This window comes from uncultured Nostoc sp., assembly GCF_937863485.1.
Classification (GTDB): domain Bacteria; phylum Cyanobacteriota; class Cyanobacteriia; order Cyanobacteriales; family Nostocaceae; genus Nostoc.
Window position 1 is genome coordinate 41,506 of sequence record NZ_CALMFY010000043.1, and the last position, 57,671, is coordinate 99,176.

A 57,671-nucleotide genomic window follows, 5' to 3' on the forward strand; every position below is an offset into this window, starting at 1 on the left:
TAATCTCATCATTCGATCAATAAGTTCCCAGTTCCAAGTTCATAAGCTCAACTTTTGAGTAAAAAGGTTGAAGTTTCTAGTTCAGACGCTCAACGTTCGAGCAAAAAGGTCCCAGTTCCGAGTTCAGAGGCTCAACGTTCGAGTAAAAAGGTTCCAGTTCCGAGTTCAGAGGCTCAACGTTAGAGTAAAAAGGTCCCAGTTCCGAGTTCCGAGGCTCAACGTTCGAGTAAAAAGGTCCCAGTTCCGAGTTCAGAGGTTAAAAATGGGAATTTTGAGAGCGATGTCTACGACAGGCTACGCCTACGCAAAAGCATTTATCCCGAAAACTCGTCTCTGAAGTGGCATTATTAAGGGTTAGTGAGGTTAACATAGTAAAAATGTTTTCAGCCTGTTGTCGGTGAAAATGCCAAGTCAAGATTACAAATGGAAGCGGTTCTGGTGTCCTCGGTCAGGTCGCCTTAATCTAGCTGATGGCGGTTATCTATGCGACCCAGAAGAGAAGTGGGGCAAAATATACAATCCAGATTTAGTAACCTTCGAGGCTATATCCGACTTACCATGTTTAGCACTCCTGGGTGAGCCAGGAATTGGTAAAAGCCATGCTATAGAGGCAGAGAAAAATGAAATTATTAGCGAAATTCAAAAACAAGGTGGTCAGGTACTTTCGTTAGATATCCGTTCCTATGGAAGTGAAGACAGACTGGTTTGGAGATTATTTGACAGCCCAGAATTTACTCAATGGACAGAAGGCACTCATCAGTTACATATTTTTTTAGATAGTATTGATGAATGCTTGCTACGAATAGATACATTAGCAACGCTCCTAGTTGACGAGTTCAAACGTTATCAGAATCATATCCAGCGTTTACATCTTCGTATTGCCTGCCGAACGGCTGTTTGGCAACCAGTCCTAGAGGAAGGACTGAAGCAAATTTGGGGTAAAGATAGTGTAGGAATTTATGAACTAGCCCCACTTCGGCGTGTAGATGTGAGTAAAGCCGCAAAGATTGAAGGCATCGATAATCCTGAAGCATTTATAGAAGAAATTAACAGGAAAGTGGAGAGAAGACCAGAAAATCATAACTTTCGACAATGAGATTCAAGCACAATTTAAATTATCACTTGTTAATAATCTTGAAAAACGGCGCAAGCTTGTTGATCAGGCAGTTATAACAGTTTCCCAATCAGGAGAAAATATATATTTTTTATTGGATTCATTAACAGAAAATATCCTTTCAACAGAAGATGTTTTTTGGATGCTCGAAAAACTTCAAAATATTGATTCTCAGCAAGAGCGAATTTGGGCAGCGCTAATTCAGTGGAAATTTAACCGTAATGATTTAAAACAGATAGATGCTATCCTTGAAGCTACTCAGACTAATAATATCTTACGTGAAGAATTTGCATTCTATTTTTCAACAATTGATTTGGAGTCAGCACAGGCTAAGGAGTTGAGGGCTAACTATCAAAGGATGCAAGAACAGCAGAATCGTAGACAAAAACCTATTTTAGATCCACCACCTAAAGAACGAGTTATTCTATGTATAGAGCAACTAGAGTCAGGAAATCTATTAGCTTGGTGGCAAATAAATATGGAGATGCTGCTTAAGCCAGATAGTCAACATTATGAACAAGAGCTTGAATCAGATTTAACAAAACTTCCTGGATGGCAAGAAGCTGATATAAAAACTCGTAAAAGAATTATCAACGGCGCTAAAAAGTATATTCAAGAATATAATCAAGTAGTTTATGACTGGATAGGGACAAATACGTATGATCGTCCAGCATTAGCTGGCTGTAAAGCTTTACTATTGCTTTTACAAGAAACTCCAGAATTTTTAGACACTATATCATCTGAAATATGGCAACGGTGGGCATCTGTTATTGTTGCCTTTCCTCATAGCAACACCACCCAACGAGAAGATTACTACACCGAATTAGTTAAGCGGGCATACATAAATGCCCCCTCTGAAACCCTGAATACACTGCTGTCCATTATTAATAAGGAGAATGAGGAACATAGCTTTATCTTCATTCTTAATAAATTTAAGAAATGCTGGAATGAGCCTTTCAAAGCTGTTCTTTTAGAAAAGGCTAGGGATACAGCAATTAAACCTCAGTGTATGGGGCAGTTACTTGAAGAACTTTTAAAGCGTGAATCGATTGGAGCTAGAGAGTTTGCTAAATCCCTTGTTTCTATTCCTCTACCTTTAGAAGAAGAAGCACACCAGAAAGCTGTAGTTGCAGGTAAGGTATTAGTCGAATGTGCAGAGCCTATTAGCTGGGCGGTTATTTGGTCGGCTATCCACCAAAATACAGATTTTGGGCGAGAAGTATTTGAAGCAGTCACTTACCGCTACTCGCATGGTTTGCATTTGAAGCTGACTGAAAAACAGCTAGCGGATTTATACATCTGGCTAGTTTGTCAGTATCCTCATGCTGAAGATCCTGATTACAGTAATGATGTTCTTGCTCACAATATGGGCGCTAGAGAGAGCGTTGCTAACTTAAGAGACAGTGTTTTAACACAACTTAGGGAAACTGGGACATCTCAGGCGTGTATTGAGATTGAGCGCATTTCCGAACAATTTCCTAAACTGACCTGGCTTAAAAGAACTTTGCTAAACGCCCAGAACGTTACGCGGCGCAAAACTAGGCAACCACCTCAACCAGAGCAGATTCTTCAGATTGTGAGCAAAAAAGAGTCATACTCCATGAAAACAATACTAATTCTGGCAGCAAATCCTAAAAATTCAAGCCCGTTGCGCCTGGATGAGGAAATGCGAGAAATTAGTGAGGGTTTACGTCGATCTCAGAAGCGTGACCAATTTAAGCTAGAGCAGAGATGGGCTGTTCGGACTAGTGATTTACGTCGAGCCTTATTAGATACTGAACCACAAATTGTCCACTTCTGCGGACACGGCTCTGGGGATGAAGGGCTAGTGATAGAAGACGAAGCTGGAAAATCAAAGCTAGTGAGTACAACTGCTCTAGCAAATTTATTTGAACTGTGTACTGAACACGTCGAATGCGTTCTCCTCAATGCTTGCTATTCAGAAGTGCAAGCAGAGGCAATTGTTCAACATATTGACTATGTAATTGGGATGGGTGACGCAGTTGGAGATACAGCCGCAATCAAGTTTGCTACGGGATTTTATGATGCTCTTGGGGCAGGAAGGTCTATTGAAACCGCTTATAAGTTTGGTTGTAATGCAATTCAGTTAGAGAACATTCCAGAGCATCTGACTCCAAAATTTAAGAAGAAACAATAGCTTGATATCTTTTCTGCTAAGAGGCGATCGCCTTCCAATCTCCATCATCCAACCTCAAACCCTCAAGTTTCAAGCTCAGAACTCGAAAGTTGCACCTCAGAACCCGAAGTTTCGACCTCAGAACTTCAACATTCGAGCAAAAAGCCTGAAACTTCCCCTTCTGAACTCGAAGTTTCAACCTTAGAACTCGAACATCCGAGCAAAAAGCCTGAAACTTCCCCTTCTGAACTCCAAGCTTCACCCTCATTACAGCAAGTTTGACCCTCTGAACACGAAACTTGGACTTCAGAAGCTCAAACATCCCCTTCAGAACTTGAACATTTGGCTTCAGAGGTTAAAGAGTTGAGCTAGAAGTTTAGAATTTAAGTTACAAGAGATATAGATTACTGGCACAAGGGTTAGACAATGAGTGAAACTCAGACCCAGTTACCGACAGATACATGGATTTGTGCTTCTTGGCAAGAGTATGAGCAAGCGATCGCTAACTTGCTCAACGAGAAGGCAAAGAGTTACTACTATAAGGGGCACATGAGGCTGGAGATGGCGCCAGTTAGTTTTGATCATGGTAAAGACCATGTTTAATTATTTTTGCAGTGACTCTATTTACAGCACTTAAAGGGATTCCAGCCAGAGGTTTAGACACAACCACCTTTCGTAAAACTGGTGTTCAGGACTGTCAGCCCGATGTAGCATATTACATCAGAGAACACGCCCAAACTATCCCAGCAGGTACAGGAATTGTCAACCTTGATCGCTATCCTGCACCGGATTTGGTGATTGAGATTGCGAAAACATCTCTGCTGGATGACTTGGGTACAAAGCGATGTCTGACGACAAGCCGCTTCTCTACGAGAGGCTTCGCCAACGCGTCTACGCTCTATGAAGAGTTGGGTGTTACTGAATACTGGGTAGTGGATGTGCAAAATGCCCAAATCATTGCCTATGCTATGGCAGAGCAGGGTAGTAAACGTATTCAGGAATCACAGGTATTTCCTGGGATCGCTATTTTAGAGGAGGCTTTACGCCGTAGCCGTGAAATCAATCAATCTCAAGTTGGAGCTTGGTTCTTGAGCCAGTTTCAACAAAAGGAGGCTTGAGCTACATTTTTTCTTCTATAGACTTCCTGGCTTCTTCTATCTGTGCAGCCAGCTTTTCTTCATCAGGTAATTTTAGTTGATATTCTCTGGCTAAAATATTGGGTAAGTTGTCTAATGCATAGTGTGCAACAGCTTCATCTTTTTCACTGCACAATATCAAACCAACAGGAGGATTTTCTCCAGGGTATGTCCAATGTTCTCTAGCATAGTTCACATAAAAATTCATTTGTCCAGTATCAGCAGGTGTAAGTTTACCCAGCTTCAAATCAATTACTATCAGACATTTCAACACCCGATGAAAAAATAATAAATCAATCCTGTAGCATTCATCGCCAACGCGCAAACGTTTCTGACGACCTACAAAAGCAAATTCACTGCCCAATTCTAATAGAAAGTATTCTAGCTTATTGATTAATGCTTGTTCTAAATCACTTTCTGAATATTCATCCTTCAATCCTAAAAATTCTAATACGAATGAATCTTTAAGTTCTTGTTCCGGGGTTAGGATATCTTCTGCCTGCTTTTTTTCACCTTTTTTCAGCAACGCAGTTTTATTTTGTGACAAAGCTACTCGTTCATAAAATTTACTTTCTATCTGTCTTTTTAGTTGTCTTTCGCTCCAACCACCCCGTAGTGCTTCCGTTTCATAAAATTCTCTAGATTTTAAGTCGTGAACTGAAAGAAGACGAACATAATGCGACCAAGGCAAAGGAAATTCTTGAGCTAAAGTAGATAAATTAGATTCCGCAGACAGTGTTTGCGAAATTTGCCATTTGAGATAAAAACGACGCATTAACTCTAAATTCCGCTCAGAAAAACCTTTGCTATATCTGGCTGTTAAATCTTCTGAAAGCCTTGTTATGACTGCTGCTCCATATTCGGCTCGCTTCTCTCCACCCTGCTCAAGTTCTACAATCCGTCGTCCAATTTCCCAGTAAGTAGCTGTCATGATTGCATTGACTGAACGAGCCGCTGCACGACGAGATGATTCGAGAAGTTTGATTAAATCAGTTAAAGTATTTTCGTAGCCGTTAATCACGATGTTTTTCTCAGTTGCAGTTTTCAGTCTTAAAAAATAATCTATTGTCTCATTTTATGACTTCTCAAATAACTATTTTCAAGATATTTAGCAATCTTATTTCAATTTTTCATCATTCCAAATTGCTGATCCCCGACTTTTTTAAAAAAGTCGGGGATCATGTTTCTGCACATTTGATTCAGGATTGCTCTTTTATGCAGAGACGCAATTTGACTCGCATCTCTACAATGTCTTTGCATGACTTTTATTCTGCGTTCACAAATTCCAAATACCCATTGCTAAGTTCTTTCACCGCCAAGTCATAAAGTTGTTTACCGTGTTCAGGCGTTGCTAAAGCCGGATTTGATCCCATGCGTCCATCTGGGTAACGCACTCGAAAGTCAGCTGCGCTATAAATCCTGTATCCGCTTGCAACTTCGGGTGAAAGGGGCGCTTGCTTAATCGCCTCTGGATAAACGTATTGGGTAAGGGCTACTTCACTTGGCGTTGCATGAGAACCTTCTTGATCCCCATATAATTCTTTAGCTAGCTTATATACAGAACCGCACATAAACCAGTTTGCCACTTGACATTGCACCTGTTGAGCATTGTTAATCTGTAAATCTTCTAAATGGGCGTAAGTTTCGGAGAAAGCCGCTTTCAGGGTGGCGATGTTACCACCATGTCCGTTGATAAAGTAGAACTTGGTAAAACCAGCTTTGGCTAAACAAGTTACATAATCTCGCACTACTTGAATTAAAGTGCTGGGGCGCAGGCTGATTGTGCCAGGAAAGGAAGTATGGTGCAGTGCCATCCCCACATTGATTGTCGGGCCAACGATCGCGCTAGTTGCATCACCTACACCAGCTGCGATCGCTTCTGCACAAATAGCATCAGTCCCAATTAACCCGGTTGGCCCATGTTGTTCTGTGGAACCAATAGGGAAAATTATCCCCTTTGACTGCTGTAAATAAGCTTCGATTTCTTGCCAAGTACTTAAATGCAGTAACATTTTTAATGATTTTCCTCAATAAAATTGCGGTGGAGCGAAACCTTTTTTTGCTACACAGCATTTTCTGTAATTAAACTCCTACTAATACGATTATGAACTGCCAAGATTAAGAGTGGTGGCGATCGCTATCACCAGATCCCCGACTTCGTAAAAGTTGTCGGGGATCAATGGTTTTCACATTTTTAGTTATCAACCACTAACCTGGCAATAACTTTCTGCCAAATTTGCAGGAAATGAGACTATTTATTTCTAGGAATATTGTTTAGGGGATGGAGTCGCAACGAGTTTCAAGCGATATGGATATAAGCAATTTACGGATTCTACCACTTTATCCTACGACACTCGCTGCGAACCTCCATATAGTAAAAATCTAAATTGAGTTATGAGATGTTATGAAGCGTTGCTCTTTGGGATCATCAAGTAGATAAAGGGGATCACTCTTGTCTATTGACTAATCAAAGTAATAATGTTTTTTCACGTTGCTTGTAATTTACCATATGCAGGACATGCCAAGAGGAAAAATCACCAAATCGCCTTTCCCCATTTCCACTGGTTGTCCACCATTAGGAGTAACAACTACATCACCTTCCAAAAAGTAGCAAGTTTCTTGAGAATCATAAGTCCAAGGGAATTTGGAAACTTCCTTTTTCCAAATTTCCCATTTAGAAACACCCAATTCATTGAGGCGTTCTTATGTAAATTGATGCTCAATTTTAATTCCATATTGTATTTTCTCTAGTTATCAACAGTAGGATTGAATATCTTCTCCACACTGATCTACTAGATAACACAAAGCCCGAAAACGCAAGTAGACAAGTTCGTTATAAAGCGGATTGAGTTTGCACATTGGCGGAATGTGGCCTATTGTGCGACCAAAAAGCATGATATCACGCTCAAATGGACACTGGGCGGGAATCAGTTTAGCAATAAATCTGGCTAATTTCCGATTATGAATCTCAAATTTGTCCAGCGATTGACGTAATGGTTGCAGTAAATCTAATTTAGGTAGAGCAAATTGCTTTTTACGGACTGTTCGATCCTTTTCTTCTAAAGGGTTAATAAAAGCAGGCAGAAAAATACGTCGATTTTTTGTTTTAAGCATAGTCGTAGACAAGGTTTTCCTAGTATAGATGAGCTATTTGTCGATTGGGAATATTACCATGTAATCTGTCTGGTCAATTTGCATTCTGCTTGTAAATTGGAAAGTAAAGTAAGCACAATGCAAAGAATTTACATGCATCTTTGGGGGGAAATCGTTTAACTAATTGTTATTTAAACCCACCAAATCAGGAAGAACTGTCCCGTTAAATACAAAATAACAAAGAAAATATAAACATGGCATTTTTTTAACTTATGGATTGCTTATCTTGGATATAGCAATTTTATATCTTAAAGAGAAATGCCTGGTTCTGAAACTGCCTAGTATCTAAAGATGGACTTTGGGGGAGAAGAACAGAGTTTATCTCTGACTCCATATAGACTTTACTAGGATTAGCCTCTAAGATTTAGCGATTCTAGGCTATTAAATATTTAATAATCTGTCCAATATGTTACACTAGCTAACCTATATATTATCTAATAAGTAGCAAAGAAATTCTTTGATAAGTCCAAGCAAATATACTTAGAGAATATAGCATTTATCAAAAATATTTGCAAAAAATGCATCGGTTCTCAGGGCGTACAGCAGTATGCCGCTACTGATATATATCAGGTATTTCCTGAAATGGTATAATTATGAAAATCTTATTTCTTAAAATATCTCAAGCCGTAACGAACTTGATATTTGCTGATATACTCTACATTCTGTTGCTCTAATTTTGACAGCAATTTAAGTGGAAATGCTTTTGGTAAATATATAGGACGATACCAAGGTTGGTTATTAAAGTAATCTTGTAATTCAAGAGTATCAAAACGGCGACCGTGACTGGCAAAAATCGAATTTCGCATAATATCTAGTTCAAAACCGTTTTTACCATCCAAATCTGCATCAGTTACAAGTCTTTGGGAAAGCCACAAATAAGTGTTGACAGCCCTGGTATCAACTGGCGGTATTGATGTAGTTGGGGTAGGTGTAGATTGAGTAGGAAATGGGGTCGTTGGGATCAATTTGGGAGTTTCTATGACGGGGCTTGTGACAGTTGACGGTGTTTGTGAAGGTAACACCGTTTTGTCTGCTGTAGATTGAGAAGATTTTGTTAATACCTGGCTAATAATCACAGATGCACCAATTAACCCACCTGCGATTAAACTGCCGATAAGGATATTATTCTGACTATTACCTTGAAGGTTAGGCTGTGGTTTGACAGGCACTGTCTGAGGTGGCGGTGCAGAGACTACAGTCGGTTGAGTCAAGAGGGGTTGCGTCGGTGGAATAGGATTTGCTATGCTCTGCAAAGTATCCAGCATAGCTCTGGCTGTGGGGTAGCGATCGCGCGGATGATAAGCGATCGCTTTATCGATCACTCCTGCAATGATTGGGCTAAGATGACTGGCATACTGTCGCCAGACAATTTCACCTGTCTGGGAATCCGTTTCTAGTTGTTGGGCTTGTCTACCAGTCAACAAATAAATTACCGTCATTCCTAAACTGTATAAATCACTAGAAAAAACTGGTCTACCTGCGGCTTGTTCACTCGGCATATAGCCTGGTGTACCAATCACAATCGAACTGGTAGGATTACCTTGAGAATTCACCACTGTTCCCATTGATTCCCGTACAGCACCAAAATCAATCAGCACCGGTTTACCATCCCGATGACGCACAATGATGTTATCCGGTTTAATATCGCGGTGAACGATATGCTTAGAGTGAACGTAATCCAGGACGGGTAATAAATTCATAAACAATTCCTGGACAGCGCCTTCACTAAATAGCCCCTGCTTCTGGACTTTTCCAGTTAGGGTATCGCCTTCAATCCACTCTTGAACTAAGTAAAATTGTCCGCTTGAGAAGAAGTAAGCATACAATGCCGGAATTTGGTCATTTGCGCCACCAAGTTCTTCTAAAATAGCTGCTTCCCGTTGAAACCTCTCTTGCACTATCTGGTAAATTTGGGGATTGCTGTGAATCGGTCTTAGCTGTTTAACCACACAACGGCGCTTTGAAGGCATATAGGTATCTTCTGCTAAATAGGTTTCACCAAACCCACCAGCGCCCAGTGTACGGATAACTTGATAGCGATCGTTCAGCAGCTGTATTGTCATGAAAGATTACAAGCGAGATTTCTAAGATAGTTTTCCCCAAAACTACATCATTTCAAATCTAGTAAACCTTCTTCTTTCAATTTAGGATTGAAGCGAATTTGCATTTGCAAACCACGCCCTTCTAGCAATTGCGTTGAAATTTCTGCTTCTACTCTCCGCGCCACATTTTTAATAATTTTTATTTGTGCTAATTCATCATTAGCTGGATTTTGATATTTTGCCTGTTCTTCAGGTGTCATTATCACTTTCACATCAATAGGATGAGTCCATTTTTCCTTGTGATCCCCATTTCCCCAAGGCACACTACCATTTTCAGCAATCCAAGCATTTTCAGTATTTTCTAAAATTGTGCGACTAGGGCGTTCAATAGTTTGAATTTTTACCCAATAGCATTGCTGTGGCTGACGGACTAAATGCTGCTTGAGGCTGAGATAAACATCACGGGAGTATCCTACAAATTGGAGTACTTTTTCTTTGTCAAAAATAGCATATACCCCAATTTTACTCTGAAACTGTTCGGGTAATTGACCGCGATCGTCAATGTAAGGAATGTATTCCAGGGTTGCCAAAGAAGAAAGATTCGTTTCAAGAGCCATACATCAAATATCAAACTTACTATTTGCCTTCAGAATTCAGAGTTGCTAATTAGGGAAAAATTATCTTGAAAATTACCCATTACCCAATTTTTGGTAAATTGCACAAAGGCGACTTGGTTTAAAAATCTTAGCACTAAACATGAAATTTGGTGGTACATTGATGATGGCATACTCATCAGATTCATGATACTTTTCAAATTCTGCTGGCATTCCTTTAGTGGTAGTTAAGCTGTAAGGAACTGGTTGGAAAAGTAATTCTGTAAATTTAACTTGTTCACACTGCAACTGTTGACGAATTTGGTTTAAGAAAGCAACGCTTGTCAATAAATTGAATAGAGTTTCTTGAGCTTGTGCTTCAAGAGTGAAACTGCCATCAAAGTTTTGGACGATTTTAAGGGGCATTTTCTGTATAGGTAGTTATTAACGACTAAGCGATGATAGAGGATAGGCAACATGTTACACATGGTTATCCAAAAGTGCTAGACAATGAAGCCTACCTTTTTATGCAGATGAGCTTTCTGAAAAATCACCGCTTTAAGATCAGCCTATTGGATTGTGGAACTTCTGTCAGCCACAGAAGGAAGCTGGCATGATTAAGAATCGTGAAGTTTAGCAGATTTTCAGGGATAGGTGATTTCTCCTTAACGCTGTGCTGACAAACTTCAGAGCTTGTACTTATAAATTTTAATGTTGACTTTATAACTAAAAATAGAATATTTTTTCAGTATAGAGTAAAATAAAAGAAACGATAGTATAATCTAGCACTATTAAAACGGCATAAGACAAAAGCGATGCCTACAGCGGGCTGCGCCTACGCACTCACTACACTAGTACAACACGGCGTAAATAGAGCAACCATTTAAAAACCTTAAAAAGCCCATTCCGTAATACTTTTGACTTTTGATTTTTGACTTTTGACTTCCGCCTTGCGGTACTAGCCCCCACCCTCCCTAAAAACAATTCTTACACAACAAAATAAGTGGATAATCGTGATGTAAATCACAACTATCCACTCAAAGTTTACTAAATCCGGATTACTAGAAAAAACTCAATTAGATTATTGAAACTAGGCAAAGTTCAAACCAATTAACGTGACTCAGTTCCTTGATTAGGGCTACCTGCTACAGAATCGTTTTCTGGTGCTTCTGGTGTAGCAGAGGGTTTAGCATCACTCTTTTCAGCATCGCCAGTTTTGCGAGTACTTTCGTCAGCGGTGGTTTGGTAACCACCAGAAGCAGTAGGCGTAGTTTCTGGATTATTAGATTTTTGTTCTTCAGCCATGATTACATTCCTAATCATTTATTCTTGGGATTATCTTAAGAAAATTCGGGGTTTGAGTGCATCTATCTAGAATCTAGTTATGGCTGATTTCACCTCTATCGGAAGTATTGTTTAGTACTACTTATGTCTGCTGACAAAATCCATAAATATAGAATTTGTTAACCTTAGAACGCTTGCTGTCGTTAAGGGAGAACTTGGAACGGGTTTGATGTCCAAGATGGTTTTGAAATTGCTTTATTGATAGTTGGCAGGAAATGGCAAATGATCTGAGTGGATAATATGGTGTGATGATTGTGATACAAACTAGCAAAGTGTAATTAATGAACCAGAGCAATCTATCGTTACCATCTGGATGTGTCCTTCGCAAGGCAACCTCTGGGGATCAGTGGTCGATTCGATTGCTGGTATTCTCAGCGAAACTCGATCCAACCCAATTAAATTGGCAGCAATTTTGGGTAATTGAATGCGATGCTTACGGTGGGCAAAGCCTACGTAATCTGGTAGCTTGTGGACAGCTTCGTAATTTCTCAGGGGCACAAGAACTTGGTAGTTTAGTCGTTGCATCAGCTTGGAGAAGTCGTGGTTTGGGTACTTTGCTAACGCAGCATTTGATTAATACAGCAACACAACCACTTTATCTTGAATGTTTAGGTGAACGATTGGCGCAGTTTTACAGTCGCTTTGACTTTGTACCAATATCTTTTGAAGACTTGCCACAATTTCCCAGAATAAGAGGCTTGTCTACGCTCAAGGGTAAATATAGATTTTCGCAATTAGCTAAAAAGCTGCTCAAAGTTCCTGTGGTGTTTATGGAATATCGAGATCAGTTAAGGCTTGATCCTCCCTAACCCTCCTTAAAAAGGAGGGAATTAGAGCAAGCCTTTTTAACGGGAGAAAGTTATCCGATTTTGGATGAGAGGATTTTGGATTGTGAAAGAGTTGCTGGTAATCGCTTTGAGCGCTCCATCTGTCGCAATCATTGTTCAAATTGGTGTTATCCATCAATCCAACGGAGGTTTAGCAAAAATCGTTAGTAAGACTGGCCCTAGTAAATAGTGGTGATTCAAACACAATAACCCAGCAGAGGAGCCAAGAAGTTGACGTTGATTAGGGCTGTAGAGTCTAATTCCACGGGGAGAGATTGGCAATAATTGAGGTTCTGACTCTTTTTTGGAGGTAATGTCAACTAAGTAGAAGCGTCCACCGGGAGAAAGTACTCGTGCTATCTCACTAACCACCTGTTTAGGTTCCAAATAGTGCAAAAAGCTGATAGTGCTGAAAATAGCATCAAATTGACCATCAGCAAAGGGAAGAGACTCAGCTTTCCCCTCAATATAAATTAAACGTGGACGGTGGCAGTTGCTCTGTCTTGCTACCCGCAACATATTAGCAGATAAATCCAATCCGGTGGCTTGCAGGTCGGGAAACTGAGTAGCAAGGCGCTCAAGTAAGCGCCCAGTACCACAGCCGATATCAAGTACATTTGCTGATTCTGGTAAATCGACATACTCCAGTAACCGTTTGTGAACGGCTCGATAAAACACTGAAGGAAAGAGCCAGTCGTAACTTGATGCCCATAGGTCAAAAAGTAGCTTTTTGTTAATAAAAAACTCATCAGTCATCAGTTTTCGCAGTTTCCCTGAAGCTTGGTGCTTTTTTAGGGTAAGTTTAGCTGCGCCTCCAAGAAGTTGGTTATAGCTTTGCAGTCCGGCAATATCTAGCCTAGCCTTTGGCACATTACCATTTCACGAAATTCTGTTAAAAATACGTTGCCAGGGGCGTACAGATGTCATGGGTGTCAACTTAGGAATAAGAATTAAATAACATACAATTTATGTCCCTGACTTACCTCACCCTCAATCCTTTTCCTTATAAAGGAGAGGGAAGCAAGATAGAGGATGAAGATTTTGCATTTTATTTAATCCACGTTCCTTAACGTCAAAGCCTGTCTAGAACAAGCTTTTAGAGATTGTCTCGTTAAGAGTGGGAATGCCTAATGGGGGGCTGCCGCCTCAAGACTTGCGGCTGTGCCGCAATTGAAGAGCATTTCCAGCCTTTGGCTGGAAACGAGGTTTTAAAAGGGTTTGCGCTTAGGGACTTCCAGTTAAAAAAACATCCCATTATAGGGGCGCAAAGCCTTGCGCCCCTACAAATGTACAAATAATTTTGGATAATTTATTTTTTGTCAGTCCCTTAAGTTGACACCAATGTACAGATGTAAGTCTTTACAGCCGATTCATTTGTTGCAAAAATTTTTGGGCATGGTATAAATCATCCGGAATTTTGGCAATTGAATGTGTAGTTAACAGTGTGCCTAGAGACTCATTCTATCTCTGTAAAGAACCAAAAAATGGGCAATCACTGCATAAAACTATAGAACCTAACCGTATGTATTTATAGAGGTTCAAATACAACAAACTCAATCTAATTTGAAATTATCAAGGTGAACAATTATGACAAGCTTTATTCAAGTCCGGTTACACAATGATCTACTGCACACAGTCCGCCAGTGGTTGGAAACGATAAAAATTCATAACTCCAAATTGGCTCATTTCCTGTGCAAAGCTATTCCTGCTCAATGTCCCTTTGAGCGAGACATCACAATGTTTGGTCGGAAGCTATTTCACATTCCTCCGATGTGTAAATTAAATCCCCTATACGAAGAAGTGGTTGGTTTACGTTTTAAAGCGCTCTGTTATCTTGCCGATGAATGCGGTGAAGATGTCACAGCTTATTGCTAATAGCCAGTTGGATCGTTCTTTGATCAAGCAGCCATCGGGAATTGCAGACATACGGTTGTTACTTACTCAGATTTATACTAAGCTAAGTAGACCTAATTTAGATGTTTGGCTATTAAGTAGCTGGCACCTCACTAAAGTGTTTCCAGACCGTATTATTGCTTACCGTACCCTGCTGAAATCATTAACATGATCATGACGCACATCTTACTGGTTGAAGATGAAGTCAAACTGGCACGATTTGTTGAATTGGAGCTAAGTTATGAAGGTTATCAAGTTAGCGTCGCCTACGATGGATTAACTGCACTCACCGCAGCGCGTGAGTTACATCTAGATTTAGTAATTTTAGACTGGATGTTGCCGGGTTTGTCAGGGTTGGAAATTTGCCGCCGCTTACGAAATATTGGTAATAAAGTGCCGATAATCTTATTAACCGTCAAAGATGAAGTGAGCGATCGCATTGCAGGTTTAGACGCTGGTGCTGATGATTACCTCGTTAAACCCTTCGGTGTTGATGAATTATTAGCCAGAGTTAGCGCTCACCTGCGAAGAAGCCACCAAGCAGATAAAGCAGATGTTTTAGAATTTGAAGACCTAAGTTTAAATCGTCGCACGCGCCAAGTGTACCGAGATCAGCGGTTAATTGAGTTAACTGCTAAGGAATTTGATTTACTAGAATATTTACTGGCCCATCCGCGACAGGTAATTACCTGCGATCGCATTTTAGAGGAAGCCTGGGGTTACGACTTCATGGGCGATGCTAACATCATCGAACTTCACATGCGCTACCTGCGTCTGAAACTTGAGTCCAATAATGAAAAGTGCCTTATTCAAACTGTCAGTGGTGTCGGCTACACATTGCGTGATTGAATTTGGGACTGGGGATTGGGAAAAGACAAGCGAAAGACTTCTTCAATAATTCTTCCTTATTCCCTTTATCCTGTGTTTATCAGGCGCACTGACACTATAGCAGTGGTGGTTGCTGTTAATTTATAAACTCCAAAATGTTGTTAATTAGTCTATTTATTGCTACGCTCTTTTTAGCATATTCAAATGGTGCAAATGACAACTTTAAAGGGGTAGCAACGCTATTTGGTAGCCGAACTAGCAGCTATCAAACAGCAATTTTGTGGGCAACTTTTACAACTTTGGCTGGTGCGGGAACTGCGACTTTGTTGGCAAGTACACTAATTAAAAACTTCTCTGGAAAAGGACTAGTGCCTGATGCGATCGCTAACGCCCCAGAGTTTCATATAGCAGTAGCGATCGCTGCTGGTTTAACTGTGCTCATAGCTACCCTCATGGGGTTTCCCGTTTCTACAACTCACAGTTTAACAGGTGCCCTTGTTGGCGCTGGATTAGTTGCGATCGGACTCAAAGTTAATTTTGCAGCTTTGGGAACTTCCTTTATTTTGCCTCTATTACTCAGTCCAATCATTGCTATTCCGTTGGGAGCAGGAATTTATAGCTTATCTGGCTATATCAATTCTAAATGGAACCTACCAGTTAACCAGAAAATGGTTGATACTTGCCATTTTATCAGTGCTGGAGTTGTCAGCTTTGCTAGAGGATTAAATGATACTCCCAAGATTTTCTCACTCATTCTAATTATTGAGTATTTTTCGATTCAGGGAGGAATGATCACGATAGCGATCGCAATGGCACTTGGCGGTTTACTCAACTCCCAAAAAGTTGCAGTAACCATGAGTGAAAAGATTACCTCAATGAATCATCCTCAAGGCTTATCAGCAAATATAGTAACTGGAGTTTTAGTTATTGCAGCTAGTCAGTTTGGGCTTACAGTTTCTACAACTCACGTTTCAGTTGGTTCTATTTTTGGAGTAGGATTAATTGGTAAAAAGCCCAATATGCGTGTTTTTTATCAGATATTATTATCGTGGATTTTAACTTTACCTACTGCTGCAATTATTAGTGCAATAACCTACAGATTATTGCAAGGCTAGAGAATTTTAATATATTTATTTGTTAAGCCTTTAAAAAAAACTCAGTTCTCCTTTAACAAAAAAAGTAATTACTGTTAGTCTTTAAATTCATCGCTGGCTTCTTGAGTGAGGATAAAGTCAATATCCTTTGGGTTAGTAGCAGGGTAAGCTCATCACACTTTACGCTTGAGAGTTTTATCAACAAAAAAGTCTGTTACCGAAATTGTTACGAGTGCGTTGTTGTTGGGCAGTTACTTTATGATGATATTTAGTTAAGCTCCTCACACCACACTGAAAACCGTGAAACATAGTGTTTCACGGTTTTTTCTTTTTTCAGAATTGACGTTGGGGCGTAGACACGGAGTCGTTTGTCGTCAGACTTCACGTTGTTAAGGTGAAAAGATGCGATCGCAGTTTTCCACCCTTTCTAAAGAATTATCGCTCCATTCAAAAGCAAATCTCCTTTTTATTCAATTTTTCCTGAAGTTTTTTTCTAACTGCATCGGTAAATTTTAGATCAGATGCCAAACCTTCTAAATTAATATAGCTTTTGCGCTGTCTAAGAGTTATGAGCTTCTCAATAGTAGTTTTATTTACACGTGTACCCTTAAAAGCTGTAATTAGTAATGTTTTATCAGCCTTATTGATGTTGATAGCAGTTGGCAGTAGTAGTCGTGATGTTGAATCTGGTATCAGTGTTGGAGGTACTTTTCCAGATTTAATAAATTGAATATTTTTAAGCTCTAGCTTTCGGTGCAACAAAGATGGGCATGAAGGAGCAATCATAAAAGCTAGATCAGGTGGATGATCATCAGAAGATGATGGCTTGAATTTAACATCCTGTAACCATTCTTCAAACGTCTGCAAGTGTCCGCTTAAAAGCTCATAGTTTTTTGCTTCGCCAAAGGCTCTAGCTATAGGACTGCCATTGTGTAATAATTCCACACAGCTATCAAATGCATGACCTGCAAGCACAAGCGCTTTCCTGCCCTCTTCTGTGACTGAAATCCGCCTTCTCTTCGGAGATTCTAGTAAATTTTGCTGGTATAGAGTGTTCTATATATCATCAGCATTTTTTTTGAGTTCTTTAGACAAATGCTCTTTGACAGTACCTTGAGTTACCGTACCCTCATTTGAGTAGGCAACTGTGTAAAGCAAGTAAAGCATTTGCTCTATGGAGAGTTTAGTCATAAATTCCTCTTACTCTTAAACAATTTTACTTAGACTCCTTTGGTGAACATAAGATATATTAACAAAGTAACATATAATACTTAAACCTAAATAATATTTGTTACATTGCATCAGTTCACCGACGAGTAAGTATGCAGAATTCCCCAAATTACTAAACTTGGGGATACAAATAACATTACCAAAAGTAATCGCCCCTTGTATAATTTGCTAATCAAAAGCGCGTAGTTTACCGCCGCAGGCATCGCCCCTGCTTTTTTACTTCGCGCCCTTCTCTGCTAGACAAGCAAGGGACGCAATTCAAATCCGAAACCACTTTTCTACAAGTGCTTATATGCAAAGAAGCTTATTGTCATACATTACTCATTCTTCCAACAATCTCTGCAAGAGTGTATAAATGTCCCCTTTGTCACCCTCTTTCCGTAGTCCTACCCCAACCACTAAAACCACGACTTTCTCTAGCTCTACTTTATAAATAATTCTGTAGCGTTGACCCACAGCCCTGACACTGCGATATCCCTTAAGCTTGTCAACGAGAGGTTTTCCCTGCTTTTCTGGATCTGTCTTGAGTTTGTCGATTCTGTCGCTCAAAGATTTCTGATGACGCTGATCTTTAACACTAGTCAACATTTCTAAAGCTAACGGTGTCAGTTCAATTTCATATTCTATATTGGCGGGTTGCGGTGTCTCAGAGTCCAAGTTGGGCTTTTACTTCCTTCCAGTTAATGGTTTCTCCCCGTTCTCCCTGGCCTATACTCTCCCGTAGCTGATGGACAAACTCCCGATCAGATAAAATTGCTAGGGTTTCCAACAGAGATTCAAATTGCTCAAAACTAAGTGCTGCCATTACGGGCTTACCATGCTTAGTGATGATCACTGGTTCATCTTTCAACTCATCTGGCAAATCTAACAATTGTCGTCGAGCTTCAGTTATGCTTAAGTATTTTGGCATCTAGATAAGTGTACATTTAAATGTACGTTTATTATAGCGTTAGCGTGATGTCTACGACGGGCTACGCCTACGCAGTTTTCCCTCAAACATAACTCTGTATCCACCCTCTTGCGCTAAAGTTGCAACTGAACGTGCATTTAAAGCCAGGAGGAAAGAGTTGTGAAAGCAGTCTTGATGACAGCAGCTGGCAGTCCGGAAGTTCTGCAAGTACAGGAAGTGCCAAACCCTGCTGTTCCTGTAGGTAATACTGAACTTTTAGTGCGTTTGGTGGCAGCTGGCATTAACCCTATTGACACTAAACTTCGTAGCCGAGGCACTTTCTACCCCGATCGCTTGCCGACAATTTTAGGATGTGATGGTGCAGGTGTAGTCGAAGCAGTGGGTGCTAGTGTTCAGCGTTTTCGCCCAGGCGATGAGGTATATTTTTGCTATGGCGGCTTGGGCGCACACCAAGGCAATTATGCTGAATATACCGTTGTGGATGAGCGGTTTGTGGCACGTAAACCCGCGTCTATCTCCTTTGCCGAAGCAGCAGCAGCGCCTTTGGTGTTAATCACCGCTTGGGAGGCTTTATACGAACGGGGACGATTGGAACCTGGAGAACGGGTTTTGATTCATGCGGGTGCTGGTGGTGTCGGTCATGTAGCAATTCAATTGGCGAAACTCAAAGGTGTTAGTGTTTCCACCACAGTCAGTTCTGAGGAAAAGGCTAATTTCGTCAAAGAACTCGGTGCTGATCATGTAATCTTTTATAAACAAACAGACTTTGTGCAAGCGGTATTAGATTGGACTGGCGGTAAAGGCGTAGACTTGGCTTTTGATACCGTAGGCGGTGAAACCTTTCACAAAACTTTCCCCGCAGTGCGAGTGTATGGCGATATTGTGACAATTCTCGAACCAGATGCCAATACTGTTTGGAAAACTGCTAGAACTCGCAACCTCCGCATTGGTTTAGAATTCATGTTGGCACCAGCGTTGCTAGGATTGGAAGAGAGTCTCCAGCATCATGCAGAAATTCTCGAACAATGTGCCACCTGGATCGATGAAGGCAAGTTAAAAATCCACGTTAGTCACAAGTTTCCTTTGAAAGAAGCGGCTAAAGTCCACCAATTACTTGAAAGCGGTTCTGTGACGGGTAAAATTGTTCTACTGATTAGCGACGAATGATCGAGCAACTTGGATAAATTATTTTTTAAACGCATAGGCACGCAGAGGTTAAACGCAGAGGTACACAGAGGGGTTTCTCTGCGCTCCTTTGCGTTTATATTAATTCTTCTCTTTTTCCCTCTGAGGAGTTGCGATCGCACTACAAAGTTAAGTTAATGCATCGGCCGCCTTGTTAATGCATTGGCTTACATTATTAATGCGTCGGCCGCCTTGTTAATGTAATGGCTTACATTATTAATGCGTCGGCCGCCTTGTTAATGTAATGGCTTGCATTGTTAATGCAGCGGCCGCTTTGTTAATGTAATGGCTTGCATTGTTAATGCAGCGGCCGCCTTGTTAATGCATCAGCTTGCATAAATTAACCTACTCTTTCTCTAATTTTATCCAGCAAGCTTATCAGGCTATGTTGGCGCAGCAACAAGCTGAAACCGAAAAACTAGCTTTATACTGTGCTGCTGTCGATGCTGCTCGATTAGCAAAATGGGAATTTTACGACGATTATCCGGGCAGATTTTCACCAGTTTCAAGATTCTGTTTTATAAAGCTTTTGACAATCGGAATATTGAGCAAGCATTAGCACTTCTGACTCCCAATTTTGTCGCTCATCTGGCTGGCGGATCTGAACCACTCAATAGCGATGGTTTCAAACAGTTTGGCATGGCATTTTACTTAGCTTTTACTAATGGTCAACATAGATTTGACGAAGTAATTGTTGAAGGCGATAAAGTAGTCACCTGTGGAACGTTCACAGCTACACATTTTGCTAACTTTCAAGGTCTTCCTCCAACAGGTAAGCAAATCAAGCTATCAATCATGCACATTGATCGCGTTAACGATGGCAAAATCATTGAACATTGGGGCCAAGGCGACGCACTAGGATTAATGCAACAGTTGGGTATTATCTTTCTACCAGGCCCCGCACTTTTGCCGCATATTTTTAAAAGCTTTTTATCTAAGCCGTTTAAGAAGCCTGCAATAAAGGCACAAAAGCTAAAATAACTCTCGATAAATAAAACACCATCAGCCATTTGACCTAGAGTAGCAGCAACGTTGGATGCAACAGAGGTTCAGGGCGCACAGATGTACGCCCCTACAAGTTGATTATTTACAAAGCCTTTATTTAAGTTTCCAACTAAACTTTTGCTTCCAAAGACTTGAGTAACTCGGTATTCACACCCGACTCACGAGTCAGAGCAATTTTGCCAGTGCGGGCGATTTCTCTCAAACCAAATTTTTGCAACACCTGCACGATCGCTACCATTTTACCTGGATCTCCCACAACTTCTAAGGTGAGAGAATCTTCCGCCACATCCACGACTCGCGCCCGGAAAATCTGAGACAGTTCAATCACTTCTGAGCGATTGCTGCTACTTGCATTCACCTTTAAGAGCATCAATTCCCGCTCTACGCAAGGAGTTTCGGTAATATCCTGTACCTTAAGCACATTGACTAACTTGTATAGTTGCTTGGTGAGTTGCTCGATAATGCGATCGTCACCAGGTATAACCATCGTAATTCGCGAGACTCCTCCTTGTTCAGCAGGGCCAACAGCAAGGCTTTCAATATTAAAGCCGCGACGGGCGAATAAACTAGAAATGCGGGAAAGAACACCCGCCTCATCTTCAACGAGAACTGAAAGAGTATGTTTCATCTTCGCCAACAGAGGCTAGAACAGGATTTGAGTAACGTAACACTAGTACCGTTTGGCAGAATTCACTCATTCAAAATTCAAAATTACTTGAGTTCTAAACTCTTGACATTTTGTAAAATGTATGTTTATTTCTACGGTGAGGTACTACTGCACTAATTGTTAGTGTGACCTTTTATTGTAAACTCAATAGCTGCACTGATTGCATTCTCTAGAGATAAATTGGGCAGAAATCATTCTGCAAGGAGGAATTTCATTGAATGCATCTCTTTTGATTGGTAGATGCGGTATTTTTGTAAAGCTTTTATACTCAGGTTTGATAAGCCTCTAATAGGAGAAAAGTTTTTATGGGTTGGTTACAAAGATTATTTGGAATGGAAAAGCCTCAAAATGCCGAAGTAAATCCTACTCCGCAGTCAATAGCCGCAGATCCTAGTAGTAGTGTTGCTTCTACTGATACGCAATCAATCCCCCCAGAACGTTTAGGATTAAGCGGCGAATACGACCAAAGTGGCTTGGCAAAGCGAGTAGCGTTGGCATTTGATCAAGACCCCCAACTTGATGATGTTGATACCCTTTGGGTTGCTCAAACGGGTAGCACTGTAGTATTGAAAGGTAAAGTTCCCAGTCAAGAAATTCTCAACAAGATGATTTCTGTAGCTAATTCTGTGAATGGCGCTACAGATGTTGACACTAACCAAGCCACGATTGGCTAGGTGTTAAGCAATTCAAAATTCAATAGTGGCAAAGGTACTGGCTGGCGCGATCGCTCCCATTGCATAATATTTAGGGAGTAAGCAACTGTTGGCGATCGCCAACCCATCTCTCAATCCAATCTAAAATAGCTTGGTTAACTTGTTCTGGACATTCATCATGGGGACAATGACCTACGTCTGGTAAATTTAGCACTTCCAGTTTTTCGTTGTACTGCGCGAATTGGCTAGCCAGGGCTGGGGGAACAAACCGATCCTTTTCTCCCCAAATTAACAGCATCGGAATTGTTAAGGTTGGTAACACTGTCTTGACACTGGGACTAAAGTTAATTCCAATCGCAGCTTTGAATAAAGCACTAAAAGCCCTCGCTGAACCTATGTCTTGGGGAGGCCCTGCTAAAATTTCTATGAGTTCATCGGTAATCGCCTCTGGTTTAGCGTAGGCAAGACCTGCCCAGCGACGCAGCACCCCTGGACGGCGCACGAAGTTAAACACAGGTTTTAGAATCAACGGCGAAGCGACAATATTTTTAATTGCTCTGACCACTGGTTGCAGCATAGGCGGGATTGCTTCTTGCTCTAGTGAAGGGTCGGGTAAACTCATCATCACCATACCCAACACCATATCGGGGTGGGTGGCAGCGGCGGCCATGGAAATTAGTGAACCGTTGGAATTGCCCACCAAAATCGCTGGTTGACGGATAAATGTTTTCCAAAAATCGTAAACCTGCTCTACCCAGAGTTCGATGCTGTAATTAGCTGCTGCTTTTTCAGAAGCGCCAAAACCTAGCATATCAATGGCATAAACTGTGTGATGCTCACCCAACACCTCTAAATTATGTCGCCAATGACCAATGGAAGCGCCAAAGCCATGTAACAGAATCAGAGGTGTTGTCTTGTGGGTATTTTGGGCAGGGCGAATGTAAGTATAGCGAGTTTGCCAGCCCCGCCAAACCCAATCCCTTTGATTACCAACCCGCTCTTGCCAGTGTAGTGTAGTGGTCACAGTCTCCTCTAATTCATCAGTGTGAAAATCCCATTATAAAACTTTGCTTTTTCACCTTGTTTATCTTTGCTTTTAGGAAAATTTGTATATTGTTGATTCCAGTTTTTCACCCAGCTTTCAAAATCGCGTCAGCAAATATCTCCCAAATCCTCAGTTCAATTAATTGAAAAACGTTTTAAATCTTGTAAAACTGCGGCGGCTGATTGATAGCGATCGCTAAAATGATAACAAACCATCTTATCTAAAATTGCCGCTAATTCTTCGCTGACTGGCGCTGTTTGCCGCCACATCACATTCCCTGTTTCTAAATCTGGGTGGAGTTCTTGCGGTGGTATCCCAGTTATCGCTTGAATGCCAATCATTCCTAAAGCGTAAATGTCACTACATAAGCGGGGATGACCGGCAAATTGTTCTGGAGGTGCATAACCCCGCGTCCCGATGGCTACTGTCGCTAATTCGGTTTGCTCACTATTTGGCGGTTGCATCAATTTTACAGCACCAAAGTCAATCAACACCAGCCGATTATCTTGAGCGCATCTAATAATATTAGTCGGTTTGAGATCACGATGAATCACTCGATGCTGGTGAATAAATTCTAGAACTTCTAAAACTTGTTTGAGCATCTCCATCACAAATGATTCGTTCTGCACATTCTGCACAGGTGGTAATTCTTCACTTAGGGTATGTCCCTCGATATATTCTTGAATTAAATAGAATTCGTGGTCATCTTCAAAATAAGCAAGTAGTTCGGGAATCTGATCATGTTTACCCAAAGATTCTAATATTTCAGCTTCACTATTAAACAACCTGCGAGCAATTTGCAAAAATCGTGTATCTTGACGGGCTGGCATTAACTTTTTCACTACACAAGTAGGATTACCCGGTCGTTGAGTATCCTGTGCTAAATAAGTGCGACCAAATCCACCTGTACCAAGAACTTGAGAGATTTTGTAGCGTCCACTCAAAAGTAAATCACCAGATTTTATTTTTGGTGAATCAATTGGGGGAGGAAAGTCAAGATAGGAGTCGGGAAATGCTGTTTTATCTTCTAAGAGTACATTTAATTGGGCGATCGCTTCTTGTTGTTTTTCAACTTGCAGAATAATCACCTGAGTTTGCCGCTGATTTTGGTAGCTAGTATAAGCAATCACACAGATACTACTAATTACTAAGGCAAGAGCAGAAGGTATTAATGGCACCCATCCAGCTTGAAAAAACAAAGCAATGCAGATTACTATTAAGCTCAGTAGAGTTGTCCCGTCCACCATTAGCAACAGCAACGGATTTTGCCACCGCCATGCGATAATTCCACCTAAGAGTGACCAGCCCCACACCCAAATAAGTTCCGCCCAATCTGGCCAATACCAAATTAGAGGTCGCCCATCCAATACTGTATCAATGAGTTGACTTGCTATTTGTGCATGAATAAACAGAGCAGGCATTCTAGCTGGTTGATCTGGCAAAGCGCTGTAAGGTGTATAAAAGCTACCTGAAGAAAGATTAGCTGCTGTGATGCCAATAATTACAAGACGGTCTTTGACTAAATTGGGGTTGACTTGGCCACTGAGAATTTGTGTGAGGGTTACTTGGTTGGCGAAGCTGTTGGGGTGATGGTAATTTAATAATATTTGATAGCCATTTGCATCCAGATGTTGGTAGCTACCAGAATTAGATTGTAAACGCGGGAAGAGGGTTTTACCTAATTGAAATTCTCCTTTATTTGTAAATTGGTATTCAATGCCTTGTTTTTCCAGATAATTAATTGCTATTTGCGCCCCAAATGCAAATGATGTTGTACATTTCTTGTCTGTAGAGTTAGCAAATAACAAACTGCGGCGGACAATTTGGTCGTTTTCATTGTCAGCAACTACATCACTAAACCCAACATTATCTATAGGAAAATTGGGTGGCGGTGGTATTTCATCTCTACCCAAGCTGCTGAACAAACAGGTGCTGATGATATTATCTTGATTTTGCTCCTTAGCTGCTAAATTGTTGTCTTCTGGTTGGAAAAGATATAAACCAACAATTCGCGGTTGATAAGACTCAATTTTATCTAACAGCTGATTTATGGTACCATCTGATAGAGTCCGTTTGTCTATTTTGAGATCCTCGTCAGTGATTTTTACCAGCAAAATCCGCCGATCAGGTGCTTCTCTCAGACGCGATCGCAACATTTGGTCATAAACTATTAACTCCCAAGACTGCAACCATTTCAGTTCCCGAACTCCCCATATAAAGGCGGTAACTCCTACACTGGTAACCAAAATAATTTGCAACCAACTTTTGTTCTTGGAAGTTTTACGGGAATCCTGAACTTTGACAAAGGGGACACGAAGTTTTTCTAATAGTCCACTAATCACGGCGTTGCGACGGTAGCCTGAATTGGGTAGATGTTGCAGGCGCAGAAGTTAATTTTCTGACTCTAGGTTAAAAGCTAATTAATCTGAGCTTCTTTTATTAATGTAGCAATTTCCTTGCTACTTAGAAACCTTGGTGTATTCCTACTCTTAGCTACGTGCAGCCTCACCCACAGAATCAGACAAGCGATGTCTAAGGGCGGGCTATTTGGCATCGCGCTATGCGGCTAATCATCTGTAAGAGATGTTTGAGCATCTTCAACAGGACTGGCAATTGGGAAAGAAACAGGATTAGTAGATGAGGTTATTGAATCTAACTGGGGTTGTTCGAGTGATGCTCCGATGCTTGAATCATCGAAATAGGATCCAAATATTTTATCATAGTTAGAAGCAACAGCTAAAAAAGCGCCACCCAAAATATAGATAGGTAATGGCAGATTAAATTCTTGCAACCAGTCAAACAGTTCTGCCAAGGCAAACAGCACCAAAAAGCAGGCAAGCCAAACCTTCATATTTTCATTCTCTGGATTGAAACAACTCTATTACTAGCTTAAATAGCTTGCATAAGGGACTGACAAAAATAAATTATCCAAAATTATTTGTACATTTGTAGGGGATCTTGGCCTTGCGCCCCTACTTATACCATTTCTTTGTAAGGCTGCGCCAAATTTTCTTGGCTTCTTATTTCTTTCTTTGTGTCCTACCCTGCGGGAAGCCACTTCGTGTCTATGCGTCCTTTGCGGTTCGTTCCTCATGTAGTTTGGCGCATCTTCATATAGAATTGGTATTACAACCTCTATAACTGTAGATAGATGCAGTCAGAGTGATCGCAGATGCTATATTCCAGTATCTGGTAGAAAAATAAAAATATATTTAGCTTATGCCTGCAATCGAACAGTTAAGGATTGCACAGTTGTTTGAAAGACTCGGCAGTGTCTCAAAGTTTCACAGGTAAAACTGGCAACGATTTTAGGGGTTTCCCCCACTACAAATTGATGGGAAAACGGACGGACACGACCTTCCCCACTGGCTATGAAAGAAATTGAAAAGCTACTTACTATACCAGATGGAAGAACCAGGTGAGGCGCTTTTAGCCAAATACTTTCAAAAATGAGGAGCAGAGACTGTGACTGCTGATGTTCCAGCAACTATCACCCAAGACGTTAAACAGGTCTTAGCTAGGATCAGCGATGCTTTTATCAGATTGGATCGTGAATGGCGCTACACCTACGTTAATGACAAGCTAGCTGAACTAGCTGGGATGAATCAAGAAGACTTCTTAGGCAAAAGTATTTGGGAGTTTCCTGACAAAGTTAATAGCCTACTCTACACTGAACTGCACCGCGCTGTTGCCGAACAAGTTCCAGTAAATTTTGAGTATTTCTATCCAAAATGGGATCGCTGGTTGGAAAACCGCGTCTATCCCTCAGAAACTGGCGTATCAATCTTAATTACAGATATTACTGAGCGCAAACGTAGCCAACAGCTTCTAACTGTACAGTATGCGATCGCTCACATCCTTGCTGAAGCTACCACGCTTGTGAATGCGATTCCAGCTATTCTCCAATCCTTGTGTGAAAGTTTAGGATGGCAAGCTGGGATAATTTGGAGTGGAGACGATGAAGCTAATGTTCTGCACCGCATGAGTAGTTGGTATTCATCTGACTTGGAGAAAGAACCATTCAACCAGCAAACAATTGCTTTTAATGAAGGTTTACCCGCTCAAGTTTGGGCAAGTGGTCAACCTGTTTGGATTTCAGAAGCCCAAGACGAGAATTTTTTTGCTGCTGCTATCGGATTTCCGATTCGGCTGGGTAATAAAATCTTAGGTGTGATCGAATTTTTCAGCGACCAAATTTCAGAGCCTGACACCAATTTACTCCAGATGATGAGTGCGATCGCCACTCAAATTGGTCAGTTCATCGAGCAGAAGCAAACCGAGTTGTTACTACAAGAAAGCGAGGAAAAATATCGTCAGATTTTTGAAACCCCAGGTGTGTTGATTGGCGAGGAAGACTTTACCATTGTTAAAGATTTAATTGATCACCTGAAAGCTGAAGAGGTTACAGATTTGCGGCAAGATTTGAGTCAACAGCAAGCTGCGCTGCGCGATAGTGAAGCACGCTACCGTTCCCTGGCAGAAGCAAGCGCATCGATAGTCTGGAGGGCGGCACCTTGGGGCAACGTTGTTGATGATATTCCTACCTGGGAGGCGTTCACAGGGCAAAGTCCCGAAGAATACAAAGGATGGGGTTGGGTTGAAGCGCTGCACCCAGAAGATCGTTCCTCGATGGTGGCAATTTGGAAACAGGCATTTCCTACACGTAGTGTTGCAGTTGCCGAGTATCGTGTTCTGCGACATGACGGTGAATACCGTTACATGAATATACGCGGTGTGCCTATACTCGACGAAACAGGCGAAATTCGCGAATGGGTAGGAATGTGCTTGGATATTACCGAACGCAAGCAGGCTGAGGCAGACCGTGAGCGACTATTGGTGCTACTGAAAACAGAGCAGACTCGCTTGATTAAAGCTAACGTTCTGCTTGATACCCTCTTCAATAACGCACCTATAGGTATTGGTCTATGGGATGAGAAATTGAGATACGTTCGATTGAATGACGCTTTAGCTGAGATTAATGGTTTTCCCCAAGAGGTGCATATCGGTAAGACCATCGCCCAACTGCTACCTGGGATAGATCCTGCGGTGATCGAAGCTTTCCGCTATGTGATCGAGACGGGAGAATCTATTGTCCAAGAGACTAGTGGGGAGACACCCGCCGCACCTGGAAAGCAGCGGTATTGGTTGGGAAATTATTATCCGATTAAACTACCCGATGAAATTACTTGGGTGGGCGCAATCTGTCAAGAAGTCACCGATCACAAGCTTGCCGAAGCAGAGTGTGAACAGCTATTTGAGCGGGAGCAAGCGGCTCGTGTTGAGGCTGAGAACGCCAAAGAGCAAGTTACCCAAATTTTGGAGAGGATCACTGACGGCTTTCTGGCCTTTGACAGTGAGTGGCGCTTCACCTACCTCAATCATGAAGCAAGCAGAAATCTGGGGCGTTCCGGCGAGGATCTGCTCGGAAAAAATTTGTGGTCAGAGTTCCCAGAACTTGCCGCTAGTAGCTTTGGTCAGCTTTATCAAAGGGCAGTTACTCTAGGAATGCCGCTTGAGCTTGAAGATTATTACCCACCCTTGGATGCATGGTTTGCGGTTCGCGCCTATCCTTCACCCACAGGGTTATCAATTTATTTCCGTAATATTAGTGTACGCAAACTCTCAGAGGCAAAACTGGGCGAGAGTGAGGCATGTTTTCGGCTGCTGGCTGAGAATTCAACTGATATTATTTCACGCCATACAGTAAATGGAACTCTTCTGTACATTTCACCAGCTTGCTACACAGTACTGGGGTATCAACCAGAGGAATTAGTAGGTCGCCTCAGCTATCAGTTAGTTCACCCTGATGATCTGGCAGAGATTACTAAGAATTACCCAGTTAATGCCAATTTACCAGATATTTGTACTATTACTCACCAGGGTCGTCACAAAGACGGACACTATATCTGGTTGGAAACAACTCTTCGAGCTATTCGCGATCGCAAAACTAAAGAAATTTTAGAGATGCAGACCTCTTCACGAGATATTACTGAGCGCAAGCAGGTGGAGGAACAGCAGCGTTTTATAGCTGAGGCTAGTGGGATTTTGGCTGCATCATTGGACTACGAGACAACCTTAGCCAGTTTGGCGCGTTTAGCAGTGCCTGAAATAGCTGATTGGTGCTTAGTTGATATTATTTGTGAGAATCAATCAGTCCGCCGGGTAGCAGCAGTTCATGCCAATCGAGGCAAACAAGAATTGGTAGAAGATTTAGAAAATTATCCGCCTGATTTGACACAAACAAAAGGTGTTGCTGAGGTAATACGCACAGGCAAGTCACAAATTACTCATTTTCGTGACGAACAGATACAAGTGCCAACCCACAACGCTGCTCACCGAAAAATATTGCAAGAACTAAATCCGACATCTGGTATGAGTGTACCACTGATAGTTCGGGGACGAGTGCTGGGAGCTATGACTTTGGTATCTTCTTCAGGTCGTCGCTATGACACCAAAAGCCTGATGTTAGCTGAGGAGTTAGCTTGTCGGGCGGCGATCGCTGTTGATAATGCCCGACTCTACAAAGAAGCACAGCAATCTCAGCAGGCGGCTTTACGGGCAGCATCTCGCACTGCCCGTCTGCAAGCTATTACCGCTGCACTTTCTGAATCTCTAACTCCCACACAGGTCGCTGAGGTAATGGTAGAGCAAGGCATGGCAGCTTTGGCAGCTAGTTCTGCTTTAGTAGCATTACTGACTAAAAGCGGCACTGAACTAGAAATTGTCCGGGCAGTAGGTTATCAAGAGGAAACGCTAGATTCATGGCGTCGATTCTCTATTAATGCATCCGCGCCACTGGCAGAAGCAGTCCGAACCAAAAAGCCGATCTGGCAAGAGCCAACAACAACAAGAGTTGCTCGTTACTCACATCTGGCTCAGGAGTATGCTCGGTACAACTACGGAGCTTGGATTTCGATTCCATTGATCATCGAGGGACGAGCCATAGGTGGAATATCTCTAGCTTTTGCCGAAATTCAGGAGTTTAACCAGGATGACCATACCTTTATCCTGGCACTAGCACAGCAGTGCGCTCAAGCGATGGAACGTGCCCGTCTATACGAGGCAGAGCAAACCGCACGAGAAGCAGCAGAAAACGCCAATCGGATAAAAGACGAGTTTCTGGCAGTCCTTTCTCATGAGTTGCGATCGCCACTCAACCCAATTTTAGGATGGTCAAAGCTACTCCAAACCAAAAAACTTGATGAAAAGACAATTCCTCAAGCGCTGAAGACTATTGAGCGAAATGCTAAGTTACAGGCTCAACTGATTGAAGACTTGTTAGATATTTCCCGGATTTTACAAGGTAAACTTAGCTTAAATATCTACCCAGTTGACCTGACATCTGTGATTTCGGCAGCAATGGAGACAGTGCGGCTATCGGCAGAAGCTAAGTCAATTCAAATGCATATCAGCCTAGAACCAAATTTGAGACAAGTTTTAGGTGACTCCAACCGATTGCAGCAAATCGTTTGGAACCTACTCTCAAACGCAATTAAGTTTACACCTGTGGAAGGACGGGTGGATATCCGATTGGAAAGCGTAAAGGGTATAGGGCACAGGGCACAGGAAACAGAAAATAGTCCTATGCTAAACCCTATATTTTATGTTCAAATCACAGTCAGCGACACAGGGAAAGGCATCGATCCTGATTTCCTACCTTACGTGTTTGAATATTTTCGCCAAGAGAACAGTAGCACCACCAGAAAATTTGGTGGACTGGGGTTAGGGTTAGCAATCGTCCGTCACTTAGTCGAACTGCATGGCGGCACAGTCCAGGTAGAAAGCAGGGGGGAAGATCAGGGGGCAACTTTTACTGTAAGACTACCGCTGATCCAAAATCAATCAGAGATTAAACAGGACAGTAGCGACTCAGAGCCATCCGCAAATTTGAATGGGGTGAAAATTTTAGTAGTGGATGACGATGTAGATACGCGAGAATTTATTACCTTCTTGCTAGAGCAGTATGGAGCAAATGTGACAGCAGTAACATCAGCAGATGAAGCCTTAGCCGCTTTAACCCAATCCTTGCCAGATATACTTTTAAGCGACATTGGGATGCCAGAAGTCGATGGATGTATGTTTATGCGACAGTTAAGAACACTGCCACCAGAGCAGGGAGGGCAAATTCGGGCGATCGCACTTACTGCCTATGCTGGAGAAATTAACGCCAAGCAGGTACTAGAAGCCGGATTTGACAAGCATCTTGCCAAACCAATAGAGCCAGCCAAGTTAGTAGAAGCGATCGCTAACTTAATAGCTGAATAAACCTGCCTCTACCTTCATCTGCAAAAAGTAAAGGCTCAGAAACTCCAGTTAAAAAAATATCCCATCCCTGCGGGACGCTCCGCGAACGTAGGGACGCAAGGCCAAGATCCCCTACAGATTGTCAGGGGACGAAATTGCAGCTATCTTGGCTCAACCAGAAGCTAAGATGGGGTAACTTCAGATTAATTACTTTTTCTTGCCCTTAGATTTCTTGCCTAAGTCCGGTGAATCAAATCCTTTTGTGTTGGTCTTCGGTTTTTGTTTAAAGGATTTGGTGCTTGACACAGGAAGCTGGAAAGTTAGATTTTGTTGCCGCGAACGCAGATATCATGTCAATAGTTTTTTGACAAACTACTAGTACAACACGGCGTAAATAGAGCAACTATTTAAAATCCTTAAAAAGCTTATTCCATAATACTTTTGACTTTTGAACGCCAGTTGCTTCAAGTCGGCAGAGCCGCCCAACGCACTGGCTCCTTTTGATTTTTGACTTCCGCCTTGCGGTGCTAGTAGGGACTATTATGTTCCCGGACGAAAGCGAATATGATCGGGTATATGATGGCGATCGCCCAATATTTCTAACAAAGGACCGTGAACGTCAAATTTAACCATACTTACCGACGCGACCAAAATATTCACCCGATAGCGATAGCGTCCCAAATCAATTCCCAGTAAACTGCAAAGCATAATCCGAATCGTGGCTTTATGGGAAACTACTAAAACATTACCTTGGGAATGTTTTTCTTGAATTTCAGCAATTACAGTCATAGAACGGTTAGCAATATCTACCGCAGTTTCTCCACCAATGGGTGCATTCCAAGCGGGTTCTGTCAACCATTTTACATAATTTTCTGCGTAATTCTCTTGGGTAAACGATTTACTCTTAGTTTCCCATTCGCCGTAACTACCTTCTCTAAGTCCGTCACGCAACTGCATATCCATACCGATAGCATCACAAAATGGCTTGGCAGTTGCAATTGTGCGCTTCATCGGGCTAACATAAACAGCCTCCCACTTCAATTTTTGATAAGCATCGGCAAAACTCTCTGCCATCTGCATCCCTTCAAAGGTCAACTCCGCATCAGTTTTACCGCAGAAATTACCACTTTGACTAAAAGTAGTTTCTCCATGTCGCAGTAAATATAAATTGAGTGTCATAGCTTGTATTGCGATTGGGATAAAAGAGTTTGTGCAAAAATAAAATACCATCAATCTCTCAATCGAGTCTGTGACACCAGGACAAAGTAATCAACCAAAAAAGTCAATCAACCACAAACTTTTGATTTCGTTGACAAAAGTAGCGGTTTCAGCTAATGCTAGCTATTGAGCCGGGATACGGATACCGTTGGCGAATTCGCCAAACAGCTAAACTGAACCGATTGAGAGCTTTCTGAGCAATTTTATCCCCAGATGCAAGATTCCCCAACTTCAGTTCATTCCGATGCTTTACTAAGGCTACTTGAAGATAACCAATGTGGTTGGCATTTGTTGGTGAAGAAATGCCGCCTCTATCTGAACCAGGACTTACACAACTGGCACAGCGCGATGCCTGCGGCGGGCTACGCCTACGCATTTTTATAGTATTTATGTACTATAAAAAAGTGGCACATTCAAAAGGCATTGCTAAAATTAGTAACAGTAACCGACTGTGTTAAGTATTCTTCAAATCATGAGAAAATTAGTTGAAAATGCATAAAATAAATCTTATAGTTTATAATATTTATTAAATTTAACTATTGCCAGTAACTTGTTAAATAGTCAGATTAAACAATTGACTGGCATTAAATCATGTCAATGCCGTAAAAATCAGATTCAAAGAAATCATAAAAGCCTCGCGCTATTTTAGTCTGGCTAAGGCTCAACGCTGTAATGTGCCACTATTATTTTGAATATTTTTTTAGTTGAAATTCCTTTAATGAAAGCTAGAAATCCCTGGTTACCAATGAATCTGAGGATTCTGTTGATTATGAATGAGTTAGGAGTGAGCGAGAAATTATATAAAATTTCTTTGAGAAAAATCCAAAATTTCAATTTGATTGCGATAATACATTTAACTAACTCAAACTTGTACATCCTCAACTGTTAAAGTTATCTAAACCACTACACGTGAATAGGGGCAATGACTGCTTCATCATCAGATAATTCGATAACTTCCCCAAGTACTCATAGTCTAGACATCACTAGGCAAGAGTATGAATATAACTATACCTATATTCCATCTATTGCTATGGTGGATCGGGTTTCTTTTACGGAAGACTTCACCACTAATTGGTATTTTTTATTAGCCCAGCAGTTACGAGTTCTTTTTGTGAATACCTTGATTGTCAACAGAGGAAATCAGGGTTCTGAATCGATTCGTGATGATGTCGAAAGGTTTATTTTAGAAGCCTTAATCAAGGGAGCAATACCAGCCCAAATCAGCATTCTGGTGAGAATCCTACAAATTATCCCCCAGCTTTTGCTTAAACAGATATCTCAGGATGTTAGAGAACTCGACGATCTTTTCTTTTCTATTCTTAAAGAAAACGGACTTGTGATCCTCAGAGATACTCTAAATCAGGTAATTACCCTTTTATATGAAGGACAACCCACAGGACATGCAACCAGTCTCAAGGACTACGAAAACTTGTTTGTGATGATTGGTGTACCAGCGATCGCCAAAACTTACCAGGAAGATGAAGTATTTGCCTACATGCGAGTAGCTGGCTACAATCCCGTGATGATCGAGCGAGTAACCAGTCCAGGCGATCGCTTCCCAGTCACAGACGAACATTACCAAGCAGTGATGGGAACTGACGATTCATTAGCAGCCGCAGGAGAAGAAGGAAGGCTCTACTTAGCTGACTATAAAATTTTATCCGGTGCGATCAACGGTACATTCCCACATGAGCAAAAATATGTCTATGCTCCCATAGCACTGTTTGCTTTACCCAAAGGCTCAGACCCCACTCGTCTATTGCGTCCGATAGCGATTCAATGCGGTCAAACCCCAGGATCAGATTATCCAATCATTACCCCTAATTCTGGTAAATACGCTTGGCTTTTTGCCAAAACAGTTGTCCAAATAGCAGATGCCAACTTCCACGAACCGATTACTCACCTAGCAAGAACTCACCTGTTAGTTGGTGTTTTTGCAATCGCAACCTATCGACAACTGCCACTTACCCATCCTCTAAGAATTCTGCTGCGCCCGCATTTTGACAGTACCTTAGCAATTAACGATGCTGCTCAACGGATTCTAATTGCTCCTGGCGGTGGTGTCGATAGATTACTCTCAGCATCAATCGATAACTCCCGCGTTTTAACAGTGCTAGGGTTGCAAAGCTATGGGTTCAATAGTGCCATTTTGCCCAAGCAATTCCAACAGCGCGGTGTGGATGATCCCAACCTATTGCCTGTTTATCCTTATCGGGATGATGCACTATTAGTTTGGGATGCCATTCATCAATGGGTTTGGGACTATCTGAATTTATATTACCTCACTGATGAAGATATTCAGAAAGATACAGCCCTGCAAGCATGGGCAGCTGAAATATCAGCTTATGATGGTGGTCGTATCCCCGATTTTGGCGAGAATGGGGGCATCAAAACGCGAAATTACCTGAATGATGCCATGACGCTGATTATTTTCACCGCCAGCGCTCAACATGCTGCGGTTAACTTTCCGCAAAAAGATTTCATGGGCTACGCCGCAGCCATCCCAATGGCAGGTTATTTACCAGCCTCAACTCTCAAAAGAGAAGTTACTGAGCAAGACTACCTGAATTTGCTCCCCCCTTTAGATCAGGCGCAACGGCAATACAATTTACTCAGCTTATTGGGATCGGTATACTATAACAAGCTGGGCCAGTATCAGCAAGGATACTTTACAGACCAGAAAGTAAAACCATTGTTACAGGCATTCCAGAGTAATCTTCAGCAGGTAGAAGGTACGATTAAGCAACGTAATTTGCATCGTCCAATTTATGAGTATCTGCTTCCTTCTAAAATTCCTCAAAGCATCAATATCTGAATTAGGGACTGGGAACTAGGAACCAGGGAAGGGAGACAAGGAAAAAAAGGAAATAACTAATGCCCAATGTTCTATGAACAATGACCACTAAAACTCCAAAGTAAATGTTATGACACTTAAAGATAAAGTCCTACAAGGTCATGATCGCCAGCTTTGGCTTGCACCTATACTAGCCAAAGTAGGTTATGACACTGCGATCGGCAAGTTTGTGCGCTTAGTTTTTTATTACATGGATGCCTCAATCATGCTCAACGCATGGCGAGACTTTCTCTACATCCGAAAGGACAATATTGGAGACAAGTATTTTGCCGTGGATCAAGCAATTATGCATTCCTCTCACTCCCAGGTGAAGGAACTAATGCAAACCCAACCACAGCTGCGGGGAAATGATTTAGGTATCATCAGAATATTAGCTCCTAGCTACCTGCTGGATAATCCTCTGAGCTTAGGAACCAACGGTAACGAACACACAGGACTGCGTGCTGTGTTCTTACAAGCCTTACCAGAACCGTCTCAACAGATAGACTTTTTAGGGTATCTAGTTGAGCAAAGCCTGTTAGAGGCTGCTAGACAGAGCAAATTACACATCGGCAACGATTTGCCAAAGATTATGCTGTCGATTTTGCACCAACTGGTTTTTCAGATATCTTTATCTGAGGAAGAAATCACAGCATCGAGTAGTTACATTAAAGGTTTAGCTCTGGCATCCTTGCCAAATTTTATTAGCAAGTATCTGCTGGCAATATTAACAGCACCAAATATTCGGCATCGTAAGCATTTAACCAAGCGATATAAACAATCTGCCAAATGGGCATCTTACTTTGAAACAGGCGCTCAGTATCAGTTGAACGAACACCAAATCGCTAATAGCCTTTTTGATATGATTCATATTGCTGGTACTGCCGGCACAAGTGGGCTTTTGGGATCTGTTATTGGTGTTCTATGCCTGGATAATGCCCTCAGAAATGATGTATTGTCAGAAGTCAATGCTGTTTGGAATGCCAAGGAAAGTTTAGACCCAGACGCTTTAGAACAGTCAACACTCCTCAATCAAGTGATTTTGGAAACAGCTCGTCTCTATCCACCTGTGCGATTTGTTAGCCAACTCACCACTGAAGCAGGTGAGGTTGAGATTGGAGAACAAAAATGTCCATTCCAAAAAGGTACTCGCTTGCTTGGCTCTATTTTGACGGCTAATCGGGATGCCAATAGATACCAAAATCCAGATGATTTTGACCTAACACGGAATTTTTCAGATATCTTATCTTGGAACGGCGAAGGGCATGAGCGAGCCTGTCCTGGTAGAACCTTATCAATTGGCTTTATCAAGATTTTCTGTTTACATCTGTTCAAGAACTATCAATGGGACTCAATTACAGAAGTCAAGTGGGATTTTGAAAAAGTGACTGCCGTTACTCCTAATAGTTTAGTGCTACAAGGTTTTGCTCCACGGCTATGAGTGAAGATGTCAGGTTTGGAGTTAGAGAATTGTCTTGGAAGCCTACACTGACTCTTTGAGTACAGTGTAGGAGTATGTCACAGTAATATTCCAATACGGTTCACTTAAGAAAATTGTAGGTTGGGTAGAACGAAGTGAAACCCAACAAAGTCACGCAAGTGTTGGGTTTCGTTCCTTAACCCAACCTACGCAGAAGTTGAGTTTTAGGCTTAACTGAACTGTATTAGGTAATATTTATCTGTTTGGTGTATCGCCAAATTTTTAGACATTCTCTTATAAGCCTGTAATCATTTTTATTTTTTGTATGTATTACTTACGAAGTAGGAATTACAAATTAGTATGGCTGAATTAATCGAGAAAAAGCAACTGAATAATATTGCAACCTGGATGATTCCAATCAAACAAACAAACTTACCATCTGTCCTTAAGGGTGTATTTTTTCTGGATGGTAATCCACTGCCAGATACTTGCATCACTATGTACAATTTAGAATGGGATACACAGAAAAGAAGCTTGGATTTACCAGTCTTTGCACCGTTGCAGTGGACTTTTCATAACTCGATTGGTGGCTGGATATTACTACATTTAATTCAATGGTTTAAAGTAACTTACAAAATTCAGTTTACAGATGAAACTTTGCAGCAAGCTCAAATCATCCCTTTTTTGCTAGGAATAGAAATTTCAACATCGATTGTAAGTTTTACAATGTCTCAAGACAAAAATTCTCCCAATGGAGATATCTGGCACAGAAAAAACGTTTGGTTCGGCGGATTTTCTAGGGCTGGAGAGTATACTCTCCGCAAGGTTGTTGATGAAGGTGGTCGTTATACTCCAGCTTTTAACAATATGCTTACTAGGGTTCCAAATGAGTGTTTAGTGATTGCAAGAAACTCAAAAGACAATGCATATAATAATTATTAAAAAGCCTACTTCTTCACCTAAAACAGCGCCTAAATCTGCTTTCTTTCTCACCTTTTAGATTATTTGCATTGATTTTTCTCAACTCAACTTCCTGAGTAATTTTGTGCTTTTTAGTCTAAAGTCCACCCTACAAGAGGGCGAGTAGACAGCTTAATTTAAGAATATTGCGTGATTACGGGTAGCTGATCGTTGAGTACCCAATCGCCGATCGCTCGCAATTTGTAGTCCACAGGATCGTGGAGAGTAAAGGTTCGTAAATCCCGCCAGTAACGGTCAAATCCATATTTGGTTGCAGTGGCGCGAGTTCCGGTAACTTCAAAGATGCGATTGGTAATATCTATACCTACACGGCTAGCTAATCCTCTGGCTGCGAAAACTGCGATCGCAACTTCTCCTCTCTCTTGATAAGTGAGTGCTGCATCTTTTTCCCATGCTGCTTGCAGCTTCTCGGCTGCTTGGTCAGCTAGAGCGATCGCAGCTTGGATTTCAATCCAAAAATCTCCGTAATGATGCAGAATATATGGGTCTTGAGTAGCACTATCTACCCCTGATGTAATCCACGCTTTAGTAGTAGTTTTAGTGTACTCACGAGCCGCCGCGAAGGCTCCTTTAGTAATTCCCAGAAAAACGTTGGTTTTTGTTAGCTGGGCAATAATAGCAAGAAAAGTTGAGAAGGCAGTATCAGGGGAATTGGGTGGCCCCAAAATCTCATCTTTCTCTACTAGAACATTGTTAAATGTATAACTACCACTATCAGTGCGACGTTGCCCGATGTTGTCCCAATCTTGATTAGAAACTAACCCTTCCCTGTCTTTGGGAATTATGAATATGAAGGGCAACTCTACGCCATCTTCCAAAGCGGAGAATGCCCGCAAATCTGCAACGGAAATTCCTGTGCCAAAGCTTTTAACACCATTAACCCGAAAATTATCGCCTTCTGGGTTAATTTTCAGCCTAGTGTCCCGCGGATTCATGGCGTTTGCCCAAAATAAGTTATTTTTAGCAGTTTCTCTATAATATTTTTCTTTTTGGGCTGGTGTGCCCAAAACGTGACCCAAAGTCGTCAAGTTGAGATGATTACCATATAACTGACCAATTGAACCATCTGCTTTTGACAGTTTTCTGACAATTTTTAAGGCATCAATCCAAGTTGCGCCAATCCCACCATATTGCTTGGGGACAATCAGCGGTAACAAACCACTTTCACGCAGTTTATTAATTTCTTCTTCTGGAACTCCAGCTTGGGCATCCCGTTCAACTGCGGATTGAGCAAGTTCTTTGGACAAAGAAGATGCTACGTTAATGTAATCCTTTGGTTTTGTAATATCTAGCACCATAATCAAATCATCCTTAACTTTTGAAATAATCAGGATAAACTATCATGACATGTTATTGTTTCAACAATTAGGTAGCAATCAGAGACAGAATTTTAAGCCGTATCTTTGAAGAAGTCACGATTCAGGCTGGTGTATAACTCCAATGGATGAATCGACAGGAAATATTGCAAATCTTCTTCGCTGATAATCTTGCGTTCTACCATTGAATAGGTATTAGCAGCGATCGCAAGGAGATTGCATAGAAGAATGTGCTGTGGGACGGGCGAGATGCTTATCCCACAAGAGTCATTCTTTTAGTTAATTAATTCCGAGCAATACCTTCTTCACGCGCTGCACGTTGCACAGCAGCAGCAACAGCAGTGACGACGCGCTCATCAAAGACTGAAGGAATAATATGTTCCCGATCCAAGTCTGAAGGCTTGACTAAGGAGGCGATCGCACTTGCGGCTTCCAGATACATTGTGGTGGTAATTGCCTGGGCCCGACAATCTAAAGCACCACGGAATACTCCAGGAAAAGCGAGGACGTTATTAATTTGATTTGGGTAATCACTGCGACCAGTAGCGATCACAGCAACATATTCACTAATTAATTCTGGCTGAATTTCTGGAATCGGATTTGCCATTGCAAATACAATTGCATCTTTCGCCATTGAATGCACCATTTCTGGTGTCAAAACTCCCGGTGCGCTGACACCAATAAACACATCTGCCCCTTGCATTGCACCCGCTAATGTACCCTGAGCTTTCACGGCAAATTCAAGTTTTTCTTCTGTTAGATCGGTGCGACTAGTAGAGATAATCCCTTTAGAGTCGCACATCCAGATTTTTTCTGCCCCAGCTTTGGTCAGTAATCGAGCGATCGCCACTCCAGCCGCCCCAGCACCGTTAATCACGATCCTGATTTGGGCCATTGACTTATTTACCAGCTTTAAGGCATTAAACAATGCGGCCAAGGTAACAATTGCTGTACCGTGCTGGTCATCGTGAAAAACGGGGATATCTAACTCCTGGCGCAATCTCTTTTCAATTTCAAAGCAGCGAGGTGCAGCGATATCCTCTAAATTCACGCCCCCAAAAACTGGAGCGATATTCTTAACTGTCTGGATAATCTCTTCTGTATCTTGGGTGGCGAGACAAATGGGAAAAGCATCTAGCCCAGCAAATTCTTTAAATAGCATTGCTTTGCCTTCCATGACTGGGAGAGATGCTGCTGGGCCAAGATTTCCCAAACCCAAAACGGCACTACCATCGGTAACAATCGCAACAGTGTTTTGTTTAATGGTTAATTTGTAAACCTCCTCTGGATCTTGAGCGATCGCTGTACAAATTCGACCGACTCCGGGCGTGTAAGCCATTGCTAGATCGGACACACTTCTTAAGGGAATTCTGCTGGTAATGCTGATTTTGCCCCCGCGATGCAAATTAAAGGTGCGATCGTAGACACTGAGTAACTTGATATCAGGCAATGCTTTCACTGCTTGCACAATGGTTTCAGCGTGTTCAGTACTAGCAGCATCCACAGTCAGATCGCGGGTAGACTCTTTGCGGGTTTGCTCGATTAAATCAATTTGACCAAGATTACCGCCAGTGGTAGCGATCGCCTGGGTTATCGACGCCAACATCCCCACACGATTGGGAATCTGCAAGCGCAGCGTCAAACTAAAACTAGAATTAGGAGTTAGGTTTGCCATGTTGATTTTGGATTTTAAGTTTTAGATTTTATATTGAATTGAGACGAAAACTAAAATCTGAGATTTGTAGTCAGTGGAAACACAATGAATGTATACTCCTGCGGGAACCCTCAGTAGTTAGTTTACTCACTACTCACAGTTTTGATAATTATTTTTATTTATACCAATGCATTTACTAATATAAATAAGTAACAATTTAGTAATTGTACCCAAATACACCAGATATTTTTTTAATGTTTTATCTGTGTAAATATTTGTATAACTATAGTTTCATGAAAAAAGCGCCCTCTAGACAGAGAGCGTAAATTACAGGCGCGTAGGCGTAGCCCGTCGTAGACATCGTTGCCACAGGTACTGCCTCACCAGCAACCAAATCCAGGGAAAAGTTGTAAGCATTGCGCTCGTGCATTACTTCTATACCCAAATTGGCGCGGTTAGACATAGAACAGACTACATGACGATGATTAGACTAGTACCGCAAGGCGGAAGTCAAAAGGAGCTAGTGCGTTGGGCGGCTCTGCCGACTTGAAGCAACTGGCGTTCAAAAGTCAAAAGTCAAAAGTATTATGGAATGGGCGTTTTAGAGATTTGAAATGGCGCAAAAGTCCGGAATACAATTCTTTTGACTTCCGCCTTGCCCTCGGCTCCAAACCTCTGCTTGAGTAAAAGTAGTAGTGCAGACATCTTTCTAGAGTCTTATATTAAAGAGCTTGAAAAAGACTTAAAAAATCAAAGGGGCAGCTATTTTGCTTACTCATGCAGGAAAACAAATTTGTGCTGGTCTTTTTTCGGAAGTTGGAGTCAGGCGATCGCTAGGGAGACTTAGACAACTCGTTTGCTCTGCCAAGTTATTTACGCACAGATGCTGACATCTTCTACAATCAAGAAGGTTTTCGAGCCTCAGTCAATGTTAGGAATCTGTTTGACGTTGACTATTTTGAGACTTCCCAGAGCAGGCTACGGGTTTTCCCAGGTGATCCGTTGACGGTGGTGGGGTCAATTTCCTGGGAGTTATAAAGAAATTTTAGTAGTCAACAGGCGATCGCTCTATACCAACCAGCCTCAAATGAGACGCTGTTCGCGTTCGCTTAGAGCGACGCAGGAACGTCACCCGTAGGGCTTGCTGTAGACATTACTCTCCCTACTAATGGATACTATTTCTCAATAAGTAGTTGAGAGTATTATCATGACTATTCGTCTAACTGGGACAGAAGACTTTGGGGAATTTTGCCAAGATGTGCAGTTGTTTAATGACTATGAAGGAAAATCACAATTGTCTACTTGGTTTGGTAAATACAGCTTTCACTGGACTGGGCTTCGCCATAATCTTGGGCTAGGAATTCATGACAATGAGTATTCTCAACCAGTAATTTTTGAGCAAAAACACGATGACTCACCTTTGCTGACATCTAAATTTTTTCTCTCTAGTGGTGTCAGAACTGTTACACCAAATGTGCCCGGAGTCAGTGACGATTATGAAGAAGTTGCGGGTTATAACTACTTATTTTGCTTGCCTGATGTTCGGGAGTTTGAACATTTTAATGCAAACCAACGCACTCAGTGTATCAGTATTTATTGGTATCCGGATTTACTTGACAGTTTCCAAGGAAGCTTTGAAGAGTTGCCTACTTTGCTAGAGCAGTTGAGAGAAAATCCCATAAAAGAGCGCTTCCATCAGCCGTTAGAAGCAACTACACCTGCAATGTGGTTAGTACTCAAACAAATATTGCAGTGTCCGTTTCGAGAAAAACTTAGACAAATGTATTTAGAAGCAAAAGTGCTAGAACTACTGACACTTCAGATTGCACAATGGGGGGAAAATCATCAGGTATTGGGGCGATCGCTTTATTTCCGTGCCGATGAAATTGAACGTTTGCATCACGCCAAAGCTATTTTAAATCAAAGGCTGCCACATCCACCTTCTCTACTAAATTTAGCCAAAGAAATCGGACTCAATGACTTTAAGCTCAAACGCGGATTTCGAGAAGTGTTTGGGACTACAGTATTGGGATATGTGCAATCCCTGCGGCTAGAGCAGGCAAAACAGCTACTCCGAAGCACTAATTTGCTGATCGCACAAATTGCTTATCAAGTGGGATACGAAAGTACGAGTCATTTTAGCCATCTGTTTAAGCGGCAATTTGGCATGACTCCTAGAGAATATCGTCAGCAAAAGGCTTGTAGCAAAAAGGACATCCCGATTCCGATAAAAAAAAATCCGGTTTCAGATATTTGCGCTTACCTGAATTTCGTATTCTCATAAACAGAGTTACATAAAATAATTCTCAAGTATCGACTCTGTTTTGAGAAATCCGGTTGGGTGTGTGGAATGATGAAACTGTTGCGTAGGCGTAGCCCGTCGTTGACATCGCTGTTTATTTCCTGGTTTTTTATTGCTGTGGTTATACAACCAACTCAGGCAAAGCAAGTAACTGAAATTCATCGTGTGCAAGAACTAGACCGTTCTGCAAAAACAGTCAAAGAATGGTTTGCTCAAATAGAACAGCAGAACCCCCCTTTACCAGCCCAAAATCAAGGGGGTGAAGTTATACAAGTGACTTCAGTCAAGGCAAACCCCACTTCTTCGGGTGTGGAGGTGATTTTACAGACATCCCTTGGGCAACAATTGCAAGTAGTTAATCGCTCGAATGGCAATAACTTTATTGCTGACATTCCCAATGCCCAACTGCGTTTACCCAACGGTGACGCTTTTACATTTCCCTCTACTAAACCAATTGCAGGTGTTAGCGAAATAACGGTAACAAACTTTGATGCTACTACTATCCGGGTGAGTGTGACGGGGGAAGCCGATGTACCGATTGTTGAGTTGTTTGACAGTCCGGATGAGGGTATTATCTTCTCTGTGGCTAGTTCTGCATCTTCTGCACAACAGCCGCAGCAACAGCCTCAAACGCAAAACTCCACCCCTTCAGGACAGAGTGAGGGGTCACAACAAACACAGCCTAGTCTTCCATTAACACAGAGTGATGAGCCAATTGAACTTGTGGTTACAGGTGAGCAAGATGGATACACTGTGCCAGATGCAAGTACTGCAACTTTAACTGATACACCTTTACGTGATATTCCTCAGTCGATTCAGGTGGTTCCCCAACAGGTAATCAAGGATCAAGGAATTACTCGGATTGTGGATGCGGTTCGCAATGTATCTGGTACTCAGATAGGAGGAGGCTATGGCAATCTTTTCGGTGAAGTCAGGATTCGCGGTTTTTTCGCCGGTAGCTTAGTAGATGGGTTTACTGGTACTAATTTACTTTCTCCTAATGGTGCCAACATTGAACAGGTGGAAGTGCTCAAAGGTCCAGCTTCAGTACTGTATGGAGAAGGAGATCCGGGTGGTCTGGTAAATTATGTGACGAAAAAACCTTTAAGCAATCCTTATTATTCTGCTAGTTTCACGGCTGGCAGCTACGATTACTACAATCCTGCAATCGATCTATCTGGGCCACTCACGACCGATAAAAAGTTATTGTATCGTTTGAATATTTCCTATGAAAATTCTGGTAGCTATCGGGATTACATTGAAAACGATATATTATATATTTCTCCGGTTCTCACCTACAAGATTAGTGATGCCACAACCCTAGACTTCGCCTATGAATATCTGAATTCTAAACAAGGGTTTGACCGAGGCTTTAGTCCAGAAGCAATCTATCTAACGTTGCCCAGAAATCGCCTTTTAAATCAACCGGATGATTTTTCCAATACTGAAAGCCATCGCCTTGCGCTAACACTCAATCAGCAGTTTAGTGAAAATTGGCGGCTGAGAAGCAGATTTTCCGCACAATTTGATGAAGGTGGTGAAAAAGTTACCCAAATTGGCAATCCTCTTTTAGAGGATGGTCGAACGTTGCCGCGACAGCAGTATGGTGATGGTCCGAATTATACACAAAGTTATGCTCTGCAAACCAACTTAATTGGTAAATTCAACACGGGTGCGATCGCCCATCAACTGCTGTTAGGTCTGGACTGGAGCCATAGCACCTCTGATACCAATAACGCTTATGGTATTGATGATTTCCCTTCGATAGATATTTTTGAGCCAAACTATAACGTTCTCTTGCCTGAGCGCATCTATAGCGGCCCTTATACCACTAAAAATAACGGCATAGGAATTTATCTGCAAGACCAGGTGACATTGTTGCCCAATCTGAAGTTAGTTTTAGGCGGGAGATATGACTTTGCTGACACAACCACTGAAGATTTTAGTATTCCTGATGAGCCGCAAAAGTCTGGATTTAACTCTCAAGCCTTTTCACCGCGTGTAGGGATTGTTTATCAACCAATCGAACCGATTTCGCTGTACGCCAGCTACAATCGCTCTTTTGTATCCAACTTAGGGACTCTAAAAGTAGGCCGGACGCAAATAGAGCCTTCATTCAGTACACAGTACGAAGTCGGCATCAGGGCTGAACTTTTAGACAAGCGACTTTCAGTAAACCTTGCAGCCTATGACATTGCTAAAACAAATATCCCCACTACAGACCCTAACAACGACCAATTCTCAATTGCAATTGGAGAAGTGAAAAGTCGAGGAATTGAACTGGATGTAGCCGGGGAAATTTTACCGGGTTGGAAAGTGATTGCCTCTAGTTTTCTCAATGATGCTTATGTTAGTAAAGGTTATGCCGGACTTCCCGAAGGTCGCCATCTGACAAATGCACCATATCATGGCGCGAGTTTCTGGACAACTTATGAATTTCAAAAGGGTAACTTGCAAGGATTACAGTTTGGTGCGGGGTTGTTTTTTAAAGGCGATCGCACTGCCAACCTCGATGATCCGTTTACTCTACCGTCTTATATCACAACCGATGCCTTAATCTCTTACAAACGGGATAACTGGCAAGCTGCGCTCAATTTTAAGAATATCTTCAATGTCAAATATTACGAATCAAACGACTATCTCACCTTCCCTCAAGCACCATTTACCGTACAGGGCACAATTTCAGTGACCTTTTGACCCCACCCTAACCCTCTGACAAGTGTAGGTTTTTTACAAGAATACTTGAAAAGGGACAAGGAGTATCCTACTGATTCATCAAGCCTGAGCTTGTGCAAAGGAGCGTCTACCTTGAGTAATAAAAAACTACGTAATTTCCTATTTACCCTGCACCGTTATATTGGTTTAGCGATCGCACCAATTGCCATCTTAGTTGGCTTAACTGGGAGCCTGATCGTCTTCCAGGGCGAAATCAATGACTTTCAACGACATCAACAGTTTGGCAGTATTATTCCCCAGGGCGAACGCTTATCGTTGGAAGTTATCCTAGATTTTGTCAAAGCTGCCTATGCCAACCAGCCTCAAATGGCATTCCAAAGGGTTTATTTCCCTTCTAAACCGGATGATCTATTTGATGTCGTCATCTCAGTTCCGAGCAACGATTGGGTAGAAGTCTACGTCAACCCCTACACAGGGGTAATTCTGGGCGACAGTCTGCATCCCAACGCCGTACAGCGCTTTCTCCAGATTGTTTATCAACTCCACACCTCATTAAAATTAGGCGATCTGGGTTTACAGATTGTCGGTGTAGTGGGTTTAGGGATGTCCATTGTTGCGATCACGGGAATTATTTTGTGGCCCGGTTGGCGCAAGCTGATGGCAGGTTTCAAAATTAAGTGGAATGCCCACCCCAAGCGCCTTAACTTTGATCTACACAAGGTATCAGGTATTACTGCCGCTATATTTTTACTGTTGACATTTTTCACTGGATTTGCCTGGAATTTGGGCTATGTTGACCCTCTGATTCGTGCCATCACCTTCAGTCCATCGCTTCCTGAGCTTGTTTCCCAGCCGTTAGCAGGTCAATCGCCCCGACCACTCAGCCAGCAGATGAAAACGGCTCAACTTGCCCTGCCCGACGGAGCATTGCGGAGCATTGACTTAACAAAAGACCCGAAAGCGCCTCTGCGATTGCGGATGAAGCTCCCCCAAGAGCGGGAGGAATACGGTATGAGCAATGTCTATCTCGATCAATACAGCGGTCAGGTTTTACGAGTTGATAATTCGTTAAAGGCATCGTTAGGCGATAAGATTCTCAATTCCTTTCAGCCACTGCACTTCGGCATCTTCGGCGGTTTACCTACCCGCATTCTTTACGTCTTCGTTGGTCTGGCTCCGTTAATTCTATTTATTACTGGCTTTGTGATGTGGTGGGTTCACAAACGCAAGCAGAAAGATGATTATTCTCATAAACGGAGTTATATAAACTAATTCTTAAATAATCAGCTTTGTTTTGAAAAATACGATTAGGTGTGTGGAGTTATGAAACTGTTGCGTAGGCGTAGCCCGTCGTTGACATCGCTTTTTATTTCCTGTTTTTTTATTACTGTAGTCATACAACCAACTCAGGCAAAGCAAGTAACTGAAATTCAAAGTGTACAAGAACTAAAGCGTTCTGCAAGAACAGTCAAAGAATGGTTCGCTCAGATAAAACAGCAGAACCCACCAGCCCAAAATCAGGAAGATGAAGTTATACAAGTGACTTCAGTGAAGGCAAATCCCACCTCTTCGGGTGTGGAGGTGGTTTTACAGACCTCAAAAGGGCAACAATTGCAAGTAGTGAATCGCAGTTTGGGTAATAACTTTATTGCTGATATTCCCAATGCCCAACTGCGTTTACCTAATAGCGAGGCATTCACATTCCGCTCCCAAAAACCAATTGCAGGGGTTAGTGAGATAACAGTAACAAACTTTGATGATAATACTATCAGGGTGACGGTGACGGGGGAAGCAGGTGTACCAATTGTTGAATTGTTTGACAGTGCAGATGAGGGTATTATCTTCTCTGTGGCTAGTGCTGCACCTGACACACAGCCGCAGCAGCAAAACCCCACCCCGCCACCGAGGGAAGGGGAGAGGTCACAACAGACACAGCCTAGTCTTCCATCAGCAGAAGGTGACGAACCGATTGAGCTTGTAGTGACAGGTGAACAAGATGGATACACTGTGCCAGAAGCGAGTACTGCAACCAGGACTGATACACCTTTACGTGATATTCCCCAGTCGATTCAGGTAGTTCCCCAACAGGTGATCAAGGATCAGGGAATCACGCGGATTAATGATGCTGTTCGCAATGTGTCTGGTACATCCTTTACAACGGGGTATGGCAATTCCGAAAACGGTGTTAACATTCGCGGCTTTAATGCCAACTCTTTAAAAGATGGATTTACCACTACGTCTATCTTCACCAATGCCACCAATATTGAGCAGGTAGAGGTACTCAAAGGTCCGGCTTCAGTGCTATATGGACAGGTGGAACCGGGTGGAGTGATCAATTATGTCACGAAAAAACCTTTGAGCAACCCCTATTATGCTGCTAATTTCACTGCTGGAAGCTACAACTATTACAATGGGGCGATTGATTTGTCTGGACCGCTGACGACCGATAAAAAGTTATTGTATCGGTTGAATGTTTCTTACGAGGATTCCGATAGCTTTCGGGATTTAGTTTTCAACAAGGTTTTCTTTATCTCTCCTGCGTTTACCTACAAAATCAGCGATAGAACAACCCTGGATTTCGCCTATGAATATCTCAATTTTAACTCCAGTTTTGATCGCGGTTTTCCTAACGACCCTAGATCGTTTAATCTGCCGATCAATCTTTCTTTAAATGATTACAATGCCGCTCAAGACATTGAAAGCCATCAAATCGATTTAACGCTCAACCATCAGTTTAATGATCATCTCCAGATCAGGAGCCGGTTTGAGGCGAAGTTTGAACATTATTACAGTGCTGTGGTCAATGAGTATGCTTTTGCCGAAGATGGTCAAACAGTATTGCGAGACTTCTACGGTGGTGATTCTAATTCCACCAACCTCGTTCTGCAAACCGATTTAATTGCTAAATTTAAAACTGGTTCCATTGAGCATCAACTGTTAGCAGGATTAGAATGGAAACCAAGTTTTGGTGATAGTACTGACTTTAGTTCTGTTGAGGGGTATCCATCGATAAACATTTACAATCCGGTCTATGGCTTTCCCTTTCCTGCGGTTACTACGTCAAATGGTAACAGTAACACTGATACTGTCGGAATTGCCTTGCAAGACCAGGTGACATTGCTGCCAAATGTCAAGTTGCTTGTAGGTGGCAGATATGACTTTATCAGCACAGACAGTGACAGTATTGCTGACATTAGCATCCCTAGCGAACCGCAAAAGTCCGGTTCCGACTCCCAAGCCTTTTCCCCGCGCGTAGGCATTGTTTATCAACCAATCGAACCCATCTCGCTCTACGCCAGCTACAGTCGCTCTTTTACACCCAACTTAGGAACCCTAAGAGCAGACCTGACGCAAATAGAGCCTTCTCGTGGTACACAGTATGAAGTTGGTGTCAAAGCCGAGCTTTTTGGTGGACGGCTGATATCATCACTAGCAGCCTATGACATTGCCAAAACAAACATCCCTACCACAGACCCTGATAATCCTCAATACTCAATCGCTTTGGGAGAAGTCAAAAGCCGAGGAATTGAATTCGATATTGCCGGCGAAATCTCACCTGGTTGGAAAGTTATTGCTTCTGCGTATCTCAACGATACCTATACCAGCAAAGACAGCAATTCGACAATCATCGGGGGGGCTTTGCCAGCTATTCCTAGTCAGGGTGCAAGTCTGTGGACAACCTACGAGATTCAAAAAGGGAGTTTGAAAGGGTTACAGTTTGGAGGAGGTATATTTTATGTGGGCGATCGGGTTAATGATTACTTTGACCCGATTATTACCCTTCCTTCCTATGTCAGAACTGATGCTGTCATTTCTTATAAACGTGATAATTGGCGAGCTGCACTCAATTTCAAGAATATCTTTAATGTCAGATATTACGAAACCAATTGGCCTCTTATTTTCCCCCAAGCACCATTTACCTTACAGGGCACAATTTCTGTGGAGTTTTAATTCAATCTTTATGCTGATTCAGGCTGATTTCCATATCGAATTTTTCACAAGAACAGTGGCCGGGTTGGCGTCGGTTAATTTCCGGCTTCAAAATTAAGTGGAATGCTCATCCCAAGCGGGTTAACTTTGATCTTCACAAAATTACTGGCGCGATCGCAGCAGAAACCATCAGTCATTGCACAGATGTAATATAGCAATCCTATCTGATTTCGTTCAAATTCGTGGTCTCCAGATCCCCGACTTCTCTAAGAAGTCGGGGATCTAACTTTTCACGAGTGATTTAGGATTGCTATATATTAAGAGCGATCACTTTATTTCCGTCCCAATGAAATTCAACGTTTATATTACGCCAAAGCTATTTTAAATCAAACGCTCCACAATCCACCCTCTCTATTAAATCTAGCCAAAGAAATCGGACTCAATGACTTTAAGCTCAAGCGGGCATTTAAAGAAGTTTTTGGGACTACAGTGTTGGGATATGTGCAATCTTTGCGGCTAGAGCAAGCACAACGGCTACTGCGAGACACTAATTTCACTAGTTGCAGAAATTGCTTCTCAAGTAGGGTACGAGAATATAGGTCATTTTAGGTATCTATTTAAGCGGCAATTTGGTATCACTCCCAGAGAATATCGTCAGCAAAAATATTTATAGCAAAAAATACATCCCGATTCCGTCTTAAAAAATCCGGTTTCAGTATTTATGCGCTCGCTCAAATTTTGGTATTCTCTTAAATAGAGTTATTTAAAAATAATTCTCAAGTAATCGACTCTGTTGTGAAAAATCTGGTTGGGTGTGTGGAGTGATGAAACTGTTGCGTAGGCGTAGCCCGTCGTAGACATCGCTATTTATTTCCTGTTTTTTTATTGCTGTTGTCATACAACCAACTCAGGCAAAGCAAGTAACTGAAATTCAAAGTGTGCAAGAACTGAACCGTTCTGCAAGAACGGTCAAAGAATGGTTTGCTCAGATACAACAGCAGAACCCGCCAGCCCAAAGCCAGAAAGGTGAAGTTGTACAAGTGACTTCGATCAATCTGATCCGCCAAACTTCAAGCTACCTGCCTACACTCGATTCGATGCGGCTCTATTTTACCGACGCAATAACTGGGAAGTAGCAATTAACGCTGAGAATTTGTTTGATGTCGAATACTACACAAATTCGTGCTATTCTGCTGCAAATTCTCCAGGTGCGCCTTTTACCTTAATTGGGTCACTCACATTGCGGTTTTAATTGAGAAAACCAATCTCGTATTTGGAATCAAAAGGTATAAAGATTTTCAGGTTTACTTTTCAGTAGAAACTGGCGTGGGATTGAGGGCGGTAATCCGGGGAACAATAAAAAGCTACCTCCTCATCCTACCAATTGCTCAAACTTGAAATTGTGCAAAGGAGTGTTTACCTTGAGTAATAAAAAACTACGTAACTGGATATTTACCCTACATCGCTACTTGGGTCTAACACTAGGACTGATTGCAATCATCATCGGATTGACGGGTAGTTTATTGGTTTTCCACACAGAAATTGACAGCTTGGATCAGCATCTTCAAAGTGGCAGCATTATCCCTCAAGGAAAACAACTACCTATCGAAGCTGTTGTCAACACTGTCAAAAAATCCTACGCCGACCAACCAGACGCAACTATTCAACGGTATTACCCGTCCACAAAGTCAGATCAGTCAATAAAGGTTATCCTCAAAACCAAAGAAAGTGATTGGCTGCCAATTTATGTCAACCCTTACACAGGGGTAATCCTCAACCCCAACTCCAAGCCAAGTTCGATCCAAAAGACATTTTTAGACATTATCTATCCACTTCACTACACCCTCTTAAGTGGTGACATTGGCACGAAGTTTGTTGGCATTGTTGGGTTACTGTTCACAATCTTGAGCATTACAGGCATTATCTTATGGCCTGGTTGGCGTAAATTGATTGCTGGCTTCAAAATCAAGTTTGACGCCCATCCCAAGCGAGCGAACTTTGATATTCACAAAGTTGCTGGTGTGATTACAGCTACATTTCTAGTCTTTACCTTTTTCACAGGCTTTTGCTGGAACTTTTCTGAATTTGTCAACCCGATAATCTACGCAGCTACTTTCAGCAAACCTCAACCCAATTTAGTTTCTGTACCTATTTCCGGTCAGTTGCCGCTAGGACTAAAAGACCAGTTAAAAATCGCTCAAGCTGCCCTGCCCAATGCATCACTTAGTCTAATTGGCTTTCCAAGTAAACCAGAAGAGACTTTTTGGTTTAACTTTAATCTTGGCGATGTTTTTCTTGACCAGTATAGCGGCAAGGTTTTACAAGTATCTGCGATGGCGACTGCTTCATTAGGCGATCGCATCCTGAATTCCTTTAACGATTTGCACTATGGCACTTTCTGGGGACTTCCATCCCGTATTTTCTACATGTTTGTGGGATTTGCACCGTTGATTTTATTTATTACTGGTTTTCTGATGTGGAAGCATCGTTATCGGACAAAATCTCCTACAGAATTTATTAACCAGTCCCTTTCAAGGTAATTACAACTAAAAAGCGCCCCCCATTTCTGGAGGGCGCTTCTTATTTAGCTAATCTTTACTATTTAACCGTTGATAGCAGGAGCAGTCATTGCTACAGGAGTAACTTCACCAGTAGCTAAGTCTAGGGGGAAGTTGTGAGCATTGCGCTCGTGCATTACTTCCATACCCAAGTTAGCGCGGTTAATTACGTCTGCCCAGGTGCTGATGACGCGACCTTGAGAGTCAATGATTGACTGGTTGAAGTTGAAACCGTTCAAGTTGAACGCCATTGTGCTGATACCCAAAGCGGTAAACCAGATACCAATGACAGGCCAAGCTGCAAGCAAGAAGTGCAATTGACGGCTGTTTTGGAATGACGCGTATTGGAAAATTAAACGACCGAAGTAGCCGTGGGCTGCAACGATGTTGTAGGTTTCTTCTTCTTGACCGAACTTGTAACCGTAGTTTAATGATTCGGTTTCGGTGGTTTCACGCACCAAAGAAGAAGTTACTAGAGAACCGTGCATTGCAGAGAACAAGGAACCGCCAAATACACCAGCCACACCTAACATGTGGAAGGGGTGCATCAAGATGTTATGTTCTGCTTGGAACACAATCATGAAGTTGAAGGTTCCAGAGATACCCAAAGGCATACCATCAGAGAAAGAACCTTGACCGATGGGGTAGATCAAGAATACTGCGGTAGCAGAAGCCAAAGGTGCGCTGTAAGCTACGCAGATCCAAGGACGCATACCTAAGCGGTAAGAAAGTTCCCACTGACGACCCAGGTACGCAGCGCAACCGAGCAAGAAGTGGAAAACTACCAACTGGTAAGGACCACCGTTGTACAACCACTCATCTAAGGAAGCAGCTTCCCAGATTGGGTAGAAGTGCAAGCCGATAGCGTTTGAAGAAGGAACAACTGCACCAGAGATGATGTTGTTTCCGTAGATCAAAGAGCCTGCAACTGGTTCGCGGATACCATCGATATCCACAGGAGGAGCAGCAATGAAGGCAATTACGAAGCAGGTGGTAGCAGCTAGCAGGGTTGGAATCATCAGTACACCGAACCAACCGACATAAATACGGTTATCAGTGCTGGTGATCCACTCGCAAAAGCGATCCCATACGTTAGCGTCAGAGCGCCGTTGTAAGGTTGTGGTCATGGTTTTATAAGTGCTATGAGTTGTTAAATATAGAACAAGCTAACTCATTTTCGCCTGTTAAATTTCAGTCTACATGAATTTACTTTGATCCGATCTGTGGCTTAATACTCTTTAACAATCTCATCGAATTTCCTAATCTAAACAATAGTGATAAAAGTAATAGATTAAGGCTTTGTAAGCGATTTCAACACTAACCTAGCTATAACTTTCAATGACGCGATCGCCTAGTTAATTGTCTTTACATTCCTTTACAAATAACCTGTTGAAAAATTTTTAAGTTTTGTTAATTTGTAACGAAATAATAAGTTGTACATTCTTTTATATTTCTGTTAATCAAACAAAATTAAGTAGTCAGAATTGAGTTGGGTATTCTGTATGCCAGATTTCTCACGAAGCCTGATAAAAGAGGAGTCAAAAACTATCCAAATGTCTATTGCACATGATTTACAGCAGTTTGTAAGCATGATCATTAAGAAAATTTGTATATCGTAACAGTTCAAATTTGAACAAGTAAAGCCATGTCCAGTCATAGTTAATTTCAACAGTGATTCTGTAACATCATATCTACGTAAATGAATTGATATGTTAAAATTTTTGGTGGACAGGGTGAGGCAAAAGTGGCTTTTACTGGACTAAAAAGAAATAATCCAAACATTCTTACTACTTCTCATTTTAAAAGCTTCAAAGAAGTAGCTAAAAGAACTCCAAGCTGAGGGTGGAATTAATGAATAATAATGTGTTAATTAAAAAGATTGAAATTCTATCAGAAGATGCCGAAGAGGCTTTAGTACATATAAGTGATGGAGTTTATGAGTGTGCTGCTTTCTGTCAGCCTTGCAATATATCTCTAGGTAATGTTATAAAAAATGCACTTTTTGCTTTCAATAGTCAATCTACTGTGCTGAACACCACAGAAGAAACTCCTTATATCAAACGCAAAGATAATAGTTTAGGATATGAAATATTAGCAAAAGTAACAAATGTAGAAAACAAATTGTTACAAGTGGGGGCTATTTTAATTGAACTAGATATTGATTTTCCTGGAGAAGCTAAAATCAATGATTGTATAAAATTTACTTGTGGAAGACTAGATATATTTTAATGGTGAGGTTATCTCTAATACACTTTTCAAGGTGACTCGTAAAATAAGATTGTTTTTTCTCAGCGCTCTTTGTGCTGCTGTGGTTTAAAAGTAATTTATTTAACCGCGGAGGCATAGAGAAAACAGAGAGAAGAGGTTAAAGAGGAATTTATGAACTAAAATTTTTACCCACCTTGAAAGGGCTGGTCTTAGAAACTTAAAAATCAAAGTAGATGTAGGGCAAACTGCCTTCAGGAGCTAATAACCAAACAGCGTAGAAACATAGAGGGACGAAGACAAGCTTAAGGGGCCAATTGAACTCTAACTTCAGCATCCGGTTGAAGGCATAGACTACGGCCATAAGGGCAGCTAAAGCTAGAAGTACCCAAGTGAGTTGGTATTGGCTCATATTTAAGGCTTCTACATAGACCTTTTCAGCAAACTGGGCGTCAGCTGGATAACCCCAAAGATGTCGAATTACCAAAGAAGAGTCTTGGACATTAGGTAAGCGGAACCAGATCCAAGAGGTAAAAACCATCAGTTGGGTCAATAACCAGGCGACAAAGATACCCAGAGGATTTTGCCAGAATTGTTCTAGATTTTCAAAGCGATCGCTCATCGTATCTGTAAGTCGATGAACCACCAAGGCTAACCCGTGGAATATGCCCCAAATAACATAACCTAAAGCAGCACCGTGCCAGATACCAGCGATTAGCATCACAATAAATAAATTCCAGCAGGTACGCACTAAACCTCGACGGGAACCACCCAAAGGAAAGTAGACATAGTTACGTAGCCAATCTCCTAGAGTCATGTGCCAGCGCCGCCAAAATTCTCCAATATTGGTGCTGAAGTAGGGAAAGTCAAAATTCTCAGGTAGAACCAAGCCGAAAAGCAAAGCACTACCACGGGCGATGTCTACGTAACCGTTGAAATCTAGATATAACTGCAAGCCGTAGGCGAATGTAGCTAACCAGAGATCGGTACTACCCGCCCGTTGTAAATTACCAAAACATAAATCAACGAAAACTCCCAGGTGGTCTGCCAAAATACCTTTTTTGACCGCGCCCCTAGCAATTAACCACAGCGCTTCAGATACTCTATCGACACTGGGGAAGGCTAGGGTATTGAATTGATTTGCTAAGTTATGGTAGCGCGTAATCGGGCCGGAAATCAGTTTGGCGAAAAATAATTTGTAGGTGGCAAATTTGAGAAACTGCTCAGTCGCAGGGGCACCACGATAGACATCTATTAAATAAGCAATGCATTCAAAGGTAAAAAATGAAATTCCCAAGGGTGCAATCAATTTAAAAGAGCTATCTGGTGAATTTGTTTGCACATGAAAAACAAACTTGAATAAAGGGGTAAAATACTTAAAAACTAATAACAGTAAAACATTTAGACTTATCCCCAGCCACAAAAGTTTTAGACGACGACGATTCCAATCACCTTGGGCAAATTGCCACTCTTCATTAGAAATTTGCCAGTCAAGAGAATGTTTTCCTGGTGATGTGTTTTTCCCAATCTCCAGCCCCACACGGAAATTAATAAACGTCAATGCTAATAGTAATGGGATGTACTGGATGTGCAAAGATGCATAGAAAACCAAACTAGCAATTAGCAGCGTCCACAATCGCAATTTATGTTGTGCTAAAGACCAGTAAATTCCTAACACACTCAACAAGAACAGCCCATAGAAAATTGATATAAAGTTCATTTGTTATTTGTTATGGGGCATTGGGCACTTGTACTGAGCGAAGCCGTAAAGCCTGCGGCATAGCTACGCTTAGGGCGTAGCCTCTCCAAGAGTTGTATTGGGCATTGGGCATTGGGCACTTGTACTGAGCGACTTGTGCCGAGCAGAGCCGAGGTAAGCTGTAAAGCCTGCGGCATAGCTACGCCCTAAGCGCCAGCCTCTTTAAGAGTTGTATTGGGCATTGGGCATTTGGTTATTTCCCCTGCCCCCTCACTTCTCTACTTCGCTGGCCAAGGAATCATTGGATCATTAGCCAGCTTTTTGGAGACTTCGTATGCTCCAAAGCGATTGAGGTGGCTGGGATCAGAAAAGTAGTCATTTGCTTTTGACCACTGTTGGCTCAAATCACGATAAATAAAGTTGGGATTAGTAGCCAAATGCAACATATATTGCTGAAATTCTTGCTCATATTGTGTACGCACTGGATCTAAATAATCTTCCGTCAGAGGCATGTTGACAAACAATAAGGAAATTTTCTGAGACTGGGTAAACTGAAGTACTTCTTGAAAGGCAGCATCTTGCTCTCCTTCTACCTGGAAAGATTTATAGTCGTTGTCGTAATTTCCGGGAACTCTAGGATGTTTTTGATAGTATCTAGCAGGATTGAAACGAATAGACAAAGGTAGAAAGCCATCAAAATCAACTGCTTGCTGGGAAGTACTTTCATCTGAAGTACCATCTGTTAGCTGTTTTTGTGATGTAACTGTCTGATTGCGACCAAGCATGAGCAGTTGTTTTTGTAGTAAACTTTTAATTTGGTCGCGGTTTTGGTAGCTAGCAGAAAGAGATGCTAGAGCCTGATTTAACGAATGATTGACAGCTTCATAGGTGCTAATCTCCTGTTTTTCTTCTTTTATCTTTTGTTCTCCCGAACTTACCTGATTTTTGGGCGAATCATTGCTATTGGCAGTTGGTGGCGCTTTTTGGAATGCTTGTTTATAACCAGCTGATGCAGCGATGGATTTAAAGGTAATATCCTCACGTCCACCGTTAAAAGCACGCGCACCATCTGCCCAGATAATTATTTTAGGCAGTTCTGATGGTTCCAGTACGTGGCGAATCACAAAGTCTACAACTTGTGCGGTAGCACCGTTGATCCCAAAGTTAAACACGTCAAGATTTGGATAGCCCTGAGTCGCTAAAGCTTTAGAAAGTGCTGCCGGATCTATTCCCCTGAGGGCGCGGGAGGAGCCAATAATCAACACATTTGGCGGACTACCAGTTCTAGCCAAACGCTGTTTATACAGTGCTAGTTGCTCGTCTAACTGTCTGACATTGAAACTTGGCATCTGCGATCGCGCTGCTAAAAGAATAGCTGTTGCGGTTGCCTTTTCCTTCAATGGTGCGGCTGCCAAATTCTTTGTCGGAGGATCATCACTTTGAGTAAATTCAGAAGCATTAAATACAGAACTCTGATTTGGAGGAGATTTTGTCTCGGAAGTGCTAGGAAAAAATGTCGGTTTCTGACTCTGAGTTTTCCCAGATATCAAAGATGCCTTTTGCCCAGAAGATGATGAAGGCAAGACACTGGCGACTTTTGGCGTCGGCGTAGTCCAGGCAATAATTTGACCTAACACCCAATCAGTTTGGAGGGTAAGTAATAATCCCAGTGTCCCCCAAACCAGAGCAATCTTAAGTCCTTGAACATCAGGTTTATGTTCTGCTGACTGCTGGCTTTCAGTAAATAGCTGGCTTTTCAACAGGAATTTTTTCGCTGTT

Annotated in this window: 49 protein-coding genes (1 of these 49 running past the window's edge); 23 read left to right on the forward strand and 26 right to left on the reverse strand. The window is 41.9% G+C overall.

Annotated elements, in window-relative coordinates:
- Nucleotides 1–403 precede the first annotated feature (403 nt).
- The 4 genes from Q0541_RS05820 to Q0541_RS05835 all read left to right on the forward strand — a co-directional run bounded on the left by Q0541_RS05820 (nt 404) and on the right by Q0541_RS05835 (nt 4,369).
- Entirely contained in the window at nt 404–1,096 is a 693-nt protein-coding gene (locus Q0541_RS05820; RefSeq protein ID WP_298906889.1) for an ATP-binding protein, read from the forward strand.
- 160 nt (nt 1,097–1,256) lie between these two features.
- Nucleotides 1,257–3,272, forward strand: a complete 2,016-nt coding sequence (locus tag Q0541_RS05825; RefSeq protein ID WP_298906891.1) for a CHAT domain-containing protein — start codon at nt 1,257–1,259, stop codon at nt 3,270–3,272.
- A gap of 405 nt (nt 3,273–3,677) precedes the next feature.
- Complete coding sequence (locus Q0541_RS05830) at nt 3,678–3,854, forward strand: hypothetical protein (RefSeq protein WP_298906893.1); 177 nt, start codon at nt 3,678–3,680, stop codon at nt 3,852–3,854.
- Nucleotides 3,855–3,865: 11 nt separating this feature from the next.
- Entirely contained in the window at nt 3,866–4,369 is a 504-nt protein-coding gene (locus Q0541_RS05835) for a Uma2 family endonuclease (protein WP_298906894.1), read from the forward strand.
- A 1-nt stretch (nt 4,370) separates the two neighbouring features.
- Here Q0541_RS05835 and Q0541_RS05840 read toward each other — a convergent pair whose 3' ends face one another.
- The 8 genes from Q0541_RS05840 to Q0541_RS05875 form a co-directional block, all read right to left on the reverse strand.
- Complete coding sequence (locus Q0541_RS05840) at nt 4,371–5,408, reverse strand: PDDEXK nuclease domain-containing protein (protein WP_298906897.1); 1,038 nt, start codon at nt 5,406–5,408, stop codon at nt 4,371–4,373.
- A gap of 244 nt (nt 5,409–5,652) precedes the next feature.
- Nucleotides 5,653–6,399 carry a creatininase family protein gene (locus tag Q0541_RS05845; protein WP_298906900.1) on the reverse strand — a complete coding sequence of 249 codons (747 nt, stop codon included), beginning with the start codon at nt 6,397–6,399 and terminating at the stop codon, nt 5,653–5,655.
- A gap of 490 nt (nt 6,400–6,889) precedes the next feature.
- A complete protein-coding gene (locus tag Q0541_RS05850; protein ID WP_298906908.1) occupies nt 6,890–7,075 on the reverse strand; it encodes a cupin domain-containing protein in 186 nt (61 codons plus the stop codon).
- A gap of 66 nt (nt 7,076–7,141) precedes the next feature.
- Nucleotides 7,142–7,501, reverse strand: a complete 360-nt coding sequence (locus Q0541_RS05855) for a Mo-dependent nitrogenase C-terminal domain-containing protein (RefSeq protein WP_298906911.1) — start codon at nt 7,499–7,501, stop codon at nt 7,142–7,144.
- A 641-nt stretch (nt 7,502–8,142) separates the two neighbouring features.
- On the reverse strand, nt 8,143–9,603 hold the full coding sequence (locus Q0541_RS05860; RefSeq protein WP_298906913.1) for a YARHG domain-containing protein: 1,461 nt from the start codon (nt 9,601–9,603) through the stop codon (nt 8,143–8,145).
- A 47-nt stretch (nt 9,604–9,650) separates the two neighbouring features.
- Entirely contained in the window at nt 9,651–10,199 is a 549-nt protein-coding gene (locus Q0541_RS05865; protein ID WP_298906915.1) for a GIY-YIG nuclease family protein, read from the reverse strand.
- 72 nt (nt 10,200–10,271) lie between these two features.
- The gene (locus Q0541_RS05870; RefSeq protein ID WP_298906918.1) at nt 10,272–10,601 is read right to left on the reverse strand and encodes a hypothetical protein; all 330 of its coding nucleotides are present in this window, start codon (nt 10,599–10,601) and stop codon (nt 10,272–10,274) included.
- 684 nt (nt 10,602–11,285) lie between these two features.
- Complete coding sequence (locus Q0541_RS05875) at nt 11,286–11,480, reverse strand: hypothetical protein (RefSeq protein ID WP_298906921.1); 195 nt, start codon at nt 11,478–11,480, stop codon at nt 11,286–11,288.
- Between the two features lie 320 nt (nt 11,481–11,800).
- On the opposite strand from Q0541_RS05875, the gene Q0541_RS05880 reads away from it, so the two are divergent.
- Nucleotides 11,801–12,328 carry a GNAT family N-acetyltransferase gene (locus tag Q0541_RS05880; protein ID WP_298906923.1) on the forward strand — a complete coding sequence of 176 codons (528 nt, stop codon included), beginning with the start codon at nt 11,801–11,803 and terminating at the stop codon, nt 12,326–12,328.
- Nucleotides 12,329–12,481: 153 nt separating this feature from the next.
- Here the strand turns inward: Q0541_RS05880 and Q0541_RS05885 are convergent, their stop codons facing one another.
- Nucleotides 12,482–13,102: a class I SAM-dependent methyltransferase gene (locus Q0541_RS05885; protein WP_298907142.1), complete on the reverse strand. Its 621-nt coding sequence runs from the start codon at nt 13,100–13,102 to the stop codon at nt 12,482–12,484.
- An 831-nt stretch (nt 13,103–13,933) separates the two neighbouring features.
- Between Q0541_RS05885 and Q0541_RS05890 the strand changes: the two genes are divergently transcribed.
- From Q0541_RS05890 to Q0541_RS05900, 3 genes are all read left to right on the forward strand, one after another.
- A complete protein-coding gene (locus tag Q0541_RS05890) occupies nt 13,934–14,221 on the forward strand; it encodes a Mo-dependent nitrogenase C-terminal domain-containing protein (RefSeq protein WP_298906926.1) in 288 nt (95 codons plus the stop codon).
- A 192-nt stretch (nt 14,222–14,413) separates the two neighbouring features.
- Complete coding sequence (locus Q0541_RS05895; protein WP_298906929.1) at nt 14,414–15,088, forward strand: response regulator transcription factor; 675 nt, start codon at nt 14,414–14,416, stop codon at nt 15,086–15,088.
- A 134-nt stretch (nt 15,089–15,222) separates the two neighbouring features.
- Nucleotides 15,223–16,182, forward strand: coding sequence for an inorganic phosphate transporter (locus Q0541_RS05900; RefSeq protein ID WP_298906931.1), 960 nt, complete (start codon nt 15,223–15,225; stop codon nt 16,180–16,182).
- 426 nt (nt 16,183–16,608) lie between these two features.
- Here the strand turns inward: Q0541_RS05900 and Q0541_RS05905 are convergent, their stop codons facing one another.
- From Q0541_RS05905 to Q0541_RS05920, 4 genes are all read right to left on the reverse strand, one after another.
- Nucleotides 16,609–17,136, reverse strand: a complete 528-nt coding sequence (locus Q0541_RS05905; RefSeq protein WP_298906934.1) for a hypothetical protein — start codon at nt 17,134–17,136, stop codon at nt 16,609–16,611.
- Between the two features lie 81 nt (nt 17,137–17,217).
- Nucleotides 17,218–17,352, reverse strand: a complete 135-nt coding sequence (locus Q0541_RS05910; protein WP_298906937.1) for a hypothetical protein — start codon at nt 17,350–17,352, stop codon at nt 17,218–17,220.
- A 360-nt stretch (nt 17,353–17,712) separates the two neighbouring features.
- On the reverse strand, nt 17,713–18,048 hold the full coding sequence (locus tag Q0541_RS05915; protein WP_298906940.1) for a type II toxin-antitoxin system RelE/ParE family toxin: 336 nt from the start codon (nt 18,046–18,048) through the stop codon (nt 17,713–17,715).
- On the reverse strand, nt 18,038–18,301 hold the full coding sequence (locus Q0541_RS05920; RefSeq protein ID WP_298906943.1) for a type II toxin-antitoxin system Phd/YefM family antitoxin: 264 nt from the start codon (nt 18,299–18,301) through the stop codon (nt 18,038–18,040). Before Q0541_RS05920 ends, Q0541_RS05915 begins: the two co-directional genes overlap by 11 nt.
- 159 nt (nt 18,302–18,460) lie before the next feature.
- On the opposite strand from Q0541_RS05920, the gene Q0541_RS05925 reads away from it, so the two are divergent.
- Both Q0541_RS05925 and Q0541_RS05930 read left to right on the forward strand, forming a co-directional pair.
- The gene (locus tag Q0541_RS05925; protein ID WP_298906945.1) at nt 18,461–19,468 is read left to right on the forward strand and encodes a zinc-dependent alcohol dehydrogenase family protein; all 1,008 of its coding nucleotides are present in this window, start codon (nt 18,461–18,463) and stop codon (nt 19,466–19,468) included.
- 480 nt (nt 19,469–19,948) lie between these two features.
- Nucleotides 19,949–20,467, forward strand: a complete 519-nt coding sequence (locus Q0541_RS05930; protein ID WP_298906948.1) for an ester cyclase — start codon at nt 19,949–19,951, stop codon at nt 20,465–20,467.
- A 133-nt stretch (nt 20,468–20,600) separates the two neighbouring features.
- On the opposite strand, the gene ilvN is transcribed toward Q0541_RS05930, so the two are convergent.
- Nucleotides 20,601–21,119 carry an acetolactate synthase small subunit gene (gene ilvN, locus Q0541_RS05935; RefSeq protein WP_298906950.1) on the reverse strand — a complete coding sequence of 173 codons (519 nt, stop codon included), beginning with the start codon at nt 21,117–21,119 and terminating at the stop codon, nt 20,601–20,603.
- A gap of 344 nt (nt 21,120–21,463) precedes the next feature.
- Between ilvN and Q0541_RS05940 the strand changes: the two genes are divergently transcribed.
- On the forward strand, nt 21,464–21,832 hold the full coding sequence (locus Q0541_RS05940) for a BON domain-containing protein (protein ID WP_298906954.1): 369 nt from the start codon (nt 21,464–21,466) through the stop codon (nt 21,830–21,832).
- A gap of 70 nt (nt 21,833–21,902) precedes the next feature.
- Here the strand turns inward: Q0541_RS05940 and Q0541_RS05945 are convergent, their stop codons facing one another.
- From Q0541_RS05945 to Q0541_RS05955, 3 genes are all read right to left on the reverse strand, one after another.
- Nucleotides 21,903–22,835, reverse strand: a complete 933-nt coding sequence (locus Q0541_RS05945; RefSeq protein WP_298906959.1) for an alpha/beta fold hydrolase — start codon at nt 22,833–22,835, stop codon at nt 21,903–21,905.
- Between the two features lie 155 nt (nt 22,836–22,990).
- Nucleotides 22,991–25,198, reverse strand: coding sequence for a CHASE2 domain-containing serine/threonine-protein kinase (locus tag Q0541_RS05950; protein ID WP_298906960.1), 2,208 nt, complete (start codon nt 25,196–25,198; stop codon nt 22,991–22,993).
- A 224-nt stretch (nt 25,199–25,422) separates the two neighbouring features.
- Entirely contained in the window at nt 25,423–25,707 is a 285-nt protein-coding gene (locus Q0541_RS05955; RefSeq protein WP_298906962.1) for a hypothetical protein, read from the reverse strand.
- Between the two features lie 614 nt (nt 25,708–26,321).
- On the opposite strand from Q0541_RS05955, the gene Q0541_RS05960 reads away from it, so the two are divergent.
- Entirely contained in the window at nt 26,322–31,121 is a 4,800-nt protein-coding gene (locus Q0541_RS05960) for a PAS domain S-box protein (RefSeq protein ID WP_298906965.1), read from the forward strand.
- Between the two features lie 519 nt (nt 31,122–31,640).
- Here the strand turns inward: Q0541_RS05960 and Q0541_RS05965 are convergent.
- Together Q0541_RS05965 and Q0541_RS05970 are read right to left on the reverse strand one after the other, a co-directional pair.
- Entirely contained in the window at nt 31,641–32,279 is a 639-nt protein-coding gene (locus Q0541_RS05965; protein ID WP_298906968.1) for a histidine phosphatase family protein, read from the reverse strand.
- Nucleotides 32,280–32,427: 148 nt separating this feature from the next.
- Entirely contained in the window at nt 32,428–32,694 is a 267-nt protein-coding gene (locus Q0541_RS05970; RefSeq protein ID WP_298906971.1) for a hypothetical protein, read from the reverse strand.
- A gap of 546 nt (nt 32,695–33,240) precedes the next feature.
- Here Q0541_RS05970 and Q0541_RS05975 point away from each other — a divergent pair.
- The 3 genes from Q0541_RS05975 (at nt 33,241) to Q0541_RS05985 (ending at nt 37,513) form a co-directional block, all read left to right on the forward strand.
- Nucleotides 33,241–35,133, forward strand: coding sequence for a lipoxygenase family protein (locus Q0541_RS05975; RefSeq protein ID WP_298906974.1), 1,893 nt, complete (start codon nt 33,241–33,243; stop codon nt 35,131–35,133).
- Nucleotides 35,134–35,242: 109 nt separating this feature from the next.
- Complete coding sequence (locus Q0541_RS05980) at nt 35,243–36,592, forward strand: cytochrome P450 (RefSeq protein ID WP_298906977.1); 1,350 nt, start codon at nt 35,243–35,245, stop codon at nt 36,590–36,592.
- Nucleotides 36,593–36,931: 339 nt separating this feature from the next.
- Nucleotides 36,932–37,513: a hypothetical protein gene (locus Q0541_RS05985; RefSeq protein ID WP_298906980.1), complete on the forward strand. Its 582-nt coding sequence runs from the start codon at nt 36,932–36,934 to the stop codon at nt 37,511–37,513.
- A 155-nt stretch (nt 37,514–37,668) separates the two neighbouring features.
- On the opposite strand, the gene Q0541_RS05990 is transcribed toward Q0541_RS05985, so the two are convergent.
- From Q0541_RS05990 to Q0541_RS06000, 3 genes are all read right to left on the reverse strand, one after another.
- Nucleotides 37,669–38,850 carry an acyl-CoA dehydrogenase family protein gene (locus Q0541_RS05990; protein WP_298906982.1) on the reverse strand — a complete coding sequence of 394 codons (1,182 nt, stop codon included), beginning with the start codon at nt 38,848–38,850 and terminating at the stop codon, nt 37,669–37,671.
- A gap of 301 nt (nt 38,851–39,151) precedes the next feature.
- Nucleotides 39,152–40,543: a malic enzyme-like NAD(P)-binding protein gene (locus tag Q0541_RS05995; protein ID WP_298906985.1), complete on the reverse strand. Its 1,392-nt coding sequence runs from the start codon at nt 40,541–40,543 to the stop codon at nt 39,152–39,154.
- Nucleotides 40,544–40,805: 262 nt separating this feature from the next.
- A complete protein-coding gene (locus Q0541_RS06000; protein ID WP_298906987.1) occupies nt 40,806–40,985 on the reverse strand; it encodes a hypothetical protein in 180 nt (59 codons plus the stop codon).
- Between the two features lie 744 nt (nt 40,986–41,729).
- On the opposite strand from Q0541_RS06000, the gene Q0541_RS06010 reads away from it, so the two are divergent.
- The 6 genes from Q0541_RS06010 to Q0541_RS34325 all read left to right on the forward strand — a co-directional run bounded on the left by Q0541_RS06010 (nt 41,730) and on the right by Q0541_RS34325 (nt 50,103).
- The gene (locus Q0541_RS06010; RefSeq protein WP_298906988.1) at nt 41,730–42,806 is read left to right on the forward strand and encodes a helix-turn-helix domain-containing protein; all 1,077 of its coding nucleotides are present in this window, start codon (nt 41,730–41,732) and stop codon (nt 42,804–42,806) included.
- A gap of 66 nt (nt 42,807–42,872) precedes the next feature.
- Complete coding sequence (locus Q0541_RS06015) at nt 42,873–45,521, forward strand: TonB-dependent siderophore receptor (RefSeq protein WP_298906989.1); 2,649 nt, start codon at nt 42,873–42,875, stop codon at nt 45,519–45,521.
- 111 nt (nt 45,522–45,632) lie between these two features.
- Complete coding sequence (locus Q0541_RS06020; RefSeq protein ID WP_298906990.1) at nt 45,633–46,772, forward strand: PepSY domain-containing protein; 1,140 nt, start codon at nt 45,633–45,635, stop codon at nt 46,770–46,772.
- A gap of 51 nt (nt 46,773–46,823) precedes the next feature.
- Nucleotides 46,824–49,451, forward strand: a complete 2,628-nt coding sequence (locus tag Q0541_RS06025; RefSeq protein WP_298906991.1) for a TonB-dependent siderophore receptor — start codon at nt 46,824–46,826, stop codon at nt 49,449–49,451.
- A gap of 411 nt (nt 49,452–49,862) precedes the next feature.
- Complete coding sequence (locus Q0541_RS34320; RefSeq protein WP_366941819.1) at nt 49,863–50,039, forward strand: helix-turn-helix domain-containing protein; 177 nt, start codon at nt 49,863–49,865, stop codon at nt 50,037–50,039.
- On the forward strand, nt 49,999–50,103 hold the full coding sequence (locus Q0541_RS34325) for an AraC family transcriptional regulator (RefSeq protein WP_366941821.1): 105 nt from the start codon (nt 49,999–50,001) through the stop codon (nt 50,101–50,103). Before Q0541_RS34320 ends, Q0541_RS34325 begins: the two co-directional genes overlap by 41 nt.
- A gap of 90 nt (nt 50,104–50,193) precedes the next feature.
- On the opposite strand, the gene Q0541_RS06030 is transcribed toward Q0541_RS34325, so the two are convergent.
- Nucleotides 50,194–50,328: a hypothetical protein gene (locus Q0541_RS06030; RefSeq protein ID WP_298906993.1), complete on the reverse strand. Its 135-nt coding sequence runs from the start codon at nt 50,326–50,328 to the stop codon at nt 50,194–50,196.
- A gap of 514 nt (nt 50,329–50,842) precedes the next feature.
- Here Q0541_RS06030 and Q0541_RS06035 point away from each other — a divergent pair.
- Nucleotides 50,843–51,970, forward strand: a complete 1,128-nt coding sequence (locus Q0541_RS06035; protein WP_298907144.1) for a PepSY domain-containing protein — start codon at nt 50,843–50,845, stop codon at nt 51,968–51,970.
- Nucleotides 51,971–52,032: 62 nt separating this feature from the next.
- On the opposite strand, the gene psbA is transcribed toward Q0541_RS06035, so the two are convergent.
- Nucleotides 52,033–53,115: a photosystem II q(b) protein gene (psbA, locus tag Q0541_RS06040; RefSeq protein ID WP_298906995.1), complete on the reverse strand. Its 1,083-nt coding sequence runs from the start codon at nt 53,113–53,115 to the stop codon at nt 52,033–52,035.
- 724 nt (nt 53,116–53,839) lie between these two features.
- Between psbA and Q0541_RS06045 the strand changes: the two genes are divergently transcribed.
- On the forward strand, nt 53,840–54,217 hold the full coding sequence (locus Q0541_RS06045; protein ID WP_298906997.1) for a hypothetical protein: 378 nt from the start codon (nt 53,840–53,842) through the stop codon (nt 54,215–54,217).
- Between the two features lie 196 nt (nt 54,218–54,413).
- Here Q0541_RS06045 and Q0541_RS06050 read toward each other — a convergent pair whose 3' ends face one another.
- Both Q0541_RS06050 and Q0541_RS06055 read right to left on the reverse strand, forming a co-directional pair.
- Entirely contained in the window at nt 54,414–55,913 is a 1,500-nt protein-coding gene (locus Q0541_RS06050) for an MBOAT family protein (protein WP_298906999.1), read from the reverse strand.
- 257 nt (nt 55,914–56,170) lie between these two features.
- Nucleotides 56,171–57,671, reverse strand: the final stretch of a protein-coding gene (locus Q0541_RS06055) for a DUF1574 family protein (RefSeq protein WP_298907001.1). The gene runs 1,511 nt beyond the window's last position; only the last 1,501 of its 3,012 coding nucleotides appear in the window; its start codon lies beyond the right edge, outside the window; it ends in the stop codon at nt 56,171–56,173.

Bases quoted from the DNA above. Each gene is read 5' to 3' on its own strand.
- Q0541_RS05820 (WP_298906889.1), top strand. From the start codon at position 404: ATGCCAAGTCAAGATTACAAATGGAAGCGGTTCTGGTGTCCTCGGTCA.
- Q0541_RS05825 (WP_298906891.1), top strand. From the start codon at position 1,257: ATGCTCGAAAAACTTCAAAATATTGATTCTCAGCAAGAGCGAATTTGG.
- Q0541_RS05830 (WP_298906893.1), top strand. From the start codon at position 3,678: ATGAGTGAAACTCAGACCCAGTTACCGACAGATACATGGATTTGTGCT.
- Q0541_RS05845 (WP_298906900.1), bottom strand. From the start codon at position 6,399: ATGTTACTGCATTTAAGTACTTGGCAAGAAATCGAAGCTTATTTACAG.
- Q0541_RS05855 (WP_298906911.1), bottom strand. From the start codon at position 7,501: ATGCTTAAAACAAAAAATCGACGTATTTTTCTGCCTGCTTTTATTAAC.
- Q0541_RS05860 (WP_298906913.1), bottom strand. From the start codon at position 9,603: ATGACAATACAGCTGCTGAACGATCGCTATCAAGTTATCCGTACACTG.
- Q0541_RS05865 (WP_298906915.1), bottom strand. From the start codon at position 10,199: ATGGCTCTTGAAACGAATCTTTCTTCTTTGGCAACCCTGGAATACATT.
- Q0541_RS05870 (WP_298906918.1), bottom strand. From the start codon at position 10,601: ATGCCCCTTAAAATCGTCCAAAACTTTGATGGCAGTTTCACTCTTGAA.
- Q0541_RS05875 (WP_298906921.1), bottom strand. From the start codon at position 11,480: ATGGCTGAAGAACAAAAATCTAATAATCCAGAAACTACGCCTACTGCT.
- Q0541_RS05880 (WP_298906923.1), top strand. From the start codon at position 11,801: ATGAACCAGAGCAATCTATCGTTACCATCTGGATGTGTCCTTCGCAAG.
- Q0541_RS05885 (WP_298907142.1), bottom strand. From the start codon at position 13,102: ATGACTGATGAGTTTTTTATTAACAAAAAGCTACTTTTTGACCTATGG.
- Q0541_RS05890 (WP_298906926.1), top strand. From the start codon at position 13,934: ATGACAAGCTTTATTCAAGTCCGGTTACACAATGATCTACTGCACACA.
- Q0541_RS05895 (WP_298906929.1), top strand. From the start codon at position 14,414: ATGACGCACATCTTACTGGTTGAAGATGAAGTCAAACTGGCACGATTT.
- Q0541_RS05900 (WP_298906931.1), top strand. From the start codon at position 15,223: ATGTTGTTAATTAGTCTATTTATTGCTACGCTCTTTTTAGCATATTCA.
- Q0541_RS05910 (WP_298906937.1), bottom strand. From the start codon at position 17,352: ATGACTAAACTCTCCATAGAGCAAATGCTTTACTTGCTTTACACAGTT.
- Q0541_RS05920 (WP_298906943.1), bottom strand. From the start codon at position 18,301: ATGCCAAAATACTTAAGCATAACTGAAGCTCGACGACAATTGTTAGAT.
- Q0541_RS05930 (WP_298906948.1), top strand. From the start codon at position 19,949: ATGGGAATTTTACGACGATTATCCGGGCAGATTTTCACCAGTTTCAAG.
- ilvN (WP_298906950.1), bottom strand. From the start codon at position 21,119: ATGAAACATACTCTTTCAGTTCTCGTTGAAGATGAGGCGGGTGTTCTT.
- Q0541_RS05940 (WP_298906954.1), top strand. From the start codon at position 21,464: ATGGGTTGGTTACAAAGATTATTTGGAATGGAAAAGCCTCAAAATGCC.
- Q0541_RS05955 (WP_298906962.1), bottom strand. From the start codon at position 25,707: ATGAAGGTTTGGCTTGCCTGCTTTTTGGTGCTGTTTGCCTTGGCAGAA.
- Q0541_RS05965 (WP_298906968.1), bottom strand. From the start codon at position 32,279: ATGACACTCAATTTATATTTACTGCGACATGGAGAAACTACTTTTAGT.
- Q0541_RS05970 (WP_298906971.1), bottom strand. From the start codon at position 32,694: ATGCGTAGGCGTAGCCCGCCGCAGGCATCGCGCTGTGCCAGTTGTGTA.
- Q0541_RS05975 (WP_298906974.1), top strand. From the start codon at position 33,241: ATGACTGCTTCATCATCAGATAATTCGATAACTTCCCCAAGTACTCAT.
- Q0541_RS05980 (WP_298906977.1), top strand. From the start codon at position 35,243: ATGACACTTAAAGATAAAGTCCTACAAGGTCATGATCGCCAGCTTTGG.
- Q0541_RS05985 (WP_298906980.1), top strand. From the start codon at position 36,932: ATGGCTGAATTAATCGAGAAAAAGCAACTGAATAATATTGCAACCTGG.
- Q0541_RS05990 (WP_298906982.1), bottom strand. From the start codon at position 38,850: ATGGTGCTAGATATTACAAAACCAAAGGATTACATTAACGTAGCATCT.
- Q0541_RS05995 (WP_298906985.1), bottom strand. From the start codon at position 40,543: ATGGCAAACCTAACTCCTAATTCTAGTTTTAGTTTGACGCTGCGCTTG.
- Q0541_RS06000 (WP_298906987.1), bottom strand. From the start codon at position 40,985: ATGTCTAACCGCGCCAATTTGGGTATAGAAGTAATGCACGAGCGCAAT.
- Q0541_RS06010 (WP_298906988.1), top strand. From the start codon at position 41,730: ATGACTATTCGTCTAACTGGGACAGAAGACTTTGGGGAATTTTGCCAA.
- Q0541_RS06015 (WP_298906989.1), top strand. From the start codon at position 42,873: ATGATGAAACTGTTGCGTAGGCGTAGCCCGTCGTTGACATCGCTGTTT.
- Q0541_RS06025 (WP_298906991.1), top strand. From the start codon at position 46,824: ATGAAACTGTTGCGTAGGCGTAGCCCGTCGTTGACATCGCTTTTTATT.
- Q0541_RS06030 (WP_298906993.1), bottom strand. From the start codon at position 50,328: ATGACAACAGCAATAAAAAAACAGGAAATAAATAGCGATGTCTACGAC.
- psbA (WP_298906995.1), bottom strand. From the start codon at position 53,115: ATGACCACAACCTTACAACGGCGCTCTGACGCTAACGTATGGGATCGC.
- Q0541_RS06045 (WP_298906997.1), top strand. From the start codon at position 53,840: ATGAATAATAATGTGTTAATTAAAAAGATTGAAATTCTATCAGAAGAT.
- Q0541_RS06050 (WP_298906999.1), bottom strand. From the start codon at position 55,913: ATGAACTTTATATCAATTTTCTATGGGCTGTTCTTGTTGAGTGTGTTA.